This window comes from Nesterenkonia sp. K-15-9-6, from assembly GCF_052656005.1.
This window is the reverse complement of sequence record NZ_JBQYEY010000025.1, coordinates 1-50,288: the sequence shown is the minus strand read 5'-3', so window position 1 is coordinate 50,288 and position 50,288 is coordinate 1. Positions and strand designations below refer to the sequence as shown.

The 50,288-nt window shown below is 69.0% G+C and carries 31 protein-coding genes and 1 pseudogene; 19 read left to right on the top strand and 13 right to left on the bottom strand.

Annotated features, from left to right (window positions below; translation table 11 throughout):
- Positions 1-73: 73 nt before the first annotated feature.
- Positions 74-1,654 (bottom strand): hypothetical protein, encoded by a 1,581-nt coding sequence (locus SD455_RS13700; RefSeq protein ID WP_445508455.1) that lies wholly within the window; start codon positions 1,652-1,654, stop codon positions 74-76.
- Between the two features lie 288 nt (positions 1,655-1,942).
- On the opposite strand from SD455_RS13700, the gene SD455_RS13695 reads away from it, so the two are divergent.
- Positions 1,943-2,248, top strand: coding sequence for a transposase (locus tag SD455_RS13695; RefSeq protein WP_445508454.1), 306 nt, complete (start codon positions 1,943-1,945; stop codon positions 2,246-2,248).
- On the top strand, positions 2,245-3,099 hold the full coding sequence (locus SD455_RS13690; protein WP_445508457.1) for an IS3 family transposase: 855 nt from the start codon (positions 2,245-2,247) through the stop codon (positions 3,097-3,099). The genes SD455_RS13695 and SD455_RS13690 overlap by 4 nt, the downstream gene beginning before the upstream one ends.
- Positions 3,100-3,164: 65 nt before the next feature.
- Here the strand turns inward: SD455_RS13690 and SD455_RS13685 are convergent.
- A pseudogene (locus tag SD455_RS13685) lies at positions 3,165-3,977 on the bottom strand (helix-turn-helix domain-containing protein); the annotation flags it as partial.
- An 896-nt stretch (positions 3,978-4,873) separates the two neighbouring features.
- Here SD455_RS13685 and SD455_RS13680 point away from each other — a divergent pair.
- From SD455_RS13680 to SD455_RS13670, 3 genes are all read left to right on the top strand, one after another.
- Positions 4,874-6,223 (top strand): hypothetical protein, encoded by a 1,350-nt coding sequence (locus tag SD455_RS13680; protein WP_445508453.1) that lies wholly within the window; start codon positions 4,874-4,876, stop codon positions 6,221-6,223.
- Entirely contained in the window at positions 6,201-7,685 is a 1,485-nt protein-coding gene (locus SD455_RS13675) for an ATP-grasp domain-containing protein (protein ID WP_445508452.1), read from the top strand. Before SD455_RS13680 ends, SD455_RS13675 begins: the two co-directional genes overlap by 23 nt.
- Before the next feature lie 100 nt (positions 7,686-7,785).
- Complete coding sequence (locus SD455_RS13670) at positions 7,786-8,721, top strand: alpha/beta fold hydrolase (RefSeq protein ID WP_445508451.1); 936 nt, start codon at positions 7,786-7,788, stop codon at positions 8,719-8,721.
- Here the strand turns inward: SD455_RS13670 and SD455_RS13665 are convergent, their stop codons facing one another.
- The 9 genes from SD455_RS13665 to SD455_RS13625 form a co-directional block, all read right to left on the bottom strand.
- The gene (locus SD455_RS13665) at positions 8,722-9,777 is read right to left on the bottom strand and encodes a hypothetical protein (RefSeq protein ID WP_311026102.1); all 1,056 of its coding nucleotides are present in this window, start codon (positions 9,775-9,777) and stop codon (positions 8,722-8,724) included.
- Between the two features lie 88 nt (positions 9,778-9,865).
- Positions 9,866-12,634: a glycosyltransferase gene (locus tag SD455_RS13660; protein ID WP_445508450.1), complete on the bottom strand. Its 2,769-nt coding sequence runs from the start codon at positions 12,632-12,634 to the stop codon at positions 9,866-9,868.
- The gene (locus tag SD455_RS13655) at positions 12,631-15,336 is read right to left on the bottom strand and encodes a glycosyltransferase (RefSeq protein WP_445508449.1); all 2,706 of its coding nucleotides are present in this window, start codon (positions 15,334-15,336) and stop codon (positions 12,631-12,633) included. Before SD455_RS13655 ends, SD455_RS13660 begins: the two co-directional genes overlap by 4 nt.
- Before the next feature lie 38 nt (positions 15,337-15,374).
- Entirely contained in the window at positions 15,375-15,998 is a 624-nt protein-coding gene (locus tag SD455_RS13650) for a hypothetical protein (RefSeq protein ID WP_445508448.1), read from the bottom strand.
- A 172-nt stretch (positions 15,999-16,170) separates the two neighbouring features.
- The gene (locus SD455_RS13645) at positions 16,171-17,271 is read right to left on the bottom strand and encodes an ATP-grasp domain-containing protein (protein WP_445508447.1); all 1,101 of its coding nucleotides are present in this window, start codon (positions 17,269-17,271) and stop codon (positions 16,171-16,173) included.
- Positions 17,268-20,054: a glycosyltransferase gene (locus tag SD455_RS13640; RefSeq protein ID WP_445508446.1), complete on the bottom strand. Its 2,787-nt coding sequence runs from the start codon at positions 20,052-20,054 to the stop codon at positions 17,268-17,270. Before SD455_RS13640 ends, SD455_RS13645 begins: the two co-directional genes overlap by 4 nt.
- Entirely contained in the window at positions 20,051-22,960 is a 2,910-nt protein-coding gene (locus SD455_RS13635) for a glycosyltransferase (protein ID WP_311026108.1), read from the bottom strand. The genes SD455_RS13640 and SD455_RS13635 overlap by 4 nt, the downstream gene beginning before the upstream one ends.
- Positions 22,957-23,436, bottom strand: coding sequence for a hypothetical protein (locus SD455_RS13630; RefSeq protein WP_445508445.1), 480 nt, complete (start codon positions 23,434-23,436; stop codon positions 22,957-22,959). The genes SD455_RS13635 and SD455_RS13630 overlap by 4 nt, the downstream gene beginning before the upstream one ends.
- A gap of 275 nt (positions 23,437-23,711) precedes the next feature.
- The gene (locus SD455_RS13625; RefSeq protein WP_445508444.1) at positions 23,712-26,177 is read right to left on the bottom strand and encodes an ATP-binding protein; all 2,466 of its coding nucleotides are present in this window, start codon (positions 26,175-26,177) and stop codon (positions 23,712-23,714) included.
- A gap of 200 nt (positions 26,178-26,377) precedes the next feature.
- Between SD455_RS13625 and SD455_RS13620 the strand changes: the two genes are divergently transcribed.
- From SD455_RS13620 to SD455_RS13610, 3 genes are read left to right on the top strand one after another with little or no spacing between them, the layout of a single operon-like run.
- Complete coding sequence (locus SD455_RS13620) at positions 26,378-26,833, top strand: hypothetical protein (RefSeq protein WP_445508443.1); 456 nt, start codon at positions 26,378-26,380, stop codon at positions 26,831-26,833.
- Between the two features lie 8 nt (positions 26,834-26,841).
- A complete protein-coding gene (locus SD455_RS13615; protein ID WP_445508442.1) occupies positions 26,842-28,476 on the top strand; it encodes a glycosyltransferase in 1,635 nt (544 codons plus the stop codon).
- The gene (locus SD455_RS13610; RefSeq protein ID WP_445508441.1) at positions 28,476-29,630 is read left to right on the top strand and encodes a hypothetical protein; all 1,155 of its coding nucleotides are present in this window, start codon (positions 28,476-28,478) and stop codon (positions 29,628-29,630) included. Before SD455_RS13615 ends, SD455_RS13610 begins: the two co-directional genes overlap by 1 nt.
- A gap of 12 nt (positions 29,631-29,642) precedes the next feature.
- Here the strand turns inward: SD455_RS13610 and SD455_RS13605 are convergent, their stop codons facing one another.
- Positions 29,643-30,905, bottom strand: coding sequence for a sugar-transfer associated ATP-grasp domain-containing protein (locus tag SD455_RS13605; RefSeq protein ID WP_445508440.1), 1,263 nt, complete (start codon positions 30,903-30,905; stop codon positions 29,643-29,645).
- Between the two features lie 110 nt (positions 30,906-31,015).
- Here SD455_RS13605 and SD455_RS13600 point away from each other — a divergent pair, with 110 nt between their 5' ends.
- The 7 genes from SD455_RS13600 (at position 31,016) to SD455_RS13570 (ending at position 44,033) form a co-directional block, all read left to right on the top strand.
- Positions 31,016-32,707: an asparagine synthase-related protein gene (locus tag SD455_RS13600; RefSeq protein WP_445508439.1), complete on the top strand. Its 1,692-nt coding sequence runs from the start codon at positions 31,016-31,018 to the stop codon at positions 32,705-32,707.
- A 9-nt stretch (positions 32,708-32,716) separates the two neighbouring features.
- Complete coding sequence (locus SD455_RS13595) at positions 32,717-33,163, top strand: hypothetical protein (protein WP_445508438.1); 447 nt, start codon at positions 32,717-32,719, stop codon at positions 33,161-33,163.
- Between the two features lie 138 nt (positions 33,164-33,301).
- On the top strand, positions 33,302-36,610 hold the full coding sequence (locus SD455_RS13590) for an acylphosphatase (RefSeq protein WP_445508437.1): 3,309 nt from the start codon (positions 33,302-33,304) through the stop codon (positions 36,608-36,610).
- Positions 36,607-37,896, top strand: coding sequence for a hypothetical protein (locus SD455_RS13585; RefSeq protein ID WP_445508436.1), 1,290 nt, complete (start codon positions 36,607-36,609; stop codon positions 37,894-37,896). Before SD455_RS13590 ends, SD455_RS13585 begins: the two co-directional genes overlap by 4 nt.
- Positions 37,897-38,265: 369 nt before the next feature.
- The gene (locus SD455_RS13580) at positions 38,266-41,400 is read left to right on the top strand and encodes an ATP-binding protein (protein WP_445508435.1); all 3,135 of its coding nucleotides are present in this window, start codon (positions 38,266-38,268) and stop codon (positions 41,398-41,400) included.
- 206 nt (positions 41,401-41,606) lie between these two features.
- Positions 41,607-42,863, top strand: a complete 1,257-nt coding sequence (locus SD455_RS13575) for a nucleotide sugar dehydrogenase (RefSeq protein ID WP_445508456.1) — start codon at positions 41,607-41,609, stop codon at positions 42,861-42,863.
- Between the two features lie 42 nt (positions 42,864-42,905).
- Positions 42,906-44,033, top strand: a complete 1,128-nt coding sequence (locus tag SD455_RS13570) for a hypothetical protein (RefSeq protein ID WP_445508434.1) — start codon at positions 42,906-42,908, stop codon at positions 44,031-44,033.
- Positions 44,034-44,150: 117 nt separating this feature from the next.
- Here the strand turns inward: SD455_RS13570 and SD455_RS13565 are convergent, their stop codons facing one another.
- Complete coding sequence (locus SD455_RS13565) at positions 44,151-44,795, bottom strand: VOC family protein (RefSeq protein WP_070158748.1); 645 nt, start codon at positions 44,793-44,795, stop codon at positions 44,151-44,153.
- Between the two features lie 148 nt (positions 44,796-44,943).
- Between SD455_RS13565 and SD455_RS13560 the strand changes: the two genes are divergently transcribed.
- The 4 genes from SD455_RS13560 to SD455_RS13545 all read left to right on the top strand — a co-directional run bounded on the left by SD455_RS13560 (position 44,944) and on the right by SD455_RS13545 (position 50,112).
- Positions 44,944-45,834: an SURF1 family protein gene (locus tag SD455_RS13560; protein ID WP_445508433.1), complete on the top strand. Its 891-nt coding sequence runs from the start codon at positions 44,944-44,946 to the stop codon at positions 45,832-45,834.
- Positions 45,834-46,337: a DUF3817 domain-containing protein gene (locus SD455_RS13555; RefSeq protein WP_311026121.1), complete on the top strand. Its 504-nt coding sequence runs from the start codon at positions 45,834-45,836 to the stop codon at positions 46,335-46,337. Before SD455_RS13560 ends, SD455_RS13555 begins: the two co-directional genes overlap by 1 nt.
- Before the next feature lie 381 nt (positions 46,338-46,718).
- The gene (locus tag SD455_RS13550; protein ID WP_445508432.1) at positions 46,719-48,440 is read left to right on the top strand and encodes an ABC transporter substrate-binding protein; all 1,722 of its coding nucleotides are present in this window, start codon (positions 46,719-46,721) and stop codon (positions 48,438-48,440) included.
- Complete coding sequence (locus SD455_RS13545; protein ID WP_445508431.1) at positions 48,433-50,112, top strand: ABC transporter substrate-binding protein; 1,680 nt, start codon at positions 48,433-48,435, stop codon at positions 50,110-50,112. The genes SD455_RS13550 and SD455_RS13545 overlap by 8 nt, the downstream gene beginning before the upstream one ends.
- Positions 50,113-50,288: the final 176 nt, after the last annotated feature.

The following is a 50,288-nucleotide window of genomic DNA, read 5'->3' as shown; positions in this document are numbered from 1 at the left end:
GGATAAGACTGCCCGGAACTTCCACGCTGGGCTCTGCCTCGCAGCGACTCTGCAATGGGTTTAGCAACACGCCCTAGCGCGGAGGCTGGCCGCCGAACGCGAATTCAATGGTCAGTGCATATGAAAGGTCCAGCACACCACGGTGATGGGAACCGAGGGGCCGCTTGGCCTGCGTTGCCTCTATGAGTGCTGAATCGCATCGCGACGCGACTTCGTGTCCCATGAAGTCCCGCACTTCAGGGGAAGAAACTGCTCGCTCGGCTTCGCTGAGCCAGGTTTCATATGCGTTGGAGGTCTCTAGGCGAAGCCGCGATGCAAGGAGATCACCGTGGGTGGAGTCGCCAAAGATGCGTCCGGGTGCTGCATCCGTCAATTCTGCACGCGTGACAGATTCCCGCTCTTGTTGGGTTGGTGCCTTGTCAGCCCTGTCGTAGGGAAGGTCTTTGAGGCCCGGGGCTAGAGACTCCATGATGTCGAAATAGAGCTGACGCGCATTCACTCCCTGAGGGCCATCCGTCAGGCTGTCGGTCATCGCGCTATTGAGAGGTGTGAACATCGCCCGACGGTGCGGGTTGTGCCCGAAGTGAAATCGGTTCCTGAATTCACGGTAGTGCAGAATCATGGGTGGTGTATGTGGCCGGTGCTTAGAGAGGTTCCGCATGTCGGCCCGCGCAGTCTCCAGCCACCCTGTGTAGTCTTCTGCTGATAGGCGGCGCTTGTACCGCTTGATTCTGTCGGAGATGCTTGAGTCCTTGAAATGTGGCCTAAAGTTTCCTCCTCCCGCCCCATGCGCCTGGAACTGGGAAGGCGCAGACTTGCGATTATTGAGATACAGAGGGAGATAGACTCCCATCGAGTTGGTCTTCCAGTGTTCTAGGGTCCCGGCCTCGTCCGTGACAGATTGACCTGGGATGCGGGGGCCGTTGAGCTCTAGGCCATAATGTTCCGCAATGGTTGATGCGGCTCGCAGATCTTCTGTTTTGTCTGGCGATGAAGCCAGGCGGAATCGTGCCTGCTCGGTGCTGAACTCGCCAGTGGATAGGAGGAGTGCTAGAACTGTCCGAGAATCAAGCCCTCCGCTGAGGTCTGCCGCAATTGAGATTTTCGGGTCCCTCAGGAGGGTCATGGCGCGGGCGCGCCACACGGAGAGGTACTCGGACAAATGTGCCTCGTAGGACTCAGCAGCGGATGCGGGGGTCTGATGGAGTTTTGGCCCCCTGTCTGTCAGCGTTATACGCGTGAACGAGGGCAGTAGCCGAATTCCCGAGAAGTAAGTTTCGGACGACGTGAGCTGAGAGGTGAAGGCACCGCGTTCACCGAACGGTCGGAGCAGTTCAGGTCGGGCGGAGAGAATGACTCGGTTCCGGCGCAGGTGAGCGACAAGTTCCGTGAGTGAGGACGAGAGTGCCCAGATATCGCCCGCTTCATAGAAGAAGAGACGAGCAAGGCCTCGTGAATCCGTGCCGACTGTCCATCCATCAACGGATTTGCGAGCAAGTATGTAGCAGCCATCGCTGTCAAAGCCCACATGGCCGTGATCGTCCTGACTATATTCATGTGCCCCGTCCTGGCCGATGATGAGGTCAGATCCTTGCCAGCAGTAACCCTGGAACGTGGAATTGGGAACCGGCTGGAACGAAGAGATCAGGAACATGGGCTTTTCTCCGGGATCGAGAGGTAAGAGTCCCTCTGCGGGTCGTGTCTTTCAGCGTGCTCAGGGCCTGACGTCTGAAGCTGGGACTCAAAGACCACCCTACCCTGTAGAAGTTGCACAGTAGGGGGCGCGTGACGCGCTTCAACCGCGTACGTGTGGTGGGCCTGTCCATGTGTTGCGCAGTTTGGAGCCTGAAGCGCCCCGGGTCTGGTAGAGACCGTGGTCCGTCCTGAGTTCCGAGGAGTTTGGATTTCGTGGATTCTGGTGTCCCGAGCATTGGAGTGCCACATGGGACGAAGAGGATATCCCGCTGAGTTTCGACGTAGAGTCCTGGATCTACTCAACGCGGGGCGGAGCGTCGCGAGCATCGCCCACGACCTGCAGATCAGTGACCAGACGATCTATGCCTGGCGCCGACAAGACCGGATCGACCGTGGCGAGATCCCCGGGCTGAGCACTGCGGAGAGCGCTGAGCTACGTGCGGCGAGAAAGCGGATCGCTGAACTGGAGCTGCAGCTGGCCGTAACGACGAAGGCGGTGGAGGTGCTAAAAGCCGAGACCAGCCCAAAAGGCGACGCGCGGCAGTCGAGCTGATCGCCGCGCATGAACTGCCAGTCCAGGTTGCCTGTCGAGTTCTCGGAGTGGCGGAATCTAGCTACTACGCCCAACGCCGCCGAGCCCCTTCCGAGAGAGCGATCCGTCACGAGTGGCTCACCGGTGTCATCGCTGAGGTCCATGCCGCGTCTCACGGGCGCTACGGGGTGCGACGAGTCCACGCTGAGTTCACTATGGGGCGTGGCATCCCGGTCGGTCACCAGCAGATAGAGCTCCTGATGCGCCGGGCCGGACTCAGAGGTTTGACGGGGCGGCGCAAGTGGCGACGGATCCTGCCCGATCAGATCGCCACCGATCTGGTCCAACGCGGGTTCACACGCCAGGAGCCAAACCGGTTGTGGGTCACCGATCTCACCGAGCATCGCACGCGCGAAGGAAAGCTCTTCTGCTGCGTCGTCCTAGACACGTTCTCCCGTCGAGTCGTGGGCTGGTCGATCGATTCCTCCCCAACTGCGGCACTGGCCACCAACGCTCTAGGCATGGCCATCGATACTCGGCTCGGCGCGAGTCCCGCACAGGGCACCATCATTCACTCGGACCAAGGGGTGCAGTTCGGTTCCTGGGCCTTCACCTCCCGGGCCAAGGCCGCTGGACTGCTTCCTTCCATGGGCTCGGTCGGAGACTGCTACGACAACTCCATGATCGAAGCGTTCTGGTCCAGGATGCAGGTCGAACTTCTGGATACCCGTATCTGGAACACGCGCGTGGAACTGGCCAACGCCATCTTCGAGTATCTCGAGATCTGGCACAACCGCCAGCGCCGACATGGCCGGCTTGGGTGGGTCACGCCGATAGAATATGAACGTAATCGGATCATCACCGCGGCATGAGAACCCAAGAAATGATGACGCCACGGAACTCAGGACGGACCAGAGTCTCTACAGAACCCGGGGCGCTTCACAGTGCGGGTGAAGTCCGCAGCCCGGTAGTTGGTCCCGTTGTCGGTGACCACCCGATCCAGTCGGCTGATCCCGTGAGCGGCGAAGAAGGCCCGGGCCCTGGCGAAGAAGCTGATCGTGGTTGCCGCGGTCTCGTCGTCCAGAGCCTCGGTGTAGGCCAGCCGGGAATACCCATCCACCGCTGAGTGCAGGTAGGTATAGCCGACCCGGGCGCCGGGACCGCGCTTGGCCTTCAGCGCCGCGCCAGTACCACGGCCGTGGGCGAACCAGCCGCCTCCATCGGGGATCCGCCCGAGCTTCTTCACGTCCAAGTGGACCATGTGACCGGGCCAGTAGGCGCGGATCCGCCGCGGTGGACGCCGCTGATCCTCACCATCAGGGGCCAGGTCCCGCAGCCGGGAGATCCCCAACCGATGCAGCCACCGGCCCACGGTGCGCAGCGCGATGACCACCGGGGCATGCCACCGGACCTCGGCATCTTCGGTGTCTTCGCTGTCTTCAGTGTCGTAGCCGCCGGTGACCAGGTGTTGCCAGATCCGTCGGGCTGACCATCTACGGTGCCGGCGCAGGTCCTCGATGCGGGTGACGATCTCTGCCGGGGTCTGCCAGGGACTCTGAGCGGGTCGACAGGTCCGGTCTTGGAGGCCTTCTTCGCCTTCAGCGCGGTAGCGGGCGACCCAGGTGGTCACTGTCGGGCGTGAGACCCGGAACTCCGCGGCGACGTGGGCTTTGGGGATCCCGTCGTTCAGGTGGCGGGTGACCATTCGGAGTCGGCCGGTGGGGGTCAGGGGTGCGTTAGCGTGGGTCATGGACGGGCTCTCTGGTGCGGATGGGTTGTGTAGGAACTTCCATCCTGTGGCGGGGAGCCCGTTCCTCCTCTCATCGACGCACCCGTGATAAGAACCTCATGCCCCACAACAGCTAGGGTGGTGTCGAGGTGCTGTCGGTGCTTCGGGTGAAGTCATCGAAGATTCGTACCCAATGGGCTACGGGTTCGTGCTAGAAGTGAGGAGCACCTGGTGGTTGAGTCTGACTGGCCAGTATCGCGATCGGGGTGCCAGCGCGAACCCGGCGTCGCTTCGATGTGGCGCCTGAGGTGCCAAAGCGGTCGGTAAGGTACGCGATTGGGGGCGGCTCTCGTCCCTGATGGCGTTACGACGACTGCCGTATCCGACCCTCGGAGCTGCGGCCCCACCTTTGCGGGCCACCATGGGCGGCGGCGTCCGGCGGCCATTCGCCCTCGGCCCAGCGAATCGAGACGATAGCCTGGGCGTGAGCGAAGTATGGCCGAGTCGGCGAGCGAGCGATCTCCGACGGGCCTTGAGACCTAAAGAGGGTGGCAAGATTGAACGATTCGGCTCGAACATCCATCTCCGAAGAGAAACGGTGGCCCCGGAAGACTGACGTGGAGCCGTACGGGGAGGGTTTTGAGCATCTTCGCTTCAGCCGCGGATACCTCTTCACAGTTGGCCGACGTGTGCTGCCTTGGAACAGCCACTGGCTGGCCACAAGTTTCGCCGATGGCACGTTCCACTGGGATCCCCGATCTGAACTGGCCGTGGCTCGTGAAGGTGACAAGGAGGTTCTTGTCTGTGGCCACGTACTCCACACTGGGTACTGCACAACCGATATTGCCGAAGTGGCGCGACGTCTCCTTGCGGCCCTGAGTATCGACCGCCGAAGGTTCTTGGACGATCTCGAGGACATGTTTGGTCAGTACGTGGTGCTGGACCGTGACGGTGACACAATTAAGGCCCAGACCGATGGCGCTGGCTCGCGAGCTTTGTTCCACGACGCCCGTGCGCGCCTGTTCGGGTCCCACATCAATTTGGTGGGTATGGCGGCCGGGGCCAGAAGCAGCCGGATCGCGAAGTGGATCGGCGACATCCAATCCTTCGACATGCCCGGACGCGCCACGGAGTACGAGGACATCTGGTTCCTCATGCCCAACACTGAGGTCACGGTCGGCACCGGTCAGATCACCCGTGTGGGCCCCCGACCCTATGACCCGCTGACGGTCGAGCAGGCGGTGGACGCGATACTGCCCCAGCTGGAGATCCAGCGGGACCTGCTCCTGGCGCGGGACCGGCAGATCCTGCTCTCGATGAGCGCCGGGGTGGACACCCGCACCTCGCTGGCCGCATTCTCAGGCCACTATGAGGCATTGAAGACGTTCACCTATTCCAAGGAGAAGCAGAGGGGAAACGCCACCGCGCGTATGTTGTCGCGTGACGGCCAGCTGGCCGAGCGCATCGCCGCACGCTACGAGTTGGACCACACGGTCTTCCACCTCGACGAGGAGGAGTCCGCCCCACCAGCCTTCCGGGACGTGCTGGCCGAGGCCAGTCCGCGGGCCCACATGCGTAAGCTCGCCTGGGTGTACCACCGGAAGCTCTCCCACGACGCCCTCCACCTCCGCTCCCAGGTCAACGGCATCGGCAAGTGGCACTACGGGCATCTCATGCATCACGCGGAGGACCATAACCTCAGCGCCGAGCGGATGGCGACGCTCACCAAGCACGGCCGCGCCCTCCGCAAGGCCAAGAAGCCCCGTTCCGCCTTCCGTCCGGCCATTGAGGCGTTCCAGGAGTACATCGACTCCACCCAGCTGCGCAGCGTGCCCAACGGCTACCTGCTCAGCGACATCTTCCAGTGGGAGCACCGCACCGCCTACTGGGGGCTCGCCCATCTGGTGGAGTCGGACTTCACGTTCGACACCTACAGCCTGTACGGCTCCCGGCGTATGATCCAGCTGATGCTCCAGGTCCCCGAGTCGGTCCGGGCCCAGAAGGGGCTCTTCCGCGCCATCATCGAACGCAGTGAGCCGCAACTGGTCAAGTTCTATGTCAACGGGAAGAAGTGGCGCGCACCGGACCGCAGCATCCCGGTGGCGGAGTTCCAGCGCGGCGAGAAGACCTACAGCCACAAGACGGAGCTCCAGAAGGAGAACGCCTCCCTGAAGAAGCAGCTGGAGCAGGCCCAGGCCGAGCTCGACGAGCTGCGGGCGGCGGGCGGAGCCCAGGACGGCGGCGATGACGACGGCACCGCACAGTGACAACGGCCCCCAGGTCCAGACCGACCGGGAAGGAGAGGCCGCCGAGATTCCGCACCCGCGGCACTTCTCCCCGGAAGTGATGCGCGAGGCAGCAGGCTTCAAACTCTCCAGCTATTCGATCGCCCTGGAGGCGTGGCGGCGGGGACTCACCGTGCGTGCCCTGGATGGAAGCCTGAGACGCTTCCGCGTCTCCGACGGAGAACGGACCGTGCGGTTCGACAAATCACGCCCCTCGCTGACCGCGCGTGAGGCGATCCTCATCGAACAGGACAAGTCCCGGACGAACCGGTGCCTCTCCCGCGCGGGCGTCGCCACGCCCGATTCGGTGACTGTGGATCTCACGGTGGAGACGGACGAGGACGTCGTCGCACGTGCCGAGGCCAAAGGCTACCCGGTGGTGGCGAAGCCCAGCCGCGGCAGCATGGGCCGCGGCGTGTTCACCGGAATCGGCGATGCTGACACGCTGCGTCTGTACCTCGGTGTGCTGCGTGAGGAGCTGCGGGTCGACTCCATGATCCTGGAACGGCACATCCCCGGGGAGGACTACCGGGTGCTGGTGGTGGGAGATCGTGCTGTCGCCGCCTGCTATCGCGTGCCCGCCAACGTCATCGGCGACGGGACACGCACCATCGATGAGCTCATCGACCAGAAGAACCGGCTGCGAGCCGAGAATCCGTACCTCAAGCCCATCATCCGGGATGCGGAGATCGAAGCGCACATCCGCGATGCTGGACACACCCGGACGAGCGTGCTGCCGGAGGGCGACCAGCTCCTGCTGCGCGGCAAGGCCAATGCCAGTGCCGGCGGGGACACCTTCGACGTCACCGACCAGCTGCCGCGCCGTCTGGGGGACCTCGCGGTGCGGGCGGCCCAGGCCGTCCCAGGACTGGCCCTGGCAGGAGTGGACCTGCGGTGGACCCCCGTGGCAGGCGACGACGAGGGCGACGTCGCCGTCATCGAGCTCAACTCGCGCCCGGAGATCGAGCTCAACATGTACCCCTGGGAGGGCACCGGGCGGGACGTGCCACGGGAGATCATCGACGCCGTGTTCCCCGACTCCCAGCCTCCAGGGGCGGCGGACGCGCAGCTCCACTGGCCGTTGCGTCCCGTGCTGGACCTGATCGGCGACGGTGTGGCCTCCGAGGTCGAGATCGCGCCGGTGCCTGCCCACCGTTTCGCCCATCGCCGGCGCTTCCGGCTGACCGGCGGGATCACGGTCACCTCCCGGCAGCGGTCCCGGCTGGTCTACGGGGTGAAGAAGCTCGGTGTCGCAGGCTCCCTGACCGCCCGGACCACGGCCGACGGCGAGACGGAGACCGAGATGATCGTCTGCGGTCCGCGCTGGGCGGTGCGGTCCTTCACCGCGCATGCGGGAAAGGCCCTCGGGGTGGACTGGGGGAGCGGGGAGCCATGGAAGGGTCCGGTCACTCCGGGATTCGACCTGCCGTCCCCGACCCCGTGATGAGGCCGAGGGTCCGGTGCCGCCGGTTCAGCAGTGATGTGGGCCACCAGCGGCTAGGATCGACGGGAAGCCCTGCGGACGTGTCAGTTAAGGAGCTGAGATGGCGCTCGAAGAGTTCGACTTCCCCTCCCACAACGGCCGGGACCGTATCCACGCGTGGATCTACACCCCCGTCGTCCCACCACGCGGAATCGTCCAGGTGATCCACGGCCTCGGTGAGCACTCCCGCCGCTACCTGCGGCTCATCACGCGCCTCCTCGACGAGGGCTTCATCGTCGCCGCAGACGACCACGCCGGCCATGGCAAGACTGCCATGGAGTCCGGGGTGTGGGCCGACACGGGACCGGAAGGCGCCGAAGCCGTGGTCGCCGACGAGGCCGCGCTCCGCAGGACCGTCACGGCCCAGCACCCGGACCTGCCCTACTTCGTCTTCGGCCACAGCTGGGGTTCGATCATCGCCCGCATGCTGACCGCGCGGGACCCTGAGGGGATCTCCGGACTGCTGCTCGGCGGGATCGCCGCCCAGGTGCGTTCGATGGACACCCTGGACCTCGCCGCCGTGGAGGCCGCGATCGCAGACAGCGACGGTTCCCGCCCCGCAGAGGAGTTCCTGCCCGCCCTGTTCGACGGGTTCCTCGCGCGGTACGAGGACGTCCAGGGGCCCACGGACTGGGTGGCGCTGGACCGCCATGTGGTGAGCGACCACGCGCAGGACCCGCTGAACAGATTCGGCGAGCCGCTCTCTCTGCGTTTCCTGCATGACTTCGTCTCGCTGTACCGGGAGTCGAACGACCCCCAGACCCTCTCCAGGATCCCGACCGACGTGCCGGTCCTGATCCTCGCCGGCGATCAGGACCCCGTCACCAACTACGGCGAGGGCGCCTACCATGTGGCCAACGCGCTTGCTGAGTCCGGGAACCGGAAGGTCCGCACCCGCGTCTACAGCGGCTACCGCCACGAGGTGCACAACGAACCGCCCATCCGTGACGACGTCGCGGGCGAGATCCTCTCGTTCCTGGAGACCGCCCTGAGGTGATCAGCCTCCGGCCGGGGCGGGTGCGCCGATCCGCTCCATGGCGTCCAGGATTCTGGCGGTGACTTCGCGTCCGGTCCCGTAGGCGGGCCACTGATTCATCGACAGGTTCGCCCGGGAGTTCAGCTCCGTGATGTAGGCGCCCTCGCCGCTGCGCACATCGGGCACCATGAGGTCCAGGCCGACGGCGTGCAGCCCGGGGATCGCCGCGGCCGTCTCCACCGAGAGCCGCGCCAGGTCCTCATGCAGCTCCTCGGTGACGTCCACATTGATGCCGCCGGTCCCCAGGTAGGGTTCCGCGTTGAGCAGCACCACCTGGCCCTGGGCGGGGCTGTCCTGCTTCTCCAGACCTTGGGCGGCCAGCACCGCATCATCGACCATGAGCTTCTTCGACCGCAGGTAGGCGTGCGAGGAGCGCATGGTGGTCAGCTCCTCGACCAGCCCGGACACGCTGGTGGTCCCATCGCCCACCACATGGGCGGGCACCCGCACGGCGGCGCCGATCAGCTCTCCTTCGACCACGTAGGTGCGCAGGTCGATGCCTTCCACGTGGTCCTCCAGGATCAGGCGGCCGTTGGCGGTCTCCCGGCGTGCTTGGGCCCAGGCGGAGCGCATCTGCTCCTCGGTGGTGATGTTCGTGGTCACCCCGCGGCCGGCGTTGCCGTCCGAGGGTTTGAGCACCAGGGGGCGGAAGTCCACGCTCCTGAGATGCTCGAGCGCGGCCGGCAGCTGCCGGACCGTGAGGAACACCCCCTGGGGGATCGGGGCCCCTGCCTGGTCCAGGGCGACCTTGGTCAGTGTCTTGGACAGGCACACCCGCTCGGCCAGGCCGCCGGTCAGGGAGGGGGCGAAGCGGTTGAGCCCACCCACCAGGGTGCCGTCCCGGAAGAACATAGCGGTCTTGCCGTGCTCAATGACTTCCATGCCGCGGGTTCGGGCGCCGGCCATGATGCCGCCCCGGTGGCCGGGCCACTCGGCGTAGGTGTTCATCTCCCGGTACCGGGGGGCGATGTGCCGCTCGATGAAGCGGCGGTGCGGGGCCAGGTGAGCGATCGTCACAGGGGTCTCCTCATAGCGGCTCCGGGTGTCCTCTCAGCCCTGGAGCGTGGGTCGAAGGTCAGGTCGAAGGTCGGGGTCGACGCAGGGGTCAGTCGTTCTCCACGGCGGTGCGCAGGTCGGTCAGGAACTGGTCGATCTCCGGCCTGGTCCACGGGCCGTCCTCATAGAGGGCCAGGATCTCGGCGATGTGCTCGGCCGCCTCCCGCCACTGCTCGGAGGAGACCAGGCCGAGCTTCTTGAGGTACCAGTTGACCACGTAGCCCTCCAGGCGGGTCCGCCGGTAGTCCTCCAGCAGTCCCTGCTCACGCAGCCAGGCCACGCGGTCCCGCTCCAGAGGCAGGTACTTCGCGAAGTACCGGGGAGAGATGGCATTGACCGCTGACCCGGAGACCTCGCTGTAGTAGGCGTTGACGTCGACGTCCACCGTGCGGATCCGCCGGGCGTGATGCAGCATCTGCTGGGACAGGTAGTTGTCCTGGCCCAGCGCACCCAGCGGCATCTGCAGGTCCAGCGGCTGCAGCCAGGAGGTGCGGATCACCGCCGCATGGATGCGCAGGGAGCGGAATCCCCACCGGGCCAGCGAATCCTTCGGCAGCACCAGGGTGCCGGCGGCGTCGGGAGGCGGGGTGTCGTCAGCGGACTCGCCGAACACCTCCTGGAGCTCCTGGTGATGGTCGATGCGCAGTCTCCGGGTGGACCAGCGCAGCACGTTGCCCATCGCCAGGTCCGCCTCCGGGTGGGCATCGAGCTCCTCCACCAGTCGGGCCAGACCCCCGCAGACCATCTCGTCGTCGGGATCCAGATAGGCCACGTACTCGGTGGCCGTCAGCTGGATGCCCAGGTTCCGCGGTCGGGAGGCCGAGCCGGAGCCCCCCGGCGCGAAGTGATACGCGGTCACGTTCGGGTGCTCCGCTGCCAGCTCGTCCACCGTGGTGGCGGTGACCGCATCGGTGGAGCCGTCGTCGATCAGCAGCACCTGCATCTCGGAGAACAGCGCGGATCGTCGCAGGGAGGCGAAGCCCTTGTGCCGCAGATGGGAGCCGTTGTTGTACACCGGCACGATGACGGTGAGCCGCAGCCCCAGCTGCTCGGCGCGACGCCGGACCTCGACGGCGACGGCCGCCGCGTCGTCGTCACGATCCCGGGGCGCGGCGCTGCGGGCGAGCACCCCGTCAGCGGGCCCGTGCTCGCCATGGTCGATCGCGTAGACGGCGAACTCCCGGCGCGCGGCGCGCAGCCGCTCCCGGTTCGCCAGAAGCGCCGGCTCCGGCCGCCACCAGGCGGTCAGCTCCAGGGGCGCGGCGTCGCCGTCGAGACGTCGATGCGCCCACCGGTCGGCGGACTCCGCCGGGCCCTCGAGCTTCGTGGTCACCGGTGCCGACTGGTAGGCGAAGGCGGCCAGATGGTCGGCCGCATACTCCGGCCCGTAGGCCCGCTCGGGGGAGACCGGAAGCAGCACCTCGACCGTCCCGGCCCGTGCAGGGGCCTGCTCCCAGGTCACCAGCTCCACCGGACCGATGCTCTGCCGGTGCAGCTGGTGGGACAGCTCGGGAGTGATCCGGTCGGCGACGGCCAGCACCCTGGGCTCGGCGGGGCGCGCCGTGCCGGCGTCCACCCCGGCGACGCTGGCCAGATCATGGAGCCGGTCCACCACGTGGTCATGCAGGAACACCGTGCGCAGCCCGGCGGCCTGGATGCGCCGCAGCTCCTCCAGCGGCAGGGTCTCCAGGTGGGCGGCCACATCCTCGGCGGACTGCGCCAGATGCACGTGGGGATAGGCCGAGTTGAGCCCCTGGTTGTACGTGGAGAGCACCGCGGTGCCGCAGGCCTGCAGGGTCAGAGCGGTCGGGGAGCACGCCGTCTGGGAGGCCACGGTGGAGTTCAGGGCGATGGCCGCATCCGCGGCCCGCTGCAGGGCGATCAGCTTCTTCGGCCCCAGCCGGGAGGCAAGATAGGGGGTGAACCCACGCGGGTAAGAGAACCGGTCGTCGCGGGTCGCCGCCTGAGACCGCGGATCGAGCAGCACCAGACGGCGGCCGGCACGGATCACCCCGTCCAACAGGGCGGCGGCATACTCACGGCGCTGGGGGAAGAGCTTCGCATGCCAGGTGCCCGCATAGGTGACCAGCTCGGCCGAGGCCGGACGGGTGCCGAGCGGAGAATGCAGCAGCGGATTCACCGCAGGACGCATCACCTCCACCGTCCTAGCCCGCGGGCAGTCCGCGGCGTAGCGCTCCACCAGCTCCTCGGCGACGGTCAGCACATGGTCGGCCTGCTGGGCGACGTCCACCCAGTCGTCATAGAACCGGGTCTCCTGGGTCCCCCAGAACACCACGGGGATCCCAGCCTCACGGAAGGCCGGCATGATGGCACCGGTGATCCGACGGCGCACATACGTGCCGGGATCGCCAGCGCCCTTCCACGCATCCCGTCGCCCCTCCTGCACGGGGGCCACCAGCAGCAGGTCCGGGCGCTCCTGGATCGCGGCGTCGAGTGCGCCCCGCCAGGCGGTGGGCGCCAGATGGACCAGCTCCGCCGCTCCTTCCAGCGTATGGACCAGGTGCCGCTCGGCGATCAGCGCGATGCGCAGCCCGGTGCGCGGCCGACTGATGCCCTCCTCACCCTCGGGCAGCGCGGCCAGCACCGGCCGCAGCTGCCGCAGCAGCTGGTCCGCGCCCGCCGCCCCGTGGGCGAAAGGGGTCGACCGGTGCGGCCCGGCCAGGTCGGCGTCGAGCAGGTACTCCTCGGCGGTGAGCCGGCCGGCGTGGACCTGGTCCAGCTGAGAGGAGGCGAGCTCCAGCTGACGCAGCCGGGAGGACAGCTCCGCCGTCGGGGTCGCAGGAACGTCCAGGCTCATCGGGCGATCTCCTTCACATGCTCCTCATCCGACTGCAGGAAGCGGCGGATGTCCGGGTCCTGCCAGTCATGGTCGCCATAGAGCGCGGCCAGCTCACGGACGACGGCGGCCGCCTCCTCGCGCTGGTCCGCCGGGACCTGGTCCAGCTTGCCCAGATACCAGGAACGGAAGAACGGCTCTAGGCGGGTGTCCCGGTAGTCCTGCATCAGGCCGGTCTCCTGCAGCCAGGCGGTCCGGTCCTTCTCCAGGATCAGGTACTTGCGGAAATAGCGCGGCGAGACCACGTTCACAATGGAGGTGTCCACCGCACCGTAGTAGGTGTACACCGCCTTGGGCACCGTCAGGATGGCCGTCGAGTAGTAGAGCATCTGCTGGAAGAAGTAGGTGTCCTGGCCGGTGGCGCCGACCGGCTGCGCCAGGCCCAGTGACTGCAGCCAGGAGGTGCGGGCCACCACGGCCTCGATGGAGACCGGCACGAAGCCCAGCTCTCGCAGGGAGGATCGGGTGGGCCGCAGCAGCCCGTCACGCTCCTCGATGTGGCGCTCCATGTGGCTCACATAGTGCATGTGCTTGCGGCCGCTGCGCCACCGGATCATGTCCCCGACCGCGAACTCCGCCTCCGGCTGCTCCTCGAGCGCCTCCATGAGCACCGAGTATCCGTCCCGGTACTCCTCGTCATCCGGGTCCAGATAGGTGACGAACTCGGTGAAGCTCAGGGCCAGGCCGGTGTTCCGTGGCCGGGAGGCCGAGCCGGAGCCGCCCGGTGCGTGATGGAACGCGGTGACGTTGGGCCAGGCGGCGGCCAGCTCGTCCACCGTGTCCACCGTGTGCATGTCGGTGGAGCCGTCGTTGACCAGCAGGACGTGCATCGTCTCGAAGCTCCGGCTGCGCCGCAGCGACTGGAACGCCTTGTGCCGCAGATGGTCGGCGTTGTTGTAGATCGGCACCACCACGGCCAGCTTCAGGTCCAGCTCCTCCACCAGGGCCTGGCACTCGGCGGCCTTCTGCTCGAGATCATCGCCGCGGTACAGCGGCTCCTCCTTGGCCACCGGGGCGGAGACGGTGATTGCGTCCTCGGCGGACCGGTGCCCCAGGTGGTCGATGGCATAGATCTCCGCGGTCTCCGCGTGGCGCCGCAGCGCCTCAGGGGAGGCCAGCTGCTCGGCGGCCGGCCGCCACCAGGAGGACAGCGACAGGTCCGGCAGGTCCGCGGAACCCCGGTGGCGCCGGTGCGCCAGGCGGTCGGTCTGCTCGGCGTCGCCGGCGAGCTTGTGGCTGGCAGCCGTCGCGCTGTAGGCGTAGGAGGCGGCGTGGTCGGCCACATAGGTGGGGGAGTAGCGCCGGTACGGCGAGACCGGCAGCAGGATGTCGAAGTCCCCTCGCCGCTGCGGCAGCTGGTCCCAGGCGACGAGCTCCACCGCCGAATGCGTCTGATGCTGCAGGTCTCGGGCCAGCTGCGGCGTCGGGTCCTCGGCCACGGCGAGGACCACCTCATGGTCCTGCGGCTCCGGCACCCCGGCCACCCGGCAGATGGCAGCCAGCCGGTTCACGCCGTGGTCGTCGCTGAAGACCTTCCGGATGCCGTCTCCCTGGATGCGCCGCAGCTCCTCCAGGGTGAGTGACTCCAGCATCGCGGCCACATCCCGGGTGGAGTTGGCGATGTGGACCTGCGGGTAGTAGGAGTTCACGCCCTGGTTGTAGCTGGAGATCACCATGGTGCCGGTGGCCTGCAGCTCCAGCACCCGGTTGGCGAACATCGTCTGGGAGGCCACCACCGAGTTCAGGTTCACCGCGATGTCCGTGCCGCGCTGCAGCAGCATCAGATCCTCGCGGTCCCGGGCCGGGGCGATGTAGGGGGCGTAGCCGGTGGGGAACGCGTAGCGAGGATCGCCCAGGAACAGGTCCGAGTTACGGTCGAAGATCACCAGCGGCCGGTCTGACAGGGCGATGCCGCTCAGGGCCCACATGCCGTAGCGGCTGCGCTGCGGGTACTTCTCCGGGAGCCAGGACCCGGCGAAGTGGACCAGGTCGCTCACGGCCGGGCGGGATCCGATGGGCGAGTGCACCAGGGGATTCACCGCGAAGGGCAGCACGTCGATGCTCTGCGCCTGCGGGCAGTCCCGCTCATAGTGCGGGATCATCTCCGCGGCCGTGGTGAAGATGTGGTCGGCGGCCTGGGCCAGCCCCACGAAGGAGGAGTAGTTCGGCGGGTCCTCCTTGCCGTAGAACACCACCGGGATCCCCCGCCGACGGTACGCCGGCATGATCTCTTCGACCGTCAGCCGGCGACGGTTCGACTCCGGATTCGACAGGCCCCGCCAGGAGCGTTCGTTGAGCCCGCGCCAGGTGGCCGCGACCAGGAGGATGTCCGGGAGCCGCTCCTGCTGCAGCGGCTCCTCCCAATTCCGGGGAGTGACCGGCACCAGATCAGCCAGGCCCTCGAAGGACTCGAAGAGGAACTTGTCAGAGATGATCGCGATGCGCAGTCCCGTGTGGGGCCGCGAGATGCCCATCTCACCGGCGGGCAGCTGACGCAGCTGCGGCAGCAGAGACTCGAAGAGCTCGCGGGCGTCCCGGACGTCATGGACGAACGGGGTGGAGACCGGTGCGGTCACCTCCGCCGAGGAGGCGGGCTCGAGCAGCGAAGTGCGTGAGCGCAGCCCAGCGCTGACCTCCTCGAACTGCTGGAGACGGCGTCGCACCTGTCCGAGTCGGAACCTGACCGAGTGCGGCGCCCCGCTCACTGGCCCGCATCCGTCCGGGGGCCGGACTGGCGCACGCGCCGCAGCACGGGTTCCGGAGTGACGGTCCGCACCGCACGCTTCACCGAACGCTGCACCGCCCCCCGGGCCTGCTCGGCCCGGACCAGACGGTCCACCGAGCGGTCCACCTTCTTCAGGGATGTGCTCAGTGCGGCGAGCGGCTTCTCCAGGGCGGTCAGCCGCTTCTCCAACGACCCCAGCCGCTGCTCGACGCCGTCGAGACGCCGCTCCAGCTCCTGGAACCGCTTCGGGAAGCCGGACGGGACGCGCTGGGCGTAGTTCCCGGCCCTGCGGATCTCCTTGCGCAGCGTGTTCTCCGCCTGGCCCAGCCGCTCGTCGGAGACGGCCGGCGAGCTGGCGATCTTCGAGGCCAGGTTCTTCAGCACCCGCTGGGTCTCGTTCCGGTTGAACGTGTCCAGCTGCTGATACGTCCACTGCAGCTCGCGCAGCAGGGCCCGCTGCTGATCGAGCAGCGCCTCGACCACCTCCGGCATGGGCTCCTCGGCAGACGCCGACTGGGCGGCGCTCACCTCATCTGCGGTGGTCTCCGTCGTCCCCTCGAGGATCGTCGCCTCATGGTCCGTTGCTGCCCCTGCACTCACGCGTGACTCCTTGTCCGTCCAGTCATCAAAGGTGTGCTGTGTTCTGTGCATGCCGTGATCAGCGCATGCTCTGCCCCGGAAGCCTCCCCCAGCTTCCGTGCCACTCAGTCTAAACGCCTCCGCAGACCTCTCCGGGCGGACGGCTGGGGGTTCTCAACTGCTGGAAGGCCGTTCATCGGCCGGCCAGCATCTCCTCCAGCATCGCCGCCGCCACGTCCCGGGGCGGGCCGTAGCCGGGCACCTGATTGATGGAGAAGTTGGCCGAGGTGTTGATCTCGATGACCGTGGCACCCTCCGGAGCGCCCAGATCCGGGACCAGCAGGTCCACCCCAGCGGCCCGCAGGTCCGGGAAGGCGTCCACGGCCCGGACCGCCAGATCCAGCAGCTGGGGATGGATCTGCTCGGTCACGTCCACGGTGACCCCGCCCTGGGAGACGTTCGCCGTCCCGTTGAGGAAGACCACCTCCCCGGGCGCCGGGACGTCGTCGAGGGCGACGCCGCGACGCCCCAACAGGCCGACGTCCAGGTATGTCGGCCGGGACGACAGGTACGAGTGCACTGTGCGGGCCTGCTCATACTCCTCGGCCAGCGAGGCCACGCTGCGGGTGCCGTCACCGATCACGTGGGCCGGCACGCGCACGGTGGCTGCCACGGCGCGTCGGCCGACCACGAAGACCCGGGTGTCGACTCCCGCCACCTGCTGCTCCACGATGATCTGCTTGCGGCTGGACTCCCGGCGGGCCAGCTGCCAGGCGGCCCGCAGCTGCTCCTCGGTGCGCACCTCCACGCTGACCCCGCGGCCGGCGTTGCCGTCCACCGGCTTGACGACGACGTCGCCCGCCGACCCTGCCTGCGTCTGGTCGGCCCACCAGGACACCGCGGACTCCAGCCGCTTGGCACCGAAGTGCCGCCCCTGCGGCACCGGCAGACCCGCCCGGGAGAGCAGATCCTTGGTGAGGGCCTTGGACCCGGTGGTGCGCACGGCGGAGTACCCGGCCAGGGTGCTGATCAGCCCCACCGTGCCGCCCACGCAGCGGCCACCGTCGAAGAAGTAGCTGGCCTTCTCCGCGTCCCTGACGGTCAGTCCGCGTCGCACCGCCTCCTGTTTCAGGGCTCGGCGGTGCCCCGGCCAGGAGGGCACCGGGGTGAACTGCAGATGCCGATGTGCCAGCTGAGTGCGCACGAAGTCCAGATTCGCATCGCCGGTCCGCTCGGCGGACTCCGGCGATGCGGGGTGCTCTGGGAGGTCGAGGCTCTCTGCTTGGTCAGTCATCGGTCTCCCCTCCGCGCTGCGCGGGCGGCCGCAAGGTCGTCGAAGAACGCCAGCGCCGCCGGATCGGTCCACTCGTGGTCGCCGTAGAAGGAGAGGATCTCCGCGATCGCCTCTGCGGCCTCCAGCCACTCGTCCTCCGACACGAGCCGGAGCTTCTTCAGGTACCAGTTGACCGTGTAGCCCTCGAACCGCGTGCGGCGGTAGGTCTCCAGCAGGCCGTGCTCCCGGAGCCAGTCCGCCCGCGCCCGGTCCAGCGGCACGTACTTGCGGAAGTACCGCGGAGACACCGAGTTGACCATGGAGCCGGCCACCTCGCTGTAGTAGGCGTTGACCGGCACGTCCACCGTGCGGATCCGGCGGGCGCGGTGCATCATCTGCTGGGCCAGGAAGTTGTCCTGTCCGGCCGCGCCCTGGGGCTGCACCGGCTGCAGCCCCTGCAGCCAGGCGGTGCGCACTACGGCGGAATGGATCCGCAGCGAACGGAAGCCCCACAGCTCGTGGGGGTTCTGAGGCAGCACCACGGTGCCGTGACCGTCGAGATGTTCGGCGAAGATCTCCCGGACCTCCGCATGGTGGTCCAGCAGCTGGTGCCGGGTGGACCAGCGGGTGAAGTTCCCCACCACGAAGTCCACCTGCGGATGGGCGTCCAGATCGGCCACGAGCTTCGCCAGCCCGTCGGAGACCATCTCGTCGTCGGGATCCAGGAACGCCAGGTGCTCGGTGGCGGCCAGCCGCACTCCCAGGTCACGGGGCCGCGACGCCGAGCCCGAGCCACCGACGGCGAAACGGTACGCCGTCACGTTCGGATGGCGGCGCGCCAGCTCCTCCACGGTCTCCACCGTGGCGCGTCCCCGGGAGCCGTCGTCGATGAGCAGCACATGCATCTGCTCGAAGATCGAGGAGCGGCGCAGCGAGGCGAACGCCTTGTGCCGCAGGTGCTCGCCGTTGTCGAAGACCGGGATCACCACGGTCAGCCGCAGGCCCAGCCGCTCGGCGGTGCGTCGCACCTCGGCGGCGACGGCCTCGACGTCGTCGTCACCGGTTCGGCCCTGGAGGCTGACCCGCTCCTCGGCGGGGCGGTGCCCGAATCCGTCGCTCGCGTACGCCTGCACGCTGCGGGAGATGTGCTCCAGCCGCTCCGCGGAGAGCAGGCGATCCGGTCCGGGACGCCACCAGGCGCTCAGCGTGAGGTCCTCCACCCCCACCCGGTGACGGTGGGAGCCGGTGTCGGCCCGCAGGATCTCCGCCTCCTCGGCCTCCGAGCCTCCGATCGCCAGCTTGGTGGAGACGCAGTCCCGCTGGTGGGAGAACGTGGCCAGATGGTCTGCTGCATAGGTGGCGCCATAGCGTCGGCGCGGGCTGACCGGCAGCAGCATGTCCACCTCGGAGGAGCCCGCCGCAGCGCGCCGGGAGAGCTCCTCCCAGCTCACCAGCTCGACGGCACCGAGCGTCTGACCGGCCAGATCATCGGCCAGGACGTCGGTCGGCTCCTCCGCGACGGCGAGCACACGACGCACGGAAACCTCGCCCGGCGCCTGCGTCACGGCTCCGGAGACCCCTGCGACCGCGGCCAGAGCCCACAGCCGGTCGGCGGCGTGATGCTGCAGGAACGCAGTGCGGATGCCGTCCCCCTGCGCCCGGCGCAGCTCGGGAAGCGTCAGCACCTCCAGCGCGGCGGCCACATCCTCGGGAGACTGGGTGATGTGCACATGCGGATGGGTGGAGTTCACCCCCTGGCTGTAGGTGGAGAGCACCATCGTGCCCGCAGCCTCCAGCTCCAGGATCCGGTCGCTGAACATCGTCTGCGAGGCGACCGCCGAGTTCAGAGCGATCCCCAGATCGGCGGCCCGGTGCAGCCGAGCCACCAGGTCGCGGGACCTGGTGGTGGTCAGATACGGGGTGCAGTGCGGCGGCCAGGCCGTCTCCCCGGTGCGGGACGGGTCCTGGGAACGCCGGTCCATCAGGGCCAGCGGACGTCCGGAGTCCAGCACACCGTCCAGCAGCCAGGTGGCATACTGCCGACGCTGCGGGAACAGCCGCTCATGCCAGGTCCCGAAGAACGGGATCAGGTCCGTGGCCGCCGGTCGGCTGCCGATCGGCGAATGGTGCAGCGGGTTCACTCCGAGGGTCAGCAGCCCCACCGACTCCGCCCGCGGGCAGTCCTCGGCGTATCGGTCCAGATGCTCCGCCGTAGTGGTCAGCACATGGTCCGCTTCGGCGGCCACGCGCCGCCACTGCGGATAGAAGCGGGGCACCTGCGTGCCCCAGAAGACCACCGGGACGCCCAGTGCCCGCACATGCGGCAGGATCTGCCCCACCAGCAGCTCTCGCTGCAGGGAGGTGGCGTCCTCCAGCTCTGCCCAGCCGCCGTCGGGCCCGGACACCACCGGGGTGATGAGCATCAGATCCGGAACGCCGGACTCCTCCAGCTGGGTGCGCCAGTGGCGCGGAGTCAGCGGGGTCAGCTCGGCCAGCCCGGAGAACGTGCGCAGCAGCGGCTCGTCACAGATGACCGCGACCCGCAGGCCGGTGGGCGGGGCGGCGATGCCGTGCTCGCCGGCCGGCAGCTCCTCCAGCACCGGCGTCAGCTGGTCGATGAGCTCCCCGACGTCCTTGGCGTCCCGAGCGAAGGGGCTCGAAGGGTGCGGAGCTCCCTGACGCAGCAGCGTGCGACGCAGGGACCGCTGCGAACCGCCGCCGGCGACCAGGCCGTCCAGGGCCCGGAGTCCAGCGTCCAGCTCCTCGATCCGGGAGGCGAACTCTCCGGTGGGCGGACGGGTCATCGAACGTTCTCCTCACCGGTCCGCAGTGCGTCATAGAAGGCCAGGATCTCGGGACGGTCGCCGTCATAGCCCCCGTACAGATCCACGATCCAGGCCAGGGTCTGGGCGGCCTCCAACCACTGATCGGCCGGGACCCCTGCCAGCTTCTTCAGATACCAGGTGACCAGATAGTCCTCCAGGCGGGTCCGCCGGTACGCCTCGAGGAGGCCGACCGACCGCAGCCACTCGCACCGGTCCCGTTCCAGCGTCACATACCGGTGGAACAGCCGGGCGCTGACCGTGTTGACCGTGGAGTCGCTGACCTCGCTGTAGTAGGTGTGCACTTTGGTGCGCACTGGTCGGATGCGTCGGGCGTAGTGCAGCATCTGCTGCGAGAAATAGGAGTCCTGGCCCACGCCGCCCACGGGCTGTCGGATGCCCAGGGCCCGCAGCCAGTCGGTGCGGGCGATCATCGCCTGGATGCTGAACGGCATGAACGCGGTGCGGGTCAGCACGTCGTCGTCGCTGAGGAGGTTTCCCTGCTCGTCCTCCTCCATGCCTTTGGCCAGGCTGCTGAGGAACTTCACCGTCTTGACGTTCTTCTGGCGCCGCCGGGTGGGGGTGTTCCGCCACAGCGTCATGTGACCCAGGGCGAAGTCGACCTCCGGGTGATCCACGATCTCCTCGTAGAGCCTGGTGTATCCGGACTCCACGGCCTCGTTGTCGGGATCCAGGTAGGTGACGAACTCGGTGGCGGCCAGCTGGAGGCCCGTGTTCCGTGGGCGGGAGGCGGAACCCGAGCCGCCCCGGGGGTGGTGGAAGGCGGAGACGTTCGGATAGGTGTGCGCCAGGTCCTCCACCGTGTCCGTGGTGGCGGCATCGGTGGAGCCGTCGTCGATCAGCAGCACATGCATGGTGTCGAAGATCGTGGAGCGGCGCAGGGAGGCGAAGCACTTGTGCCGCAGATGGTCCCCGTTGTTGAACACCGGCACCACCACGGTGAGCGTCAGCCCGTACTGCTGGGCCACGGCGCGGAACTCCCGGCGGGCCCCGTCGAGGTCGTCGCCGAGGACCGGGTCCGGTGCGGGGCGGCGCGGGGTCAGGATGCGCCGGGCCAACGGTCCGTGCGCGGAGTGGCCCAGCTGGGCGGGGTCGGCGTTGGAGAACACCAGGTCGTCCTGGATGTCCTTCAGCGCCTGGGCCACGCCCGAGAGCTCCCCGGTGTTCGGGGAGATCGTCACCGCCCGGTTCGCCGGGTGATGGTTCAGGTGGTCCACCGCGTAGACCCTCGCCTCGCGCGCCCGGGAGGCCAGAGCGCCGGGGGAGTCGACGCCGTCGACGCTCGGGCGCCACCAGGCCGTCAGCTCCAGTCGCCGGATCCCGCTGTGGTGGCGGTGGGCGTCGTCGTCGGTCTCAGCCGCGGTGCCCTCCAGCTTGGTGGTGATCCCCGCCGACTGGTAGGCGAAGGCCGCCGCATGGTCGGCGGCGTATCGGGGGGTGTAATGCCGATCCGGGGTGACCGGCAGCAGGATGTCGTAGTCGCCGTCGTGCTGGGCCAGGCGGTCCCAGGTGGTCAGCGGGATCTCGGAGTGCGTCTGCTCGGCCATCTCCCGCGCCAGCGCCTCGGTGGGCCGGTCCGTGACCGCCAGGATGCGCTCGCTGTCCTGTGGCGGCGTGACCCCGGCGGCACGGGCGATGGCGGCCAGCCGGTTGATGGCGTGGTCGTCCAGGAACACCTTCCGGATGCCGTCACCTTGGACGCGCCGCAGCTCCTCCAGGGTGATGGAGTTCAGCATCGCGGCGACGTCGTCGGCAGAGTTGGCGATGTGCACCTGCGGGTAGAACGAGTTCACACCCTGGTTGTAGGTGGAGATCACCATCGTCCCGGAGGCCTGCAGCTCCAGGACCCGGTTGGCGAACATCGACTGGGAGGCGACCACCGAGTTCAGATTGACCGCCACATCGGTGACCCGCTGCAGCTCCATGAGATCCTCGCGGGGCTGGGCCGGCGCGATGTAGGGAGCGTAGCCGCGGGGGTAGCTGTAGCGACGGTCGTAGGGGCTGGGCTCGAAGGCGGAGTGCCGGTCGATGATCACCAGCGGGTAGCCGGACTGGATGACGCCGTTGAGTGCCCAGGACCCGTAGGTGGTGCGCTGCGGGTACTTCTCCGGCAGCCAGGACCCGGCGAAGTGGATCAGCTCTCCGGCGGCCGGACGGGAGCCGATGGGGGTGTGCACCAGGGGGTTCACCCCGAAGGGCAGCACCCCGATGCTCTGCGCGTCGGGGCAGTCCCGCTCATACTGGGGGACCATCTCCTCGGCGGTGGTGAGGATGTGGTCGGCGGCCTGGGCCAGGGAGAGGAACAGCTCGTAGTTCGGCGGGTCCTCCTTGCCGTAGTAGACCACCGGGACGCCGTGCTCGCGGAAGGTCCGCATGATGACGTCGGTCAGCTGCCGCCGTCGCCAGGAGCCGGGCCGGGCGTTGCCGATCCAGGACTTGCCGTCCACGCCCTTCCATGTGGCCGCGACCAGCAGGAGGTCGGGACGGTTCTCCTGCGTGAGGTGGGCCCGCCAGTCCTTCGGCTTCAGCGGCAGCAGGTCCACCAGGCCGTCCATGGACTGGTAGAAGAAGCTGTCACAGACCACGGCGATGCGCAGCCGACTGTGGGGTCGGGAGATGCCCATCTCCCCGGCAGGCAGCGCCTCCATCGCGGGCCGGATGCTCTCCAGGAGCTCCTCCGCGTTGAGCGCGCCGTGGGTGAACGGGGTGGCGCGCAGAGGGGAGAGCTGGCGGAAGCGGGAGTCTTGGAGCAGATCCTCCAAGGGGGCCGTCGCGGCCGCCGGTTCGGAGCTGAGCGTGTCGAAGAGCTCCAGCCCCTGCTCGAGCTGAGCGATGCGGTACTGGAGGGTGTTCGGCTCCGACGTCATCGGCCGGCGCCTCCGGCGAGGCGCTTGAGACGGTCCTTCACGGGGCGGGGCAGGCGGCGGGCCGCGGCACGGGCCGCGCGCTTGGGGTCGGTGGCGGCCACGGCGACGGCGCGCCGGGCGCTGCGGGTGAACCGGGAGGACAGCTCCGGGGTGTTCCGGCGCAGATACTTCACGTCCCGGGTGAGCTTCTCCACGTCCTTGGAGAGCCGCTCGACCTTCTTGGTGAGCTGGCGGTCGGCCATCTTCTCATCGATGCTGCGGGACAGGTCCTTCAGCACGCCCTCGACCTCCAGGCGGTGGAAGGTGTCCAGCTGCTTATAGGCCCACTGCAGCTCGCGCAGCAGGGCCCGGTGCTGCTCGAGGAGCTGCACCACCAGGGGGTCCAGCTGGTCGCCCGAGGTCGGAGGGGTCAGCTCCGGCACGGGCTTCAGCTCCTGTGTGCGCTCATTCGGGGGTTCCGTGACCGTTCCCGTCATAGCTGCTGGACTCCTCATGGTCGGCCTCTGCGGCGACGGAGCGCATCCTTGCTGCGTCCCGTCCGGGAAGCGTCCGTCCATCCGCATGCGTGATTCTGCGACTGGGGCCGGCCCCTGAGCAGGCCACAGTCGCTCTCAGTCTACAAACCCGCCCGCCGCGCCGGTAGGCGAGGGGCCGGGGCAGGACCGTCGTGATGCCTGCGAGGAGAGTCTAACGCGCGTCGGTGACAGGGCCGGCCCGCCGGAGAGGCCTCATCACCAGGACCGCCCCGCCGTCAGCCCAGCAGCACGGCGTCGGCCCGGGGTCCGCTGCGCGAGGAGAGGAGCAGGCAGGCGAGCAGCGCGAGCTCGGCGGGTCGGCCGGAGACCTCCGCCCGCAACGTGGCCTCCTCGCGGTCGACCTGGGCCGCGTCGCACCGGCAGCCGACGACGGCGGCGCGGTCCTCCAGCCGTTGAGCGGCCTCTTCGGGTGCCGGGACCCCGAGGGCCACCAGCTGCCGGGTCTGCTCGATCGGACCTGCTTCCGTGCCGGCGTCCCTGTCGACGAGTCCGGCACGGTCCAGCTCCTGGCCGACGAGCGTGCGGGCCAGGGACAGCGCATCGCGGTACCCGTCGGCGCTGAACGTGCTCAGCGGCCGCGGCGGCGCGATGTCCTCCACCACCACGGTCTGCTGTGCCCCCAGTGGAGCCTCCGGGTCGCTGACGGCGAGTCGGACCTGGGCCAGCGACACGCCGGGGACCTCGGCGAAGGCCCGCAGCGCCATCCCGCGCAGCCCGGGGGAGAGTCGCTCCACAGGGATGACGGTGCCGCCGTCGGGTCCCGGTTCCACCGCGGCCAGCACGGCACTCTCCGTGGTGAGCAGATCCACGCGTCGACCGGGTCGGCAGGAGGAGACGATCACGGAGCGTCGTCCCTCCTCGGCCCTCTCGCGTGCGGCGGCGGCCAAGGCGGCCGCATCCTCGGCGACGGCGTCGTCCGCGCTGCCGCGCGCCCCGATCGCCACCGGCCAGCCGAGGGTCTCGGCGAACTCGGTCATCAGCTCGACGGCGCCGACGCGGAACCGGCGCCACTGCGGCGTCGGCACCCCGCGGGCCTCCAGCACCGGCCACAGCACCGCACGATCCCGGGTCATCGACCCGCCGCCGAAGGTGGCGCCCACCGACCGCATGTGGGTGAAGGGGACCGAGGGCACATCGGGGCCCGGACGGGTGCCGCGTGGCGACGCGGCCAGAGAGCCCCCGGGCAGCGCTCGGGTGCTCAGCCCGGCCTCCAGCAGGGCGGTGTGGACCAGCCAAGTGTCCTCCTCGTGACCGCGCAGCGCGCCGCGGGCGGCCTCCCCCGGCAGCGGCTCGGCAGTGGAGACCGACGGGGCGCCGTCGGGCAGCACGGCGAAGCCGCTCTCCGCCGGGGTCGGGCAGGGGCGTGACTCGATGGTGCGCACGGTCGAGCGCGCCGACCCCTCATAGGCCAACGACAGGAAGACGCCCACATGCTCGGCCGGGCCCGCGACCACGGCCCGCGCCGTGCGCTCGTCGAGGCGACGATACGTGCCGCGCAGTCCCATCGCACGGGCCTGGTCGGTGAACCACTCGGCGTGCTCGCGTCGCGGCAGCCGTCCGGTGATGGTCATCTCCACGCTGAGGATGTCGGCCTTCTCGGTCGTCTCAGCCTTCTCGGTCTTTTCGGCCTCGTCGCTCTCCGGCGTGCTCAGCCGCAGGCCCGCCGCCGCGGCGGCCCGCGAGACCATCTGCGCAGCGACCGGGAGCGCCGGACCGTAGACGGGATACTCATGGGAGTCGATGGCCGGCACCGAGTTGATCTCGCAGATCGCGGCCCGCTGCTGGTCCACGGGTCGGGTGATGTCTTCGATGAGGAAGTCCACTCCGGCCGACCCGAGGCCCGGGATCTGGGCAACCGCCCGGCAGGCGGCATCGATCAGGGACGGGTGCATGTCCTGGAGGACCTGCTCATGCTCTCCGCCCTGGTGCGTGTTCGAGCCGTAGGAGTACTCCACCCGGACGCCCGGCTCCAGGACCGTGTCGAGGGCGGCACCCTGCCGGGCCAGCAGCCGCTCCAACGGCTCACCCCGGGGGATGGGTCGCCCGATGAGATGCGGGTTCATCTCGCGCAGGCGCTGGCGGGCGTCGATGAGCTCCTCCACAGTGTGCTCACCGTCGCCGACGACGGCGCCGCGTCGGCTGATCAGTGCGGAGACGGCCACCCCCTCCAGCACGATCACCCGGTAGGCCTCGGCCTCGATGTGCTCCTCCACCAGGACCTCCCGGGCCCCGCGAGCCGCATCCACGGCCGCGCGGAATGCCCAGCGCAGCTCTTCGGCATCGCGGATGCCGGTCACCACGCCCCGGCCTTCAGCTCCCTCGACGGGTTTGCAGACCACCGGCCAGCCGATCTGCTCCGCGAATGCCAACGCGGCCTGCAGTCCGGTCCGGGAGAAGCGCCGGCCCCGCGGGGCGGGCACACCGGCCTGCTCGAGGAGCAGCCGGGTGGACTGCTTGTTCCGCGCCACCGGCGCCGCCGGGTTCGAGTTCAGCACCGAGCCGGTCCGCGAGAACGCCATGCGCTGGCCGGCCGGGTCGGCGGCGGTGAAGGTGAGGGCGCCGCTGCGCAGCGTGGTGAGTCCGTGCCGGAGGCATTCGCGCTCCAGCAGGACGGTGCTCAGCGGCCGCTTCCCGAAGGGGGCCATGTGCGCAGCGATCTCGTAGGCATGGGGTTCCGTCACGCCGCCATCATGGGGCCGGATCCTGGGTGGTCGCTGGAGGTCCGCTGACCGTGCGATGCATGCTGCGGCACGACGTGGCCGCCCGTCCTGATCAGTGGCTGTGAGCCGCCTCTCCACGCGGTGCGGCGGCGACGCGGCGGGCCTCGGCTCTGATATGAATGATGCTGTCGATTCCGGACGAACCATGGAGAGTGGGACAGGTGATGATGATCGGTCGGCGACTGCGCCGGATGCGCCTGCTGCTCGCGGTGTTCGCGGCCACGGCGGTGGTGTCCCTCGGGGGCGTCGTCGCGATCCTGCTGGGCCAGGACACGGTGGGGCTGGTCGTGCTGCTGCTGGCCACTCAGGGGCTCATCGCCGGCTGTGCCGCGGTGATCCACCGGGCCGTCCTGCGCACCAGGACCCGTTCTGACGAGGGACGGGTCGGCGAACCGCGTCCGGAGATCTCCCCGGAGGACGTCATCGCCGGCGTGCGGGAGGAGCTCGAGGCCCACGGGGCCAATGAGCAGCGCCTGGCGCAGCTGCTGCAGCAGCAGGAGGCCGCCCAGGCCCAGATGCGGCGCAGGCTCTTCGACGAGTCCTTCCCCGGCGGCGCCGGTGGGTCCACCGGATCCACCAACGTCTCGGCCGCCCCGCGGACTCCCGAGCAGGGCTGAGGGCGGCCATGGCTCCAGTCCCGGCCGGCCCCGCGGACACCCCCGACGTCGACGTCGCGATCCTCTCGGACTTCCGCCTCCCCGGCGGCACCACCAGCAGCATCGCCGAGGAGGTCCGAGCCCAGTCAGAGGCGGGGATCAGCACCGCCCTGATCCACGCGGCGGGCTCGATCACCAATTACCCCAATCCGTGGAGCACCCACATCCAGCGCATCCTGGACCTGCCGGGGGTGCGGATCGCCTCCGCCCGGGCGAGGCTCCACGCCCGGGTGCTGATCATCAGGCACCCCACCGTCATCTACAGCACCCTCTCCGCCTTCGAGGGGCTCACCGCGGATCATGTGATCATCGTGGTCAACCACGCCGCCGTCGACGCCGCCGACACGTGGCACTATCCGGTCGAGGCCACCGACGCCCGGGTCCGCCGTCTCTTCGGTGTGGAGTCGGTGTGGGCGCCCATCGGGCCGGTGGTGCGCCAGACCGTGCTCGACCAGACCACCCGGGTCCCGCTGCGCGAGACCGACTGGGTCAACATCTTCCGCACCACCGGGGAGGTGCGCCGGCGCGCCGGATTCATCGGCGATCGGCCGGTGATCGGACGGCACTCCCGCCCCCAGCCCGGCAAGTGGCCGGCCACCGGGAAGGACATCCTGCAGGCCTATCCGGACTCCCCGGACTACCAGGTGGAGATCCTCGGCGGTGCCCAGGTGGCTGAGCACAAGCTCGGCTATGTGCCGTCCCGTTGGCATGTCATCGAGTTCGGCGGCGAGGAGCCCACGCACTTTCTGGAGCGCATCGACTTCTGGGTCTACATGCACCACCCTGACCTCAAGGAGGCCTTCGGGCGGGCCGCGATGGAGGCTCTCGCGGCCGGCTGTGTGGCGATCATGCCCCCGTACCTGGAGGAGCTCTTCGGCGACGCCGCCCTCTATGCCTCCCCCCGGGAGGTCCGTGGCCTGGTGGACGAGTACCGCGCGGACCGGGAGAAGTTCCTCGCCCAGTCCGCCCGCGCTCAGGACTTCGCCCTGGCCTTCAGCCCGGAGATGCACATTCGTCGGCTCGAGGAGCTGGGGGTCCAGGCGCCGGGCGTCGCGGCTCCCGCCGATCCCTACGACCTGCCCGCCCGCCCCGGCCCGGCCCTGCTGATCGCCGCCGATGCGGAGACCGACCTCCTCGACGCCGCCCAGGCCCATCTGCACCAGGGGCGCCCCGTGCTCCGGGTGGAGCTGACCGACACGCCTGGCCGACGTGCGACGCACGCCGCCGGCGCGGCGGGCGGCGGGGGAGCCGGCACGTCGGTGCTGCAGCTCAGCACCGCGGCCGGGCTGCAGACCGATGAGCAGACCTGGCAGCGTCACCTGCAGGACGGGCTGCGCCGCCTGCTGCGCGTGCACCGACCCGGTGAGGTCACCGTGGTGGGGGAGCATGTGCCGGACGCGGTGCTGCGGGCTCTGGCATGGTCCGACATCCCCGGGATCTGGGTGCGGGGCGTGGGCGGCGACGACGTCGCCCCGGATCCGCGCACCGCCAGCTGCTTCCGCCGGGTGCTGTCGCCCGCGGAGGTGGGCATGTCATCGACCTCCGCCCTTCCAGCAGCCCGTGAGTCCCAGCCCATCGCCACCCCCGGACAGGAGACCCGCTGATGCCGACCTCCGGCCCGTCGAACAGTGCCCCCTCAGCCAGCGCCGAGCAGGGCGCCCCGCGAGATGAGGAGCTCCGCGGCGTCGTGCCGACCGAGTCCTGGTCCGCGAGCCTGGAGTCCTGGGCCCGAGCCCGGCACGGGGAGAAGGTCCTGACCGTGCCCTCCACCATGGACTTCGCTCCGCTGGGGACTCTGCGCCCGCAGACGTTCTACGAGCTGCCCGTGGTGCTGGCGGTGATGACCCGACGCACGGCGTCGCTGCATGCCGCGCTGACCCGGGCCGTGGAGATCATCCGGGAGGCGACGTATGCCTTCCGCGCCGTCGTCGTCACAGACGTGCCCACTGCCGAACCCATCCGCACAGTGGACTGGACGGTGGAGCACCTGCTGGGAGAGGCCGACTGGGCCGCTCTGCAGGAGCAGAACTGGCTGCCCGCCGCCGTCGACCACCTCGAGTGGGCGCGGCGTCAGTACGGGGCCTCGTTGGTGCTCGCGCCTGAGACCCCCGACCAGGTGCTGGCCGAGGTGGCCCGGGTGGGCGCCTTCACCCGTGCTCCGGAGAAGATCCTCGACACCGCTGGGGAGCTGGCCCGCGAGTCGCTGGCGCTGCACGGCGCCGGCGAGACCGCGGGCGAGGATGCGGCAGGGGGTGTGGAGCAGTCCCTGCGCGGCTGGTGGGCCGACGCGCTGCAGGACGGCATCACCCGTCGGGTGCGCCCGGGAGGAGGCTTCTCCGCGGAGGTCTCCGCGCTCGCCGGGCCCGGCGCCGGTGTGCTGGTGGCCGACGGGGAGACGGCCGGGCAGGCGCTCCAGGGCTGGGCCGCGGAGTCCGGATGGACCGTGGCTCGGCTGACCGGCTCCGGCGGGACGAACCCTGCCGATGTGCGCCTGCACCAGGCGCTGGTCCGCGCGGCAGGCGAGGGCCTGCTCCAGGCCGTCCAGGCGGCCGGGCCGGTGCTGCTGATCACCGATCAGGCTGACGCGCAGACCACCGGCACGGACGGCGTCGTGGTGCTCCAGCGACCCGAAGCGGAAGGGACAGGCTGGTCAGCCCGGCTGCAGATGTCCTACGGCGCCTCCACTCGGATCCGAGCCGCCGAGCTGCCCTCGGCGCTGGACCGGCTGCGGCGGATCCACCTGGCCACCACGCTCTGAGCGGCCGCCGGTTCAGTCGCGCCGCTTCGGCACCACGCCGCGCTTCTCGAAGTACCGTCGCACCCGCTCGTCGGCCAGCAGCGGACCGTGGACCTGCAGCACGTTCATCCCGGAGTTCACATTGGCCTCCAGGATGACCGGGCCGGTGGGGCTGATGATGATGTCCCAGCCGATGTACTCCATGAAGCTCAGCCGCCGGGCCCCGTCGAGCACCAGCGCCTTGGTCTCCTCCCAGAACGGGACGACCGCGCCCTCGATCTGCGCCCCCGAGTCCGGATGCACGCTGTGCCACACCGGGGTGTGGTCATCCGGCAGCTGACCCGCCCGGGACAGCGTGCCCGTCTCCAGGTCGATCTTCGCGCTGAGGCCCCCCTGGGTCCAGTTGTCCACATGGTTGGACCGCGAGGTGCCGATGCGCTGGACGGCGACGGCGACGAAGGGCTCCTTGCCCCGCGCCAGGTCCGGCATGGTCAGGACCCGCAGCGTGTTGGTGGACTCCGGGTTCAGCCGCGCCTGGTCAGGGGCCTGAGGGACCGCCGCCTCGAACAGCATGGGCTTGGGACGTGCCTCGATCCAAGACGCCAGCTCGTCGAAGTCACAGTCTCGGCCGTTCATCCGCCAGCCGTCCTCCGTGCGTCGGATCGCGACGACGAACCGGCCCTCGGCGCCGCGCAGCGGCTTCACGAACACCCGCCGACCCACCTCCAGGCGGGTCTGCAGGAACTCGCGCAGCGGGACCTCGTCGTCGTTCGGGAAGACGCTGACCTCGCCGCGCGAGTAGAGGCCCAGCAGGGGCACCACATCGGAGTCCAGGCCCAGCTGGTTCATCAGCAGGAAGAAGGAGAACTTGTTGTCCAGGACCTCCTGCAGGTGCTCATGCACCATGCGCTTGGTGCGCGTGTAGCGCTGCACATCGGTGACGTAGTCCAGCTGGTCTGCGTTGGGCAGGTCGTAGAGCGTCACGGAGCGGGACAGGAACCCCTGGGCCCACCACTGGGGGCGCCGCATCGTCGGCGAGGTCTCCCAGCGGAACTCCTTGCGGAGGAACTTGCGATAGTCCTGCGCCCAGCGCCGGGACTTGCGCAGCTCCTTGCGCCAGTTGCGGCGCTTCTGGCCGGCGCGTCGCGCGATCTGCCGGGACTTGCGGACCACTTTGCGCGGAAGGGACGGGGCCGGAGGCGCGGGCGATGTCGCCGGGCGGGCCGCACCCTGGCCGGCTGCGCCGTCGGCGGCGCCCTCCGAGGGGTGGGCAGAGGATTCCCGAGCGGATTCCATGGGGTGTGGTCGCCTCCAGGTGAAGGGGTTCTCGAGCGTTAGGATCGTACCAACCCGAGGCCTCGGTCTCGGGAGGACGCACCTGAGACGCCGACGTGAGATGAGGCCCTGTGGCAGAGACGACCCGAGTCTGCGGGATGCTCGGCGCCGGCGACCCGGAGCGCGTGCACCGGATGGCCCGCGCCGCGGGGATCGGCGCCGTCGTCGTCGACCGCCCCGGCCTGCTGCTCATCGGCAGCCAGGGGCTGCGTGCCCGGCCCGCGACGACCGGGGAGGCCTGGATCTTCTCCACCGCCACCCCGGACCCGGCGGCTTTCGGGCTCTCCGGCGGCTGGGAACAGGCCGCCCGCGACGGAGACGTCGCCGGGGTGGCCCGCACGCCCGAGGGCAGCTCCGTGCTGCACGCCTCGCTCTCCGGGGTGCAGCCGCTCTACGTGGAACAGACCCGAGACGCCGTCTACTTCGCCACCCGACTGGACCTCCTCGTGGACACCGCCTCGGGCCCGCTGACTCCGGACTGGAACGGGTGGGCCCAGATCATCGGCATCGGCGCCCCGCTGGCCGGGCGCACCACCGTCTCCGGCATCCGCCGCCTGGGGCCCATGGAACACCTCGACGTCGCCCCCGGGGGCTCCGCGCGCAGCGGCCGCGCCGCCTGGCCCTGGGAACAGATCACGCCGGAGCCCGGGCTGACGCCCGAGGAGCTCACCGGTGACGTCGTGGACGCGCTGCGTGACCAGGTCGGCCAGCACGCCGCGGGCGGCCCCCTGCAGCCCATGCTCTCCGGCGGGCGCGACTCCCGCATGCTCACCGGTCTGGCCCGCGAGGCCGCCGTCGCCGCCGGGACGGCCCCGGCGGCGCTGACCGCCTGGACCACCAGCTCCGACACCGGCACCACCCTGGAGGAGCTCACCGCGGCCCGCATCGCAGCCGACCTGGGCATCCGTCAGCGGATCGTCTCCGGCCGGCACGAAGGATTCAGCCAGGACTTCCTGGACTACGCCGAGCTCACCGGCCACCAGGCCTCATTCCACGTGTGGCTGATGCCCGTGGCCCGTGAGCTGGCCGCCCAGGCCGGAACTGTGCTGGACGGACTCGGCGGCGGAGTGTTCCTGGGCGGTGGATTCCCCGACGACCCCCAGGCGCTCGCCGACGGTGCCGGGCCGCAGCGGCTCCTCGAGACCCGGTTCGGCCGCCTGGCGCGCTACCTCCAGGTGGCCGAGGAGCTGCTGGCTCCGGGGGCGGCGGACCGGCTGGCCGCCGCGGGCCGAGAGGACTACACGCGCATCGCCGAGCCGTTGGCGGACCATCCGCAGGGGGCCACGCTCACCGCCTACCTGACCCGCACCCTGCCCGGGATCAGCATGGCACCTGCCGCGGTGCTCGGCGGCAGCCGGCCGACGGCGGTGCCGATCATGGCGCACCAGGTGGTCTCCCAGGCGCTGCGGCTGACCCACGAGTCCAAGCGGGAGGGCCGCTGGTATCCGGACCTGCTGCGCCGGGTGCGCCCCTCCTTCGGGGAGATCCCCACCGCTGCGGATCTGACCACGGTGCGTCAGCATGTGCGCCGTGGAGCGGCTCTGGACGCCGCCGTCTGGTACCGGGAGCTGATCCTGGGCTCCCCGGTCGCCGTCCTGCTGGGGGAGAAGCTGCGCGACGGCGACGCCGAGCTGTGGCGTCGCCAGCTCGCCCGCACTCGGGCTCAGCACCTGATCCGCGGACTCGCCCTGCTGGCCCTGTGGCTGCGCCGGTATGAGGACCGGCTGACCGAGACCGACCCGACCCCGCTGCTGCGCGGCTGAGGAGGAGCCATGACCCCTGAAGCCGATCTGGCGGCACCGCTGATGCTGGACCCGCGCCATCTTGACTCCGAGGCGCTCGACCCACACCTCGTCGACGACCTCGTCCGGGCCGAGCAGCAGGGGGTGCCGTCCGTCCTCTGGGTCACCCGGGCGGAGGACCTGTCCGTGCCGGTGGCCGCTGTGGTCACGCACGTCGCCGTGCCGACGTCGACCGAGGCCGCCCTGCAGCAGGAGGTCCGCGGGCGCGTCGGCCCGGAGCGGATGCTTCTGGCCCCAACCCTCGAGGCGGCGGGTGAGGCGGTGCGCGCCCAGCGGGAGCAGGAGCGGGCCCGTCGGGAGGCCGAGCGCGCCCGGGTGGCCGCGGATGGGGGCCCGCTGCTCCGGCGTGTGGCCCGGCGTCTCGTCCGCCGGGTGCGTGGTCGGCCGGCGTCAGCATCACCGGGCTCGGGGCGCTGACCAGGCGGTGGATGACCGGCCCCGCGCGGTGCCCAGGCCGGGACATCTGCCGGTGGTAGCATCGCTGCGGTCTGATCACTGCCCGCGACGGCCGATCCGACGCGCCGCCGACCCCGGCGGAACAGCACCAGGAGACCGATGGACGAGAGCGCCGCTGAGACGATGACCCACTCTGACGCCGACACGGCGGGACACCCCGCCCCCGACGACGGCACCGCCTGCATCACATTGGCCCGGGCGATGAGCTACCGCGTCCCGCGTCGTCGGTCCTCAGGACGTCCGACCAATATCATCATCGCCCTGGGCGCCGTCACCGCCGACGGCACGGAGGTCCGCGGGCACGGGGAAGGGCAGCCGCGCGGCGGTCGGACCGGCGACGATGCCGGCGACGCCTGGACCTTCGCCCGCGCGGCGGTCGAGTCCCTGCAGGGGACTCATCTGCCGGTGACCACCACCGCTGACTCGGTGGGCTTCGTCCGCCAGACGATGGCCCGGCTGCGAGTGCTGGCCGTCGATCACGGCCGTGCGGGGCACCCGCGGCCCTTCCGCGGCACCCTGCTCGGCCTCGAGGTGGCCCTGCTGGACCTGGCCGCCCGTATCCATGACATGCCCCTGGCGGACCTGCTGGGCCGCCGTCGTGACGCGGCCCCGCTGGCTCCCAGCACCGTCTCGCCGCGGGCCGACCTGCAGCGTGTGGTCGACCGGCTCGACGTGCAGCGCGAGCGGTACGACCACACCCGGGTGACGGTGCCTGCCGACGTCGACGCCGCCCTGTCCTTCCTGGACGTGGTCTCGGCCGCCAACAGACAGCACACGGGACAGGACCTCGAACGGCCCCTGTGGATCACCGTGGCGGGTACGCTGAGCCGCGAGGGCGCCCATCGGTTGGTGGGTCGCATCGCTCGGGAGATGGCCCAGGGACGTCTGCCCGGCCAGGTGGTGCTCGGCCAGCCGGTGCCCGGTGATCAGGGCGATGAGCTGGCGTCTCTGCAGCGGCGGGCGGACCGGATCACCCGCCGCGCCCGCGGGGGGCAGGTGGACCTGCGCATCATGGGGGACTCCTCCGTGTGGGACGCCGGCGACGTCGTCGACGCCGGCCGCCGGGGCGGGCTCCGTGCGGTCACCATCCGTCCCGCCCAGGCCGGAGGTCTGCTGGAGAGCATGGATCTGGCCGACGCGGCCCTGCGCGTCCACCCGGAGGCGACCATCGCACTGACCCGCATGGTCGGCGCGAGCCGACTGACCACCTCCGCGCTGCGCCACCTGGCGCTGGCGCTGCCGCGCGTCGACGCGGCGCGCCTGGCCGCCGTAGTGGAGAGACAGGTGGAGATCACCACGCGCGTGCTCGATCCTGAGGAGGCCGCCCGTCTCGCCGCCGAGGAGGCCGCGGCAGACGCCGCGGACACTCCCGCAGCCGAGGCTGCGGCGGAGGACGCCCTGGGACGGCCTGGTCGGCCGGACGGTCCGGTCGAGCAGGAGGCGGACTTCGGCTGGGAGGGCGCCGAGGAGCCCACCGATGACGACGCCCTGGCGGAGGGCGCCGACGGCGACGGGCTCGAGGCCGGCCTCGACCTCATGAGGGCCGTTGAGGACGCTGAGGACGTTGAGGACGCTGAGCCAGACGATGGCGACGCTGACGATGCTCAGGGCGATTCCGCCAGTGACGATGCCGACGGCGATGCTGACGACGAAACCGATGCGGATGACCCCGACGCTGTCTTCCAGGCGGCCCGCCGAGCGGCCCGTGTCGGCGACGACGAGGACGAGGCCGAGGAGGAGGGCGTCCTCGACGCCGACGATGAGGATGACGAGGCCGAGCACGAGGCCGAGTACGACTCCGACGAGGTCCTGCACCAGGTGGTGGTCTCCGAGGTGCCCGGACTGGGCATCGACCTCTGCTACGAGAACCTGGTGGGCGCCGTCGTCCAGTACGCCACCTACCCCACGCCGCCCGCCCCCACTCTGGAGGGGCGTCCCGCCCGCACCTACGACGACGTGGACTACATCCGGCCCATGGGCTCCTACGCCGTACACGGGCACATCGTGGAGCGCGAGGCCCTGGCCTACGGACTCAACACCCGGCGGTTCAACAAGTCCACCTTCCAGGCCGACGACGGCGTCCGCCCGCCGCTGTCCTTCCGCACCGCTCGGTGGCCCCTGTCCAGCGTCGTGGCGGCCTCCATCGTCCGGCACAAGGAGTCCACGCGGATCCTGCTGGACCGCAGCGGATGTCCGGTGCCGCGTGGGCGCACCTTCAGCAACGGGGACGCCGGGAGTGCTCTGCAGTTCGCCGAGCGGATCGGCTACCCCGTGGTGCTCAAGCCTGCGGCCGGCTCCATGGGTGTGGGTGTGACCGCGAACATCGAAGGACCCGAGGAGCTGCGCTCCGCGCTGGAGCGGATGCGGCAGTCGGTGATGGGCTCCGGTGACTTCATCGTGGAGAAGCATGTCCACGGACGCGACTACCGGATCATGGTGCTCGGGGAGGAGGTCGTGGCCGCCGTCGAACGGGTCCCCGCCTCCGTGGTGGGGGACGGCACCTCCACGTTGATCGAGCTGATCCTGGCCAAGAACGCCGCCCGGAAGCAGAATTCGCACCTGGCCACCCTGAAGCTGAAGTGGAACGCGACCACCCGCCACGAGATCGCCAAGGCCGGCTATGACGCCTCCAGCGTGATCCCGGCCGGCGAACGGGTCTTCCTGAACAGCGCCAACAACCTCACCCAGGGCGGGGACTCCATCGAGATCCTCGACGACCTGCACCCCAGCATCATCGAGGCGTCCATCAAGGCTGTGAAGGCCGTGCCGGGACTGGCCTATTGCGGTGTGGACTTCCTGCTGGAGGACCACACGCGTCCCCTGCACGAGCAGGAGGGTGCGATCTGTGAGCTCAACGCGGTGGCGGCCCTGCCGGTGGCGGAGTACCCGATGTTCGGCACGCCGCGGCGCGTGTCGAGCCAGTTCCTGAGCCGCGCCGCCGGCGAGTTCGGACTGGAGACCCTCCCGGAGCGCGCCGAACGGCTCAGTGTGCGCATCCGCGCCCGTGGACGCGTGGTCGGCGTCGGCTACCGCGGCTGGTTCGCCCGCCGCGCCACTGAGTATGGCTGCACCGGGTGGATCCGCCATCATTCCGACCGTTCGGTCGAGGCGGTCGTGTCCGGGCCGACGGACGCCGTCGCGGCCCTGGCCACCGCCGCGGTGCTGGGCCCGCGGCGCGCCCGGCCGACCTCCGTGACCACCGTCCACGTGCCGGACCCCGGCGTGGAGGGGTTCGAGGTGCGGCAGCGCCACGGCCGGGGACGGTCGGCGCCCCGCAGCCTGCGCACTCGGGCGCTGCGTGCGCTGCGCCATCCGCGGCGTGCGGCTCGCGTGCTGCGCGATCCCGCCCGCATCGCCTCCGCCGTGAAGCGACGCAGCGTCCGCCTGATCCGGAAGGGGAGCCGATGACCACCTCACCTCATGACCCGGCGGCCGCCGATCGGCCCGTCATGCCGTCGGCCGCCGACTGCCCGGCCGAGCTGATCGACGGGTGGCTCGTCCACACCGCCGCCCTGCAGGCCGGACGCGGGACGCTGCTCTTCCCGGGCCAGGCCCTGCTGCTCACCCACGAGGGCGGGGCACTGGACGGGGGCTCCTTCGCCCACGGCGTGCCGCAGCAGACGCAGCTCTCCACCGCGACCCTCGTCCAGGATCGGCGGGTTCGGCGGGCGATGTTGGAGCAGCACCGGATCCGTGTCCCCGAGGGTGCGACCTTCACGATCGGCCGCGGCACGCGAGCCGCTCTGGACTTCGCCGAGCGACGCGGCTTCCCCGTGGTGCTCAAGCCGATGGTCGGAGACAACACCGTCGAGACCCGGACCGGCATCGCCGGCACCGAGGAGCTGCTGGAGGGCATCCGCGACCTGCGAGTGGCTCCGCAGCTGCGCCCGGACTACACCACGGCCTCCTACGCCTTCACCGCGATCCACACCCCGCGGGAGGAGGACCAGAGCCGCACCCGGAAGAATTACCGGTACCTGGTCGAAGAGCACGTGCGGGGAGAGTTCCTGCGCTTCCTGCTCATCGGCGGGGCGGTGGTCTCCGCCTTCAGCTCACCCGATGGGGCGTGGGGCCTCGACGGCGGCCGGGAGCTGCTCGAGGAGGTCCATCCCAGTCTGGTGGCGCATGCGCGGGAGGTCGCGGAGGTCTTCCCGGGCCTGGCCGTCATCGCTGTGGACGTGGTGCTCAGCCGGGGTGCCGAGGTGGCGCGAGAGGATCAGGACGTCACCGTCGTGGACGTCTCCGAGCGGCCGTGGCTGGCCATGCAGGCCTCCCGGGACCCCGAGGAGGCGCTGCTGCTGGCTCGCCGCCTCGTGGAGAGCACCGTGGCCCGGACGGAGGACGGGACGCTGCCGCAGCCCCAGGCCGAGGTTGCTCTCGACGTGCGGTGGGAGGGCGTCTCCGTCATGGACGCCTTCCTTGAGCACCTCCGTGCCGCGGCCTCGCGGGCCGGGCTGCGCGGACGGGCGGAGGCCGAGGACGTCGTCGGCGGCATCGCCCGCGGCCACCTGGAGGGCTCCGCCGCCGCCGTCGCGCTGTTCAACGAGCTGGCTGTGGCCGGCCACCTCGCCGGTGAGCACCTGATGGCCGTCGACTCTCGGCGCGCGGAGCCCACCGGAGCGGAGAGCTTCACCCTAGGCGTGCCGGCAGCGGGCGACGCATCACCCGCTGCCGAGGGCGGGCCATCGACGTGAGCTGCCCGCGCGGGCAGTACAGCGCCTGAGCACGCGTGATATCCCCCATTGAGTCGTATGGCACCGCCCAGATGACTGTTGCTGAGCCTCGCTCTGGGGAGCATTCCTCGTACCACCGGCACACTGTAGATGCTGAAACGTGACAGTCGTGCCCCTCCTTGAGAAAGAGAGAAAATGATGGACCTTCGAGGTGTCGACCCCGATGAGCTGATGTGGGAGCCCCGGCTGAACAGAGTCGCGGCCCAGTTAGTGACGAAAGCCGGAGCTCGGGACGGAGGATCCATCACATGGCTCAGCACTCGGCAAGGAGTGCTGGCTGCTCGAGGGCGACGCTACGTCATCGACGGGGCGATCAATCATGAATCCGCAGTGGCTGCGGCCATCGTCGACGACAAGGATCTGTCACGGCGCTTCCTCGAGGCTGCCGGCGTACGGACTCCCCGGGGGATCGCGGCCCGTGACGCTGAGGAGGCCGTGGCTTGGGCGGAGACCCTGCACGGTCCTGTGGTGGTGAAACCCCAGATCGGCTCCAGGGGGCGCGGGGTGACTGTCGGACTCACGGACGCCGAGAGCATCAGGGCCGCATACAAGCGAGCAGCCAAGCGTGGCCGGGGCGTCGTGGTGGAGGAGCAGATTCCCTTCGCAGAGGAGTACCGGTGTGTGGTCACTCCACACCAATGCTTCGGAGTGATTCGTCGAGTGCTTCCCCGCGTCGTGGGTGACGGGGTGAGCACGGTGGAGGAGCTCATTGACGCGAAGAACATCGTGCGGCGCCAGAACCCTATGTTGGAGCGGCTGCCCATTCCCAAGGATCACGTCGTGGAAACCGTGTTGGCGGCTCAGGGCTTGAGCCTTGCTTCTGTGCCTGCCCCGGAAGACGAGGTCTTGGTGCGCAACGTGGGAGGGCTTTCCGGCGGGGGCGAGCCTCATGAGGTCTCGGACACTGTCGCCTCCGAGGTCCCGGCGCTGGCTGTGGCGGCAGCCGGAGCGCTTCCAGGCTTCCACTGGGGCGGTATCGACGTGGTCACCGATGAACGGACTGGCGAGCCTTGCGTCCTGGAGGCGAACATCAACGCGGGCTACGGCGGAGCCACTCACCCGGTCGAGGGCAGCCCGCGGGACGTGGCCGGAGCCGTGTGGACGATGCGGCGTGAGCATGGTTCCGCAGATGCGGAGCCGATCGGACCTGTCCCACTCGTGTCCGCCGCTCCCAGAACGGTGAGGGAGCACGTGGGCGAGGCCTGGCCTTCTGGCGTGCAGTCGGCACTGCTGGGCCAGGTCATGCAGAGTCTCCTGACCGAAGACGGCTGGCACGTTCTGTCACTGGGTGGGGTGTTCCATGCGCGCAGGCAGTCAGGAGAAGAGTTCTGGTTCCTGCGGAGCGGGGCCACGACGAGTGACATGCTGTCACCTCGGCGGTTCATGCGCCGTCATGAGATGTTCAGGCGACTGCTGGCTGAGGCGCAAGTGCTCCGCCCGAAGGGCGCACTGGTCTCTGAGCCTGCCGACTGTCGGCGCGCGTTCGGGGGGACGAAGCCGCGACTGACTCTGATCCCGGAGAAGGCGTCTTGGGGGGCGTCAAGCCAGCGCACAGTGTCCTACGACATGGCCATGGAACTGGTCAGCGCTGAGGGAGGAGAGTGGTACGCGCAGGTGCGCCGAGCCGGTGTCCGACTCCGCATCTACGCAGGACGTGACAGAGGCTGGTGCGTCACGAGGGCACGTTCCGATGACACTGCGCTGCCGGAGCATGTACTGGAGGCGTCCGTCACTGCGGCTGTCCTCGCGGTGCGCGCGATACCTGAACTGCGTTGGGCGGCAGTGGACCTGGTCGTGCCCAAGAGTCAGGACGGCGAATGGGCGCGACCTCTGGTCGAGGGGATGGCCTCCCGGCCCTCGCTGGCCGGGGACCACCACGTGATCGCAGGGAGCTTGCGTGAGTTCGTCCGATGGATGGCTTCTTCCGCGGCGGAGAATGAACTCGCCTCGACTGATGCCACGGTGACGAGTGGCCCCGCAGAGGAGTCTGAGAAGGGCGGATCAGCCGAAATCATCTCCACCGGTCGGGGGGAGGAGCCCGGGCCGGTGTGGCCCAGCGGATTCGAATCCCACCTCGTGAGGCAGATCTACGGCGCGCAGCGCCTCTCCAGCGGGACCATCGCGACCGAGGCGTGGCGCCGAGGCCTGAGCGTGCAGTTCACGGGTGCGACAGGTGTCACCTTCACCGTCAGTGATGGTGACCGCAACGTGGCGTTCAACGGGTCGAGATCCTCGTTCACCACGAAGGAAGCCCATGAGATCGTCGAGGACAAGGACCGTGCCTTGGCCCTGCTTCGGGGTGCGGGTGTGCCTGTCCCGATGTCGCAGGTGGTGCCGGACGGGGCTGCGGCCGATGAGGTGGTCGACCTGGCTGACAGGGACCACCAGTGGCCGGTCGTGGTGAAGCCTGCTCGGGGGAGCATGGGCCGAGGAGTCTTCGTCAACATCACGACTGCCGAAGGTCTTCGTGAGTACTACGAACACCTCCGTCGGCAGCCGAAGACCGGTCGGATTCTCCTGGAGGACCATGTGGCCGGGGACGACTATCGGATCTACGTCGTCGGAGACTCTGCAGTCGGTGCCTGCTTGCGGGTGCCGGCTCATGTCATCGGCGACGGCGCCAAGGATGTGAAGACACTCATCCGGGAGAAGAACTCCGACCGGCGACGCAACCCATTCCTCTCCAAGGGCCTCATCCGGCCGGACATCGAAACGGAACGGCTCCTCGATCGACAGAACCTCACCATGTCGGACGTTCCGGAGGTTGGCCAGCACGTGCAGCTGCGGGATAAGGCGAACGCGAGCGCAGGGGGCGACTCCGAAGACGTCACCGATGATCTGCCCCAGGAGGTGCTGCGGTCGGCAGTCGCCGCCGTACAGGCGATCCCGGGACTTGCTGCGGCCGGCGTGGACGTCCTCTACGACAGGGCCACCGGCGAGTACGTGGTCATCGAGCTCAATGCTCGAGCGCACATCGGGTTGAACATGTATCCCACGCGAGGACAGGGTCGGCCCGTGCCTACAGCGATCATCGACCACTTCTTCCCGGAATCCACGCGCGGGTCGGAGAGCACTGAGAGCTTGGCACTGAACATCGATGATCTGCTCGTCCCGCTCAGCAGGGGAAGCGCCTCGGCCGTCACTGTAGCTCCGCTGCCGGACCATCTGTACCCTGTGCGGCGCTACCACTCCTTCGAACCCGGGCTGACGCTGACCGATCGGCAGGTGAGACTCTTGGCGCGAGCTGCTCGTCAGGCCGGCGTCTCGGGAGGCGTCCGATATGAGACCGATGCTCCTCGCTTGGTCGTTGCAGGAACGAGCGAGAGCGTGAGGGACTTTACGGAGCGAGCCGAACGGCTCCTGAATCGTGCCCTTGTCCACTCGAGGCGGTGGCCGGGAGTGGTCTTCGAAGGGTTCTTCATCGCACCGAGACTTCCGCTGCTTCTGCCCGGAGAGCACGAGTGACCAACAAGTTGAGTCGAACTCCCCGGTACGGTCGACGTGACGGCACCGGGGAAGGGCCCGGGCCACGCCGCCGTCGGGCGATAGAGTGACAGTGGCATCCGACTGGTTGCTCCAGAGACCGAAGGACTGACGTGACAGACGCATCGAACACTCCCTCCGGAGCCGCTCCCGCGGCGAAGAGCACCCCATCCCAGGACCGTCCTGCTGTGATCGTCGGCCAGGGGTATGTGGGGCTGCCGTTGGCGCAGGCGGCGGTGGCTGCCGGGATCCCTACGGTGGGGTTCGATGTCTCGGAGTCTCTGGTGGGGGATCTGAATGCGGGTGTCTCGCATGTGGATGATCTCTCGGATGCTGATGTGGCGGTGATGCTCTCGCAGGGGTTCCGGGCTTCTGCTGATCCGTCCGGGTTGGAGTCGGCGTCGGTGATCGTGATCTGTGTGCCGACTCCTCTGAGTGAGGAGGGTGGCCCGGATCTGCGGGCGGTGGAGGCCTCGGCGCGCACGATCGCTGAGCATCTCTCGGCGGGGACCACGGTGATCCTGGAATCGACGACGTATCCGGGCACCACTGATGGTGTGGTGCTGCCGATTCTGGAGTCCTCGGGTCTGGTCCATGGTCGGGACTTCCTGCTGGCCTATTCCCCGGAGCGGGTGGATCCGGGATCCACTCGTTTCGGGATCACGAACACGCCGAAGCTGGTGGGTGGGCTCAGTGCTGAGGCGACTCAGGCGGCGGTGGCGTTCTATTCGCGGTTCGTCGATGAGGTGGTGCCGATGTCGGGTACCAAGGAGGCGGAGACGGCGAAGTTGTTGGAGAACACGTATCGGCATGTGAACATCGCGTTGGTCAATGAGATGGCGCGGTTCTGTCATGATCTGGGGATTGATATCTGGGAGGTGATCCGGGGGGCGGCGACGAAGCCGTTCGGGTTCCAGAAGTTCACTCCGGGTCCCGGGGTCGGGGGTCACTGCATTCCGATCGATCCGAATTATCTGAGTTTTCAGGTGCGGAAGACTCTGGGGTATCAGTTCCGGTTCGTGGAGTTGGCTCAGGAGATCAATAATTCGATGCCGCAGTATGTGGTCTCGCGGGTGGGGGATGCGCTCAATGAGGTGGGTAAGCCGCTCAACGGTTCCACGGTCCTGCTGCTGGGGGTGACCTATAAGCCTGACATCGCTGATCAGCGGGAGTCTCCGGCGGTGCCTGTGGCCAAGGTGCTCACGGAGAAGAAGGCTGAGGTCCGGTTCCATGATCCGTATGTGGAGTCTTGGCATGTCGATGGTGGGGTGCTGCAGCGGGTTCCTGATCTCGAGGAAGCGCTTGTGGGAGCGGATGTCGTGGTGATTCTGCAGCCGCATGGTGTCTATGATCTGGAGGCGATCGGGCAGGTTGTCAGGCGGGCTGGGGGGTTGGTCTTCGATACTCGGGGGGCGACGTCCTGTGATGACATCGAACGACTCTGAGGCGGACTCGGTGACTGACCGGCCGAGACGAAGGGACACACCATGACGCATCCGCGCCGCCGCGTGCTGCTGCTCAGCGACGACGACGTCGTCACCGGCACCCTGCGCCGGCTCGCCCGCATCGGGGAGCACCTGACGGCGGAGGCCGACGTCGTCATGGCCACCCTCGCCGGCCAGGCGGCCGCCGGGCCGCAGGCGCCGAGCTTCCCGCTGCAGCGGATCGGCTCCCACCACAGCCTCAACGCTGATCGCGAGGTCTGGGAGCGCGACTATCTGCTGCCTCGCCTGGACCGGCTGATGAGCGGATTCGCCCCGGATGTGCTGGTGGTCGACGGTGACTTCCCCGCCCGGGTGCTGGACCGTCTCGACCGCGCCCACCCGGCGGTCCAGCTGCATGTGACCTCGGCGGCGGAGACTGCTCCCGTGGGCAGGCCGCGGGCCCGCAGCGCAGGCGCGATGGTGCACCTCGGAGAGATCACCGAGGACGACGGTGAGTCGGCCGATGCCACGGCCCCGCTGCTCGACGCGGCCGTCCTGGGTGCCACCGGAGGAGCCCTCACCGAGGACGGCGGGGGTGGTGGCGCCAGGCGGCCCTGTGTGGTGCTGGACCTGCCCGGGCTGAGCCCCGACACCACCGCGGCTGTGGAGGACCTCGCCCTGGAGTTCTTCGCGGCTCGCCGTCCCGAGTGGAGGGTCGCCCTGCTGGACTCTGCCGTGGCCCGTCGGGCCGCCCCCGGCGTGGAGAGGATCTCCGGAGGGGCCACCGCGGAGCTGGTCTCCCGCACGGTCGGCGCCGTCGCCGTGCCGGGGCACCGGGCCGTGCACACCTGGAGCCCGACGCGGATCCCCACCCTGTGGCTCACCGAGGGGCCTGGTGGGGAGAAGCCGATCCGCGGGGCGGCAGAGCGGCCCCGCCGTCGTCTCCGGCCCGACCAGCAGGAGGCGCTGCGACGCCGCGCGACCCAGGCCGTTCAGGCCGGCTGGGGGCATCACACCGAGGTGGAGGGCCCACAGGACATCGACGCGCTGCGTGCCCGGCTCACCGGAGCCCTGGAAGTCCTGGACGACGGGGGCTGGGCGCCCGCCGGCCCGGCGCGGATGCCGGAGGACGGCGCAGAGCAGGCTGCCGAGGCGATCCTGAGGGCGGCCTCCGCCCAGGCCCCGGCCTGACGCGCCGCCGGGGAGACGGCACAGACGACAGTGGGCGGGGCTCCCAGACCGGGAGCCCCGCCCACTGTGCGATATGCGATGTGTGTGCTGTGTCAGACGGGTGCGGTGCAGGCCGCCTCAGATGGTGACGTCGCCCGCGGGGGTCCGGAAGGTGGCGGACATGATGCCCGGTGTGCCGGAAGGTGCCACCCAGTCGACCTCGACGTCCTCGAACGGGTCAGCCTTGGGGCAGGCGAGCCAGTCGGCCACGCGGTCCGGGGACCCGGCGATGGCCAGGCGGATGAGCTCAGCCTCGGGCGGGTAGGCCTGCGAGGGATGCAGGTCCTCGGTGCCCTCGTCCCAGCGGAGCAGGTAGGGCACCTGGGGGTCTGCGATGAGACCCTTGATGCCGATCTGCTGCCAGGTGAGCTCCTGGCCGTCCGGGAACTTCCGATTGCCGGGCACGGACTTGCGCCCCAGCCGGTCCTCGAAGGGGGAGAGGTCGTCGACGGTGACGCACCATCCCATCCAGCCGCCTCCCACCTGGGAGCGGTTCCGCACGGCCTGGCCGAACGGTGCCTTGTCGGCGGAGGGGTGGTCGAGGACCTCGACGATCTCCAGGTACTGGCGGTTCTTCAGAGGAATGATCGAGCTGCGTGTGCCGAAGCGCGGATGGATACCGCCCTTGACGCGTTCCACGCCCAGCTGACCGACAATCCTCTCGACCGTGGCATCCATGCCATCCGGGCCGACCGCATACGAGACGTGATCCAAGCGCATCATGGGTCCATACTGACACCAGCGTGGGCTTCGTCACCAATCGAGAGCGGCTCCGTGACGAGGAGGCGCTGCCTCCCCATTCTTCTACCAGGTGTAGAAACATTCTCGGACGCGGTGATCCGAGCCTTGCTGTCCCGCGTATCCTGGTGGGGTGCTCAAGACCGCGCTGCAGCCCAAATGGATCGCGATGCTCGCCCTGGCCCTGATCCTGGCCACGGTGTTCGTCGTGGCCAGTGCCTGGCAGTTCGGCCAGTCGCGGGCCGAGGAGACACCCTCCCGGGAGGTCACCGAGGAGCCCGCGCCGCTGACCGAGGTCTACGCGCCGCAGCGTGCGATGACCGCCCTGGATGCGGATCGGATCGTCACTCTCTCCGGCGAGTTCGTCGAGGACTCCCAGGTGCTGATCTCCGAGCGGCTGCAGGACGGTGAGCCCGGATGGTGGGCCGTCGCCGCCTTCGCAGTGGACGGCGCCCCCGACGGTGAGGTCATCCCCGTGGTCCGCGGGTGGACCGACGACGTCGACGCCGTGGACGCCCCGCCTGCGGGGCAGCAGCTCGAGCTGCGCGGGCGCCTGCTGCCGCCTGAAGCTCCCGTGGCCGGGGAGCGCGAGGCCGCCCACGTGTTCGCCAGCCTGTCCCCGGCGGAGCTGATCAACGTGTGGGATCTGCCTTCCTACTCCGGATTCGTGGTCGCCTTCGACGTCGTCGACGAGTCCGGCCATGAGATCGGGGCTGAGGCCGAAACCGTCCCTCTGGAGCCGGTCTGGGTCGGACCACAGCCGGAGGGATCCTCCGTGAACTGGCTGAACCTCTTCTACGCCGTGGAGTGGGTCGTCTTCGCCGGTTTCGCCTTCTTCCTGTGGTGGCGACTGGTCAAGGACGCCCATGAGAAGTCGCAGGAGGCCGCGGTGCTCGACACCGAGTGGGAGCAGCAGTGGAAGCAGGAGTACCTGGCCGCCGTCGCCGCCGGACAGAGCCCTCGGGAGGCGGAGGAGACCGCCACCGCGGAGGCGGCGCGCAAGCTCGATGAGAAGGACACGTGATGCCTGAGAACACCGGAGACGCCCCGCAGGTGACCGAGGTGCCTGCCGCGCCGAAGCGGCCCCAGAAGCGGCGCTTCCAAGGCACCATGCAGCAGATCAGCGGCTCGCTGACCTTCTACAAGGTCTTCGCCTTCACCACCGGCATCATGCTGCTGATCCTGGTGGCCAAGATGATCATGGACTACGGCTTCGGCTATGAGCTCTACGCCGGCGGCACCACCGCCGAGGGTACGGCCAACACGCTCGGCTTCCATCCGAAGGAGTCGGTCAGCGGAGGCACCGGCATCTCCTATTGGACGGCGGTGATCCACGGCTGGATCTACGTGGTCTACGTGATCGCCGGGTTCCGTCTGTGGTTCCTGATGAACTGGCGGTTCTCCCGTCTGGTGACCATCGTGCTGGGCGGAGTGGTGCCGTTCCTGAGCTTCATCGTGGAGCGTCGGATCGCGGCCGAGGTGCGCCGGGACATCGAGGCCAACCCGGAAGCCGTGCGGCGATACTGAACCGCCTGTGACTCGCTGACGATCGGACGCCGATCGGCCCGCCAGCCTCTCCTGGCGGCCCGTGCTCCGGCTGCCATGCGGCGCCCTCACCGACGTGGTGGGGGCGCCGTCGTCGTACCGCCGTGCTCTCTCGGACCGATGGCGGCTCCTTCCGTGCTGACAGACAGGAAATCCCTGGTCAGAAGCTGAATCAGGCATACGGGGGCGCTCCATCGACGTCCCGCTTCATCGATGGAATCTCTCGTTGTGATCTCTTGCACAACGGCGTCCCGGACATTATTGTGCCTCATGTCACAACAAATTCCCAAGACCGTGGCGCTGCTCTTTTCCCTGCATCTGTGTCACCGCACCTGATTCACCGCACCTGAGAGGAACCGCACCATGAGGCATACCGTGCGCACCCGTCCCTGGAGGACCCTTCCATGGAGGACCGCTGCCCTGAGCATCACGGGAGCACTGCTGCTCACCTCCTGCGGGGGAGCCGGATCAGCCGAGGAGGACGGCGTCGAGCTCGATGAGGACCAGGTGGGCGTGGGCGCCATGGAGGACTTCGGCGTCGACGACACCTTCGTGGCCACCGAGCCGGTCGAGTTCTCACTGCTGTATCGGAACAATCCGGACCACGGCCTCGACGAGGACTGGATGTTCTTCGATCAGCTCGAGGAGGAGCACAACGTCTCCCTGAGCCTGGTGGACGCCCCGCTGAGCGACTTCGAGGAGCAACGTTCCCTGCTCATCGGCGCCGGCGAGATGCCCGACTACGTCCCTGTGACCTACCCCGGACAGGAGGTGCCCTACCTCAGCGGCGGCGCGGTCCTGCCGATCAGCGACTACCTGGACTACATGCCCAACTTCACCGACAAGCTGGACCGCTGGGAGCTCTGGGACGAGTTCGACGCCCTGCGGCAGGAGGACGGCAAGGCCTACATGCTGCCGGGCCTGCGGGAGGACCCGTTCTACATCTTCAGCCTCGTAGTCCGGGGTGACATCTGGGACGAGCTCGGACTGGAGAACCCGGAGACCTGGGACGAACTGGCGGACCAGCTGCGGGAGGTCAAGGAGGCCTACCCCGACATCACGCCGATGTCCGACCGCTGGGAGTTGCAGAGCACCCTGAACATCGCGTCGGCCAACTTCGACACGATCGCCGGCTGGGGCTACGGGCAGGGCCTGTACTTCGACCACGACGCTGACGAGTTCATCTACGCCGGGGCCTCCGACGAGTACCGCGAGCTGCTGGAGTTCTTCGCGGGCCTCGTGGAGGAGGGCCTCATGGACGCCGAGACCATGACGCAGGACGACCAGATGGCGGAACAGAAGTTCTCCGCCGGAGAGTCCTTCGTGATCGGCGGCAACGACGAGTCCACGACCATCTACCACCGAGGGTTCGAGGAACTCGGCACCGAGGGGGCGGAGGCCCGCCTGATCCCCATCCCCGGCGGACGCGACGGCGACTTCGTGCACAGCGGAGCCCGGTTCGACTCAGGCCTGATGATCGCGAACTCGATGGCGGACCAGGACGACTTCATGGCGCTGCTGCAGTTCATCGACTGGCTCTACTACTCGGACAACGGCCTCGAGTTCGCCACCTGGGGCGTGGAGGGCGAGACCTACGAGCGGGACGCCGACGGTGAGATCGCACTGGACGAAGACATCGACATCAACAGCCTCCACCCGGACGCGGAGGAGCACCTGCTCCGGGACTACGGCTTCCACAACCAGCCGTTCATGCATGCCGCCGGCTCCCTGACCGAGTTCGTGCACTCCGGCCTGCGTCCTCACGTCATCGAGTGGCAGGAGAGCATGCAGCACAAGGAGGAGCGCCCGGTGACTCCGGCGCATCCCTTCACCGACCTGGAGCTGGAGCAGCTGGGCCTCTGGTCCACGAGTCTGACCGACCACGTCCAGACCGCCACCGCCCAGTTCATCCTCGGGCAGCGCAGCTTCGACGACTGGAACTCCTATGTCGCCGAGTTGGAGAACCTCAACATGCAGAGCCTGGTGGACATGGCCAACGAAGCCTATGAGCGGGCCCAGGAGCAGATCGACGAGCAGATCGACGACGAGTCCGACGAGCAGAGCGAGGGTGACGGCGATGCATGAGGTCCCAGGCAGGACCACGACGACCGCCGTGCTCGGACTGAGCGCCCTGCTGCTGGCCGGGTGCGGCTCGGGGTCGGCCACCGAGACGGCTGAGATCGACGAGGAGGCGCAGAGCGTCGGCGCGATGGAGGACTTCTCCGTCGGAGACTCCTTCGTCGCCGAGGAGCCGCTGAGCATCTCGCTGCTGTATCGCGACCATCCCAACTACCCGTTGCAGGACGACTGGCTGATCCTCGAACACCTCGAGGAGGAGCACGGGGTCACCCTCGACCCGGTGGTCGCCCCACTGAGCGACTTCGAGGATCGGCGCTCGGTGCTCATCGGCTCCGGCGAGATCCCCGACTATGTGCCGGTGATGTGGCCGGGAGACGAGATCCCCTACATCTCCGGAGGGGCGCTGCTCCCGGTCAGCGACTACCTGGACTACATGCCCCACTTCACCGACAAGCTGGAGCGGTGGGAGCTGCAGGAGGAGTTCGACCAACTGCGGCAGGAGGACGGCAAGGCCTACATCCTGCCCGGCCTGCGGGAGGACCCCTTCCACAACTGGTCCGTGGCCATCCGCGATGACATCTGGGCGGACATGGGCTTCGAGGACCCGGAGACCTGGGAGGAGTTCCAGGACCAGCTGGAGCAGATCTCCGAGGAGCACCCCGAGATGACCCCATGGTCCGACCGGTGGGAGATGAACGCCACCTTGAACCTCGCCGGGCCGTCCTTCGACACCGCCGGCGGCTGGGGGCTGGGCAACGGACTCTACTTCGATGCCGACGCCGACGAGTTCGTCTTCACCGGGGCCACCGACGAGTACCGGGCGATGATCGAGTACTTCGCCGGACTGGTGGCAGACGGCCTGATGGACTCCGAGTCGATGACGCAGGACGACGACTCCGCCGTGCAGAAGTTCGCCTCCGGGCAGTCCGCGGCCATCGCCTCCAACGAGGAGGAGCTGCAGACTCTGCGCACCGCCTTCGAGGAGATCGGGGAGGACGACGCCGAGGTCCGGATGATCCGCGTGCCCGCCGGACCGGCGGGCGACAACGTCGCCGGTGGGGGACGCTTCGACGTCGGGATGGTCCTGGGCGCCCATACGGCGCAGCGCGAGGACTTCATCGCGATGCTGCAGTTCCTCGACTGGCTCTACTACTCAGACGAGGGCCTGATCTTCGCCACCTGGGGTGTGGAGGGCGAGACCTACGAGATCGACGAGGACGGCGAGCGGGAGCTGGCCGAGAACGTGGACATCAAGGGCTTCAACCCGGGGGCCGAGGAGCACCTCTCCATCGACTACGGCTTCTACAACGGGGTGTTCACGCATAACTTCGGCTCCGACACCGAGATCTTCCTGTCCCTGATGAGCGACGAGATCGTGGAGCTGCAGGAGCAGATGGCCGACAAGGAGGAGCTGCCCCTGCAGCCGAGCATCCCCTTCAGCGAGTTGGAGCTGGAGCAGGCCGCGCTGTGGCAGAACTCGCTGACGGACCAGGTGGACCAGGCCACCGCGCAGTTCATCCTCGGTCAGCGGGACCTGGACGACTGGGACTCCTATGTGGCCGAGCTCGAGGCGCGGAACATGAACGACTACGTCGAACTCGCCAATGAGGCCTACCAGAGGGGTCAGGAGATGCTGGACGAGCTCGACGAGGTCGACGGGCCCGGGGAGGACGACTGATGACGACCATTCAGTCCACCCCCGGTGGCCCGCCGGGCCGTGGGACGGCCGCCGTCGCCGTCGTCGAGGACGCCGCCGCGGCGGCCGGCGGACGCCGTGGTCGGGGTGGGTATGCGGGGACCAATGACACCAATACGTGGCGGCATGCGTTGCGGAAGGATTGGCGGCTGTACAGC

Coding starts and splice junctions, on each gene's coding strand:
- SD455_RS13615 (WP_445508442.1), top strand. CDS start 26,842: ATGGCTCCAGTCCCGGCCGGCCCCGCGGACACCCCCGACGTCGACGTC.
- SD455_RS13555 (WP_311026121.1), top strand. CDS start 45,834: ATGCCTGAGAACACCGGAGACGCCCCGCAGGTGACCGAGGTGCCTGCC.
- SD455_RS13565 (WP_070158748.1), bottom strand. CDS start 44,795: ATGATGCGCTTGGATCACGTCTCGTATGCGGTCGGCCCGGATGGCATG.
- SD455_RS13645 (WP_445508447.1), bottom strand. CDS start 17,271: ATGACTGACCAAGCAGAGAGCCTCGACCTCCCAGAGCACCCCGCATCG.
- SD455_RS13670 (WP_445508451.1), top strand. CDS start 7,786: ATGGCGCTCGAAGAGTTCGACTTCCCCTCCCACAACGGCCGGGACCGT.
- SD455_RS13695 (WP_445508454.1), top strand. CDS start 1,943: ATGGGACGAAGAGGATATCCCGCTGAGTTTCGACGTAGAGTCCTGGAT.
- SD455_RS13570 (WP_445508434.1), top strand. CDS start 42,906: ATGACGCATCCGCGCCGCCGCGTGCTGCTGCTCAGCGACGACGACGTC.
- SD455_RS13590 (WP_445508437.1), top strand. CDS start 33,302: ATGGACGAGAGCGCCGCTGAGACGATGACCCACTCTGACGCCGACACG.
- SD455_RS13605 (WP_445508440.1), bottom strand. CDS start 30,905: ATGGAATCCGCTCGGGAATCCTCTGCCCACCCCTCGGAGGGCGCCGCC.
- SD455_RS13640 (WP_445508446.1), bottom strand. CDS start 20,054: ATGACCCGTCCGCCCACCGGAGAGTTCGCCTCCCGGATCGAGGAGCTG.
- SD455_RS13635 (WP_311026108.1), bottom strand. CDS start 22,960: ATGACGTCGGAGCCGAACACCCTCCAGTACCGCATCGCTCAGCTCGAG.
- SD455_RS13550 (WP_445508432.1), top strand. CDS start 46,719: ATGAGGCATACCGTGCGCACCCGTCCCTGGAGGACCCTTCCATGGAGG.
- SD455_RS13700 (WP_445508455.1), bottom strand. CDS start 1,654: ATGTTCCTGATCTCTTCGTTCCAGCCGGTTCCCAATTCCACGTTCCAG.
- SD455_RS13680 (WP_445508453.1), top strand. CDS start 4,874: ATGTTTGGTCAGTACGTGGTGCTGGACCGTGACGGTGACACAATTAAG.
- SD455_RS13630 (WP_445508445.1), bottom strand. CDS start 23,436: ATGACGGGAACGGTCACGGAACCCCCGAATGAGCGCACACAGGAGCTG.
- SD455_RS13610 (WP_445508441.1), top strand. CDS start 28,476: ATGCCGACCTCCGGCCCGTCGAACAGTGCCCCCTCAGCCAGCGCCGAG.
- SD455_RS13595 (WP_445508438.1), top strand. CDS start 32,717: ATGACCCCTGAAGCCGATCTGGCGGCACCGCTGATGCTGGACCCGCGC.
- SD455_RS13545 (WP_445508431.1), top strand. CDS start 48,433: ATGCATGAGGTCCCAGGCAGGACCACGACGACCGCCGTGCTCGGACTG.
- SD455_RS13660 (WP_445508450.1), bottom strand. CDS start 12,634: ATGAGCCTGGACGTTCCTGCGACCCCGACGGCGGAGCTGTCCTCCCGG.
- SD455_RS13675 (WP_445508452.1), top strand. CDS start 6,201: ATGACGACGGCACCGCACAGTGACAACGGCCCCCAGGTCCAGACCGAC.
- SD455_RS13585 (WP_445508436.1), top strand. CDS start 36,607: ATGACCACCTCACCTCATGACCCGGCGGCCGCCGATCGGCCCGTCATG.